Consider the following 56,148-nt stretch of genomic DNA (forward strand, 5'->3'; position numbering starts at 1 on the left):
GGAGCCGAGGGGGTTCGGATTGAACCACGCGTTCGCGCCGTGGTACGCGGACCGGCCCTTCAGGAGCTTGCGCTTCCCCGTCGCTGCGCGTGCGATCGTCACCGCGAGGCTGGTCGCGTCCGTGCCGTTCTTGCCGAACATCGCCCAGTCGGCGGGGCCGACGGTGTCGACGAGCAGCTCCGCGAGCTCGACCATGCGGGGCGTCGGGCCGCCGAGCGCGTCGCCCTCCGCGAGCTGTGCGGCCGCCGCGGCCTCGACCACGGGGTTCTTGTATCCGGAGATCATGGGGCCGAAGCCGCACATGAAGTCGATGTATTGGTTGCCGTCCACGTCCGTGAGGCGCGCGCCGTTCCCCGAGCGGTAGAACTGCGGGTAGGACGCCGGCAGGAGGGTCACGTTCAGGTGGCCGTACATGCCGCCGGGGATCACGCGGGCGGCGCGTTCGCGCAGGCCGTCGTCGACGGGCTTGAGGGTCTGCATCACGGTATCGAGCGTCATGGGGGTCCTTCAGGAGGGGGCCGGTCGACGAGGCGGGGATTCCGCGGGGTCGTGCACCCAGTTTTTGGTACAGGCGTCCGAAATAGATTTCGTCGCCGTTACAGGTACGTTAAATAGATCAGGTGTCCGAAAAAGAGCGCGACGATGGAGTCGCAGCGAACACCTGGAGGAGGGAGCACGATCCGTGCCCAAGATCGTTGACCACGACGAGCGCCGCGCCACGGTCCTCGAGGCCACCTGGCGCGTCATCCGCGAGCAGGGACTCGAAGCGGCGACCGTTCGCGAGATCGCGAAGGCCGCCGGGGTGTCGAACGGCGCACTCGCCCACTACTTCACGAATAAGGACGACGTGCTCATCCAGGCGCACAAGCTCGCCTACCAGCGCGTCTACGACCGGGTGGCCGACCGCGCCGACGAACTCGACACGTTCGGCGTGCTCCGCGAGATGCTGCACGAGGCGATGCCGCTCGACGATGAGAGCCGCACGGAGGCGATCATCGACGTGAGCTACATGGGGCGCGCGATCACCAACCCGGCGCTCGCGGAGGTGCGCGCCGACTCGATGGTCGTCGCCCGCGCATGGTGGACGGACGGACTGACCGCCGCGCGCGATGCCGGCGACCTGCGCGCCGACCTCGACATCACGGTCGCGGTCAACGAGCTCCTCGTCCTCATCGACGGCATCTCGGTGCAGGCCGTGCTCTACCCCGACGAGATGACCCCGGACGCGCAGCGCACCCTCATCGACGCCTTCCTCGCCCGACTCCGCGCCTGACCCCCGCCCCGCGCCTGATCCGTCACTCCGCGCCGGGCAACCCGCCCGGCCCACCGGCGAAGTGCGGACTTTCGCCCCCTGAATCGCTCAACGGGGGGCTGAAGTCCGCACTTCGGCGAGGGGTTTGGTCGTGCGGGGAGTTCGCGGGAGGCGCGAGGGGGAGGCGTGCCCGAGGGGCGCGGGTCAGGGGCGCGGGTCAGGGGCGCGGGTCAGCGGCGCGGGAGGCGAGTGTCGAGCCAGGCGAGGAGGTCGGCGACGATCTCGTCGCGGTTGGTCTCCTTGTAGATCTCATGGCGGGCGCCCGGGTAGATGTGGAGCGTGACGTCGGAGAGCTTCGCGCGCCTCACGTAGGCGTCGCGCAGCAACGTCATGCCACGTGTGCCGCCGAGCGAGTCGTCCGAGCCGCCCTGGATGAGAACGGGCAGGTCGCGCATACGCTTCGGCGGGCGGCCGAGGAACGCGAACGCCTGGATCGCCGTCCACACCGGCTGTTGCGCGATGTCGAACGCACGCGGGTCCTCCGCGAAGGCCGCGCCCACGGCCAGGTCACGCGACAGCCACTCGAGACCGGTGCTCGTCGGGCCGCGCCAGCGCTTGTTGAGGTCGCCGATGTTGATGACGCCGGGCACGGCGAGGGACGTGCCCGAGAGCACGAGTGCCGCGTAGGGGTGGTCCTGCGCGGCAATCTTCTGCGCCATGAGCGAGCCCCAGCTGTGACCGAGGAGCACGAGCGGCACGCCGGGATTCTCCTCGGCGATGGTGCGCCCGACATGGAGCACCGAGCGGATGGCGCCGCGCGTGGTGCCGTCGCCGAGGGTTCCGAGGCCGAGGTGGTTCTCCCCCGTCGCCCCGTGGCCGCGGTGATCGTCGGCCACGACGGTGAAGCCGGCGCCGACGAGGTCCGCGGCGAGATCGCCGTACCGGCCGGCGTGCTCCCCCGCTCCGTGCGCGATGTGCACGATCCCCCGGGGCCGCTCGGCCGCCCACACGTAGTACCAGATGGTGACCCCGCCGGCGTCGACGAGGGTCCGGGTCTCAGGGGCCTCACTCACCCCCACACTGTAGCCCGAGCGCCCGCCCGTCCCGACGGATTCTCCTTTCCGAACTCCTCCGTCCCGTCAAGCAGTGGACGGAGGGCCACCCCCGCTCAGTAGGGTCTCAGCATGAGAAATCGTCGTGCATCACTGATGCTCGCTGTCCTCAGCGTGGCGACCCTGACGGGCTGCGGCATCACGATCCCAGCGGACCCGGACGGTACCCTCGACCGTGTGACCGACGGGACACTCCGCGTGGGCGTCTCGCAGAGCGACCCGTGGACGGTGACCGAGGGAACGGGGCAACCGCAGGGCACAGAGGTTGACCTCGTGGAGGCCTTCGCGGCGCACCTGGACGCGGACATCGAGTGGACCGCGGGTGGCGAATCCGACCTCGTGCAGGCTCTCGAAGCCGGCGACCTCGATCTCGTCGTCGGCGGCTTCACGGACGCGACCCCCTGGGAATCGAAGGCCGCCGTGACGCAGCCATACGCCGAATCGACGGCCCCCGACGGCGGGACCGCCCGTCACGTCATGCTCGCTCCTCTGGGGGAGAACGCGTTCCTCGTCGAGCTCGAGCACTTCCTCCTCGACGGGGAGGCCGAGCGATGAGCGCGGACCGCCGCCGCTTCGGGCACACCGAGCTCCCCGCTCGGCAGGAGGATGCACTCCGTGCCGCCATCCGTATCGAGTGGGCCACGCTCGTCTTCCTGGCCGTCACGATCGCGCTCGTCTACCTGGTGCTCGGGAACTCGCAAGCGATGAAAGCCGCGTGGATCGAGGACCTGCTGTCCCTGGCCCCGCCGATCGCCTTCCTCGTCGCGGCCCGTATCGTGCAGCGGGCGCCGAATCGGGAGCGCCCCTACGGCTATCACCGCTCGGTCGGGGTGGGGCACCTCGTCGCGGGGGTCGCTCTCTTCGCGATGGGGGCGTACCTCGTGATCGACTCGATCTCAGGGCTGATCTCGGGTGAGCACCCGCCGATCGGGAGCGTCGAGTTGTTCGGTGAGGTGATCTGGCTCGGCTGGCTCATGATGGGCGTGATGGCGCTCACCATCCCCCTCCCCATCTACTTCGGGCGTCGCAAGATGGCGCTCGCGCGGGAACTCCACGACAAGGTCCTGTTCGCGGACGCCGACATGAACAAGGCCGACTGGCAGACGGCCGTCGGCTCGATCGTCGGGGTCGCGGGGATCGGAGTCGGCCTGTGGTGGGCCGACTCGGCGGCGGCGCTCTTCATCGCATCGAGCATCGTCTGGGATGGAACGAAGAACCTGCGTGGCGCCGTCCGCGACCTCATGGATTCCCGCGCGCGGACGTTCGACGACGGCGAACCCCTCCCCGTCGAGGACCGGATCATCGACACCCTGCGCGCGCGCCGCTGGATCGCCGACGTCGGGGTCCGGCTCCGGGACCAGGGCCACGTGCTCCACGCCGAGGTCTTCGTCGTGCCGCGTCGGAACCGTCTGACCCTCGACGACCTGATCGAGGCACGGGACGAGTGCATCGCTCTCGACTGGAAGATCGCGGATGCCGTGATCGTGCCCGTGGACGAACTCCCGGAAGAGGTCGGCGGAGCGCCCCGTGACCGGCAGTCGGAACGGAACAGGTGAGGAAACCATGACCCTGCCCGACGCACGCGACGCCGACCCGACCGATGGTCGAGACGAGTCGGCCAACGAGCGCTACGACCGCAACTGGTCGGAGCTCCTCCAGGAATTCCGCGTGTTGCAGACCGGCACGCAGATCCTCGCGGGGTTCCTCCTCACGCTCCCCTTCCAGCAGCGCTTCACCGAGCTGCGCCCGGAGGAGCACTACCTCTACCTGGGTCTCGTCGTCCTCGCGACGCTCACAACCTTGCTCGCCCTCGCACCGGTGATCCTGCATCGCCTGCTCTTCCGCCAGCGCGCGAAGCGGGAGCTCGTGCGGGTCGCCAGCTCGATCCTGATCGCGTGCCTCACGGCGGCCTCCGCCCTCATCATCGGGATCGTGCACTTCGTCTTCGCGTTCGTCCTCTCACCCGCGGCCGGGTGGTGGGCCGCCGGCGGCGCCGTGATCCTCGTCGCCACGATCTGGATCGCGCTGCCCCCGCTCATCCGGTCCGCCCGCCGGGACGGGAATAGTTAGCAAGGGTAATGAGTTATGCTAACTAAATGCCTCGCACCATCTCCGAACAGAGTTCGGACCTGCGAATGGGCACGTTCCGACTGGCACGGCGACTGCGCGCGGAGAAATCCGACGACGACCTGAGCGACGGCCAGTTCTCGGTCCTCGCCGCCCTCTTCTCGCACGGCCCGCACACCCTCAGCTCCCTCGCGGAACGCGAACGCGTCTCCGCCCCCTCCATGAACCGCACCGTCGGGTGCCTCGAAGACCTCGGGTACCTCACACGCGTGCCCGACGTCGACGACAAGCGCCGCGTCAGCATCACCCTCACCCCCACCGGAACGGACACCGTGAAAGCCACCGTCAGGAAGCGCGACGCCTGGCTGACGCACGCCCTGAAGTCGGCCACCCCGGAGGAGCGCGCCACGCTCGCCGGCGCCGCCGCGATCATGCAGAGGCTGGCCGAACGATGAGCGCGATGTTCCGGTCGCTCTCCGTGCGCAACTACCGGCTGTGGTTCATCGGCGCCCTCGTGTCGAACATCGGCAGCTGGATGCAGGCGACCACGCAGAACTGGGTGGTCCTGACCGACCTCACCGACAACGACGCGGTCGCCGTTGGCGCCACGATGGCCCTGCAGTTCGGCCCGCAACTCGTGCTCGTGCCCATCACCGGCCTCATCGCCGACCGCTTCGACCGGCGCAAGATCATCATGGTGACGCAGTCGGCGCTGCTCCTGCTCGGCCTCTCCCTCGGACTCCTCCTCATCTTCGGGGACGCGCAGCTCTGGCACCTCTACGTCTTCGCGCTCCTGCTCGGACTCGTGAACGCGGTCGACGGCCCCGCGCGGCAGACCTTCGTGTCCGACCTCGTGGACGAGCACAACATGTCGAACGCCGTGGCCCTCAACGCCGCATCGTTCAATGCTGCGCGCATGATCGGACCGGCCGTGTCCGGTCTCCTCATCGTCGCGGTGGGCGCCGGCTGGGTGTTCGTGCTCAACGCCGGGACGTTCGTCGCGATGATCATCGCGCTCCTCTTCATCCGCACGTCCGAGCTCCGTCCGCGCCTTCGCGCGAGCCGCGCCCGTGGCCAGCTCGCGGAGGGATTCCGCTACGTCCGCGGTCGGCCCGACCTCCTCGTCGTGTTCGCCGTCGTGTTCCTCATCGGTGCGTTCGGCATGAACTTCCCGATCTTCGCGTCGACGATGGCTGTCGAGTTCGGGCGGGGCGCCGGCGAGTACGGCCTGCTGTCATCGATCCTCGCGATCGGTTCGCTCACGGGTGCGCTCCTCGCGGCGCGACGGGAACGGGCGCGCCTGCGCGTCGTCGTCCTCGCGTCGGCCGGCTTCGGTCTCGCCGCGATCACGTCGTCGATCATGCCCACGTTCTGGACGTTCGGCGCCTCGCTCATCCTCATCGGCTTCGCGACGGTCACGATGCTGACGACCGCGAACGGCTACGTGCAGACCACGACCGAACCGGCCGTGCGCGGCCGTGTGATGGCGCTCTACATGGCCATCCTCATGGGTGGGACGCCGATCGGCGCCCCGATCGTCGGTGCCGTCGCGAACGCGTTCGGCCCGCGCTGGGCACTCGTCGTCGGCGGAGTCGCCGGCCTCGTCTCGGCGACGATCGCCTTCACGTGGCTCATCGTGCGGAAGAACCTGCGGCTGCACCGGTCTCCGGCCGGCCGGTTCGGACTCCAGGTCGACTACCTGGGTAAGGAGCGTTCGACGTCCCCGAGCGTCGGCCCCGAGGACTTCTCGGAGCAGGTGGCGCTCACGTCCCCGATCCCGATCCCTCTCCCGGGCGCGAACACACGCCACAACGTGGGGTCGAAGCGCACGCCGACGGCACCCATCCCGCGCCAGCGCACCCGGCGCCGCTGACCCGCAGGCGCCGCGAGCGCCGCGGCGGAGGGCTCAGTCCGATCGGAGTCCGGCGAGCAGGAGCTCCACCGCCGCGCGCGACTCGGCCTTCCAGTGCGGTCGATCGATCGCGGATCCGATGCCGTGCAGGACGACCATCACCGCACCGACGGACACATCGTCGCGGATGACGCGGTCCGCGGCCGCCCGCTCGAGGAGCTCGGCGACCGTGCGCTCGAGCCGGAGGCCGCCGTCCGCGAGCGACGCGGGGTCGACCACCGTGGCGAGCGCGCGCGCGAGCCCGACGTGCGCCACGACGTATTCAACGAAACCGCGCAGGAACGCGTCGAGGTTCTCGCCGGCCGACCGGGTCGGCTCGTGGGCGCGGTCACAGAGGGCAGCGACCTCACCGGCGTACACGGCCGCGGTCAGCGCCTCCCGCGTGGGGAAGTGGCGGTAGAGCGTCCCGACGCCGACACCGGCGAGAGCGGCGAAGTCGTCGAAACGCACCTCGTCCCCCCGATCGAAGACACCCCGCGCGGCCGCGATGATCGCGTCGCGATTGCGGCGGGCATCGGCTCGCAGAACTCTCGTCTCGGCCATGTCGGTGCCTCTCGTTGACAAATGGAGACCATCTCCATATTCTCCTAAGTGGAGACAGCCTCCATCTTACGGAGGGAATACGGCATGCGCATTCTGATGTTCGGACGCGGAGTGATCGCGACGATCTACGGCCGTGTTCTGCAGGGCGCCGGGCACGACGTCGAGTTCTACGTGCGCCCGGGACGCGCCGAGCAGCACGGCGACGCGGTGCGACTGGACTGGATCGACGGTCGCCGCTCCCTGCTCGGGCGCCGGGTCCGCGAGACGTTCCGCACTCGGTTGCGGGAGACCCTTGGCCCGGACGACGGCTTCGACCTGATCATCCTCAGCGTCGGCCATCATCAGCTCGCGGAAGCCGCTGCGTTCCTGGCTCCGCGCCTGGGACCGGCGACCGTGCTCGTGTTCGGCAATCTCTGGGAGGAGCCGACCGCGGCCGTCGCGCCGATCCCGGCCGACCGGCTCGTGTTCGGATTCCCCCAAGCGGGCGGGGGGTTCGGGGACGACGGCGTGCTCTCGGGGGCGTTGATGCGCTCCGTCATCATCGGCACGACGGACACCGCAACGGCATCGCGCGAGCAGGCGGTGTCGGCCGCTTTTCGGTCGGCCGGCCTCGGCGTTCGCCGAGAGACGGACATGCGGGGCTGGCTCTGGCTGCACTTCATCGCCGACGCCGGGATGTTCTCCGAGGCGAGACGGAGCGGATCGCTCGCGGCGATGATCGGGAACCGCCGAGCGTTCCGTCGAGCGTTCGAGACGACCAGAGAGCTGCTCCCTCTCCTGACGGCCCGGGGCGTCAATGTCCATCGACACCGAGGGTCCACACTGCCCTTCCGATTCCCCCGACCGACCGCTGCGGCGTCGGCGGGTGCGACCCGGCTCGTTCCCATGGCGCGCCGGAGCCTTGCGGCGCACACGGACCCGGACGCACCCGAGGCGCGCGCCGTGATCGAGGACACCCTCCGCGAGGCGCGCCGACTCGGCATCCCCGCCCCGCGCCTCGAACGGTGACCTCCGGACGATGCAGTGAGCGCCACAGAATGAGCCGAGCGCTACAGGAATTCCTGTAGCGCTCGGCTCGGGGTGTAGCGCTCGCGATGCCGAGCCGTCGATCCGGGTCAGTCGGTGATGGCGGCGCGGAGCTCGGCGGCAGCCGCTCCCACGTCGTCCGCGCCGTAGATGGCGCCGCCCGCGACGGCGACCTGAGCGCCGGACTGCTGCACCGCGACGATGGTCGAGACGTTGATCCCGCCCGCGACCGAGAACGGCACGCCGGAGGCTTCGCCATCGCGGAGCAGCGTGGAGAACGTGAAGCCCTCTTCGGCCTGCTCGTCGAGTCCCGCGTGCATCTCCACGAACTCGGCGCCGAGGGCGACGACCTCCTTCGCGCGCTTGGGCTTGTCGGCGACGCCGATGAGGTCGACCACGACGCCCTTGCCGTGCTTCTTGGCGGCCGTGACGGCTCCGACGATCGTGCTGTCGCCGGCCGTGCCGAGTACGGTCACGAGGTCGGCACCCGCGGCGAAGGTCATGTCGGCTTCGAGCTCGCCCGCGTCCATCGTCTTGAGGTCGGCGAACACGATCTTGTCGGGGTGCGCCTCCTTGATGGCCGTGACGGCGGAGAGGCCCGCGCTCTTGATGAGCGGGGTGCCGAGCTCGAGGATGTCGACGTGCGGCGCCGCGGCGGCGGCGAGCTCGAGGGCGGCTTCGGTCGTGAGGGTGTCCATGGCGAACTGCAGTTTCATGAGGTTCCTATTCGTGTAATGGGGGAGGAGAAGAAGGTCACAGGTCACTCGAGATTCGCGTGACGGGGCCAGAGCTCGTCGGCGCTCGCGCCGGAGCGCTTCCAGAGCGCGTGGAACAGCGCGTCGCCGAGCACGACCACGAGCTGCTCGAAGAGGCCGCCGGCGTACTGAGCCGAGGCCGTGCCCGAGCGGTCGAGCTTGTCCGCGGCCGGAACGACCACGACAGCGGTCGCCAGGCGTGCGAGCGGAGAGTCGGCGGCCGTCGTGATGGCGGCGATCCGCGCCCCCGCCTCGGCGGCGTTCTCGGCCGCGTGCACGATGGCACCCGTCGTGCCGGAACCGCTCGCGGTGAGGAGGACGTCACCGGCGGCGATCGCGGGCGTCGTCACCTCGCCGACGACGTGGACCTCGAGGCCCAGGTGCATGAGGCGCATCGCCGTCATCCGCAGGGCCAGGCCCGAGCGGCCGGCGCCGACCACGAAGACGCGCTCGGCGTCGGCGAGCAGATCCGCGACGGCCTCGAACGCGTCGGTCTCGGCGTCGTTCGCCTCGGCGATCGCCCCGTCGATGAGGGTGTCGAGTTCCCGCCGGATGAGATCGAGCGCCTCGGAGACGGACGTGTCAGGAGTGGCCATTCCTCCATCCTGCGTCTCCTGCGGGCGCCGTCCCCTCCCACCTTCGGAGAGTTCGACCTACCCGAAAGGATGGGATGGGCGGAGCGTATAGTCGGGCCATGACCGCCGACACGCTCCAGATCGCCGCCGACCAGGCCGACAGCCACGCAGTGACGCTCGAATCGATCCTCGCCGTGCTCCGCTCGCGCCGCCTCGACGACCGCGCAGCGCGCACCATGGCGACGGAACTCGCCGCCGGGGCGCTCGTGGATCTCCGTACGGCGAGCGACGAGTTCCGCGACAGCCTCGTCGAACCCGTCATCGGCGCCTTCGCCCGGCTGCGGAACGACCTCCGCCCCCTCGTCCGCCACGGCGACCTCGACGTGCAGTTCGTGGAGCCGCCGGCGACGGGGCGCGCGCTCCCCGGCGAGGTCGCGCACGCGGCTCGCGCGATCGTCCGGAGCGCCGTCCTGGCATTCGTCGATCACGGCGAGACCAACCGCGTCCGCATCCAGTGGGACTGCGACGGGCTCAACCTCCTCATCGACATCCGGGACGACGGTCGCGGCGAGCTCACCGTCCACGACGACTCCCTCCGACCCATCGCCGAGCGAGTCGCCGCGCTCGGGGGCGACCTGGGCGTGTCCTCCACGGCCGGCTGGGGCTCGGACCTCGCGATCCGCCTGCCGCTCGATCCTCCGGCCCTCCCCGAATCCCTCGACAGCGTCGAACTGAGCACACGCGAGCGCGAAGTGCTCCGTCTCGTCGCATCCGGGGCGCGGAACCGCACGATCGCGAACCAGCTCGCCATCAGCGAGAACACCGTCAAGTTCCACGTCTCGAACCTGCTGCGCAAGGCCGGCGCGTCCTCGCGCTCCGAGCTCGCCGCCCTCGCGACCCGCTGAGCTACCGTCCGGCGGCGCGGCGACGGACCTCGCTCGGGGTCACCCCGTGGTGACGACGGAAGGCGGCGCTGAAGCTGAAGGGGCTCGCGTAGCCGACGGCATCCGCGACCTCGCCGACGCTCGCCCCGGCGAGCAGCATCTCGCTCGCCACACGTAACCGCCACTCGGAGAGATAGGTCATGGGCGCCACCCCGACCCGGCGACGGAACCGCGCGGCAAGTGTCGCGCGGGAGACGTGGGCGGCGTGCGCCAGACGCTCGATCGTCCAGGGCTCCTCCGGTGCCGCGTGGAGGAGCCGGAGTGCATGCTCGACGACGGGATCGCCGGTGGCGCCGAGCCACCCCGTCCGCGTGTACCCCGGGGACTCGGAGAAGCTCCGCACGGCCGTGACCACGAGCACATCGAGGAGCCGATCGATGACCGTCTGCTGACCGATCCCCTCCTGGCCCATCTCGGCGGCGAGCAGTGCGACGACGGGCGCCTCGGCGGCCCCGTCTCGGACATGCGCGACGGCCGGCAGGGACGCGAGCGTCAGCGGCCCGACGGCGCCGGCGTGCTCGTAGGCGCCGAGGAGCATCGTGGTCTCACTCATCCCGTCGGTCGCGTTCCCCCACGACCGCACCCCCCGCCCGAACTCGACCGAGAGGTCCGCCCCCTCGACGCTCGTGCACACCTGCCCGGGCGAGATGCGCGCGACACGAGGAGAACCCGCGGCATCCGCAACACTGTACGACTCCCCACGGGGCAGGAGCACCACGTCGCCGGCGGAGAGGCCGACCGTCGACCCCGACCGGTCGAGGACAGCGTGACCGGCGAGGACGATCAGGACGGACAGTGCCGCGTCGTCGTCCACGTCGATCGCCCACCGGCCGGTCATGACGATGCGGAGGGCGAACGCCCCCCTGGCTCGAGGATCGGCGCCGATCGATCGTCCGTCGATCCGTGTGTGCATGAGGCGATCGAGCGGATCCATGCCGCCACCCTAGACGCTCACGTATGCAATCGGTCGCCGAACGCATTCCACGTCTCCACCGGCTCGCCCACACTGGTGACATGACCGGCTCACCCCTCACCCTGATCGCCACCGTATCGGCCGCCACCGTCGGTGGCGCCTACCTCGTCTTCTCCACCATGGTGATGCCCGCGCTCGATCGGCTCGGACCCGACCGGGCCGCCTCCGCGATGCGCGCCGTCAACACCGCGGCGGAGCGTCCGCCGTTCCTCGCCCTGTTCTTCGGATCGGCCCTCGCGGCGGGCGCCGTCGTCTCGGTCGACGTCGCCGCTCTCGCGTCGACCGAGGCGTCCGACGACGGACTCCGGGGCGCACGCATCGCCGGAGCCGGGCTCGTCCTCCTCGGATTCATCACGACCCTCGTCCGGAACGTCCCGCTGAACCGCGCACTCGACCTCACGCGGAGGGACGGCGCCTGGCACCGGTACCGCGGCCCATGGGTGCGCGCGAATTCCATCCGAGCCGTCGCCTCGATCGCGGGGGCCGCCCTCCTGATGCTCGGTTCGACCCCCTGACGAGAGGAACCCCTCGGGCAGGTCCGTGTTCTGCGTCGAGAAAGCCCGCACCCCTCAGATGGAGCGGGGCGACGCCTTTCCTCCTCCCCGTCGCCCGCCGATCGGTCCGATCCTCGTCGCGCGGCAGCCTGTGCACCATGCGCTGCAGCAATTGGTCGGCGCTACAGCGATTGCTGCAGCGCCGACCAGAAAGTGCAGCGCGACGACCGGTCGCGCGTCCCGGATCAGGCGATAGCGGCGCGCAGCCCCTCGACGAGCGGCGTCGTCGGACGGCCGATGAGGCGCGACAGGTCTCCCGTCGTCACACCGAGCAGGCCGTCGCGGATGTTGCCGTCGAGAGCGACGACGAAGCCGGCCGTGCCCTCGTCGAGGCCCGCGCCCGTGAGGACCGCGGCGTGCTCCTCGGGCGAGACGTTCTTCCACTCGACGGGCTTCCCGGTGATCTCGGCGATCGCCGCGGCGAGGTCGGTGTACGCCCACGCGACGTCGCCGGAGAGCTCGTAGACGGCGTTCTCGTGACCCTCGGACGTGAGGACGGCTGCCACCGCATCGGCGTAGTCGGCGCGGCTCGCGCTTGCGACACGGCCCTCACCGGTGCTCGAGAGGAGCACGCCGGACTCGGCCGAACGCGCCACGTCCGCCGCGTAGTTCTCGGTGTACCAGGAGTTGCGGAGGATCGTCGTCGTGACGCCGGACTGTGCGAGGTACTCCTCCGTCGCCTTGTGCTCGGGTGCGAGGACGAGCGTCGAGGTCGTCGCCGCCGGAGCGCTCGTGTAGACGATGCGTGAGACGCCGGCCGCGACGGCCGCGTCGATCGCGTTGGTGTGCTGCTGGACGCGCTGTCCCACCTCGCTACCGGAGACGAGCACGAGGGTTCCGGCACCGGCGAACGCGGCGTCGAGGGATGTGCGGTCCGAGTAGTCGGCGACGGACGTGCGCACACCGGCGTCGGCGAGCGTCGCGAGCTTGTCGGCGTTGCGGCCGACCGCCACGATGTTCGCGGCGGAGACGCCGCGGGCGATGAGGGCGACGACGATGTGGCGTCCGAGGGGGCCGGTGGCGCCGGTGACGACGATGGGGGTGGGTGCGGTGGTGGTCATGGTGGATCCTTTCGGTGGATGCGTTTCACTCAAGGGAACCGCGCGGTGCTGCGATTCTTCCCGATCCGCAGTACCCACTTTCCGGTAAGCTACCCACCTGATGGAAAGTTATGTGGAATCCCGGGCCGCCTCGACAGCGATCGATGTGCGCGCCATCCTCTCCGGACCGGGCACGACCGACGGCGTCTTCTCGGCCGTCTGCCCCACGCGCGTCGTACTCGATCACGTCACGAGCAAGTGGGGTGTACTCGTCATGGTCGCCCTCGCCGAGCGATCGCTCCGCTGGGGCGAGCTCCGGCGCGGAGTCGAGGGCATCAGCGAGAAGATGCTCGCCCAGACGCTCAAGATCCTTGAGCAGGACGGCTTCGTCCTCCGGGAGGCGCAGCCCACCATCCCGCCCCGTGTCGACTACAGCCTCACCCCGCTCGGCCGCGACCTCGCGGAGCACCTGCTCCCCCTCGTCGCCTGGATCGCGGACAACACCGCCCGCATCCTCCCCACCCCCTGACTCTCCCCCCTGAAAACTTCCTTTGTGCTCGAATTTTCAAGCACAAAGGAAGTTTTTAGGAGGGAGAGGGTGAGTGAAGGTGGGGGTCAGGACTCGCGGGTGATCTCCACCCGGACGAAGAGGGACGACTTGAACGGGCCGGCGTAGACGCCGCGCAGCGGAGCGACGTCCTGATAATCGCGACCGCGACCCACGAGCACGTGCCGGTCACCGATCTCGATGAGGTTCGTAGGGTCGTAGCCGTGCCACGAGCCCGAGAACCACTCCACCCATGCGTGCGACTCCCCCGTGACCGTCTCGCCGACCGGGGCGTCCGGGCGCGGGTGCAGGTACCCCGACACGTAACGGGCGGGGATGCCGATCGAGCGGAGCGCTCCGAGCGTGATGTGCGTGATGTCCTGGCAGACGCCGTGCTTCTTGCTCCACGCGTCGGACGCCGTCGTCTGCACGCCCGTGACGCCCTGCACGTACGCGACCTCGCGCCCCACCGTCTCGGCGATCTCGAGGGCCGCGCCGTACGGCGTCTCGTGCCGCGAGCGCACCTCCTCCGCCATCCTCACGAGATCCTCGGGGGGAGCGGTGCGCCTGGTCTGTTCGCTCTGCTCGACCGTCTCGACACTGCGCTTGACGAGCTGATCGAGCTGTTCCCACGTGATCGCGCTGTCGTGGTGCGGGCGCGGGCGCACCTCCACGAGGCTCGACGCGGTGAGCGACAGCTCGCTGTGCTTCGAGAGCACCTCGAACGCCGTGACCTTGGAGCCGAAGTAGTCGGTGTACATGTTCTGGCTGGCGGGAGGGTCGATCTGGATGCCCGCCTCGAGCACGAACTGCCCGTCCGTCGTGGTCGGCAGCATGCGCGCCTCGTTGTACGAGGTCTGCACGTGCCCCTCGTACGTGAAGCCCGTGCGGTGGACGATCCGTAGTCGCTTCATGCGTTCTCCCCGATCCAGCTCGGCTCGGCCTGTGTCGGGAAGAAGCGCTGGCGCACGGCCTCCGACGTCTCGAGCGTGGCCCGCTGCACGTTGTCCATGTGCCGCGGCAGGTCCTCGAGGATCTGCGTGATGGGCGTGTACTCGAGTTCGCTGCGGATCTGGCCGAGCAGTCGCTGCGACTGCCCCGACACCCCCACGCGATCCGTGCGCGGTTCGAGTTCCCGCACGCACTCGAGACCCTCGATGATCGAGAACATGATCGACCGCGGGAACAGCCGGTCGAGCAGGAGGAACTCCGCCGCGTTCGTCGCGCTCGGCACGCCGCGGTAGGTGCGGAGGTAGGCCTCGTACGCCCCGCACGAGCGGAGGATCGTGGTCCACGACGGGCCCGACGCCTCCGTGAGCGACCGCGTCGCGAGCAGGCGCGCCGTCATGTCGGCGCGCTCGATGCTGCGCCCGAGGGTGAAGAACCGCCACGCGTCGTCGCGACTCGTCGCCGAGTCCACGATGCCCACGGCGAGCGCCGACCGCTCGCGCACCCAGCGGAAGAAGGAGTGCACCTGGTCGGCGTCGACGCGTCGCGGCATGCGCGTGCGCGTGGTGTTGAGGCATTCCCACAGCTCGCTCGACACGATCTCGCGAGCCCGCCGAGCGTTCTCGCGGGCCGCGGTGATCGAGTACGCGATCGACGACGGGTGCGTGCGGTCCACCGCGAGCCGGCGCAGAACGTCCTCACGCGTGAGGGGCACGTCGTCGTCGTGATCGCTGCCCATCACGCTGAGGAGCGAGTGGCACGCGGAGTTCTCGTCGATCCACGGGTCCTCGAGCAGGAGCTGGAGGTGCACGTCGAGGATGCGGGCGGTGCCGTCGCTGCGCTCGATGTAGCGGCCGATCCAGAAGAGGCTCTCGGCGATCCGGCTCAGCATGCGTGGCCCTCCGTTCCGGCATCCGCGGCGGTATCCGTGACGGGAGCGACGGTGCGCGACTGTTGCTGCTGTTCCGCCTGCCGGTTGCCCGGGCCGTCGTAGGGCGAGTGCTGCTGCGGCACGTCCGGCGCGGACGACTGTTGCTGCTGTTCCGCCTGACCGGAGCGCGCGGGGCGGTCGTACGGTGAATGCTCCGGTTCGGGCTGGTCCGCGTAGATGATGGGGATCGCCTGGGTCACCGTCGCCTGGTCGGCGACGAGCCCCTGGATGTCGTGGGGCGAATCCTCCGGCAGCCCCCGCTGCTCGGCAGCGCCGACGATCCAGGTGTCTTTCGATCCACCGCCCTGGCTCGAGTTGACCACGAGCTGGCCCTCGGGGAGCGCGACGCGTGTGAGGCCGCCGGGCAGTACCCACACGTCGTTGCCGTCGTTGACCGCGAACGGGCGCAGGTCCGCGTGGCGCGGACGCATGCCGTCCTCGACGAGGGTGGGGATGGTGGAGAGCATGACCACGGGCTGCGCGATCCAGCCTCGCGGGTCGGCGCGGAGGCGCGTCCGCAGTTCGTCGAGCTCCTTCGGTGATGCGTCGGGCCCCACGACGAGTCCTTTGCCGCCGGAGCCGTCGACGGGCTTCACCACGAGTTCGTCGAGCCGGTCGAGGACCTCCTCGAGGGCACCCGGGTCCTCGAGGCGCCACGTGTCGACGTTCTTGAGGAGCGGCTCCTCACCGAGGTAGTAGCGGACGAGCTCCGGCACGTAGGTGTAGACGAGCTTGTCGTCGGCCACGCCGTTGCCGACCGCGTTCGCGATCGTGACGTTGCCGAGACGCGCGGCGAGCATGAGCCCAGGGGAGCCGAGCATCGAGTCGGCGCGGAACTGCAGCGGGTCGAGGAACTCGTCGTCGACGCGGCGGTAGATGACGTCGACACGCTGGGGCCCGCTCGTCGTGCGCATGAAGACCTTGCCGCTCGCACAGAAGAGGTCACGGCCCTCCACGAGCTCCACACCCATGAGACGAGCGAGCAGCGTGTGCTCGAAATAGGCGGAATTGTAGACGCCGGGCGTGAGCACGACGACGTTCGGGTCCTCGACGCCGTTCGGGGCGCTCGCGCGGAGGGCCTGCAAGAGCTTGTTGGGGTAGTCGCCGACCGGGCGCACCTTCATCGAGACGAAGAGCTCCGGAAGCGTCTGGGCCATGACGCGGCGGTTGGAGATGACGTAGCTCACACCGCTCGGCACGCGCACGTTGTCCTCGAGTACGCGCAGCTCGCCGTTCTCGTCACGGATCAGGTCGATGCCGGACACGTGGATGCGCACGCCGTTCGCGCTCGTGATGCCGGCGGCCTGACGGTGGAAGTGCTGCGACGACGAGATGAGGCTCGCGGGGATGATGCCGTCGCGAACCGCGTTCTGGCGGCCGTAGACGTCGGAGAGGAAGGCCTCGAGTGCGCGGACACGCTGCTTGATTCCGGCCTCGACGCCCGTCCATTCGCCCTGCTCGATCACACGCGGGACGGCGTCGAGCGGGAAGGGGCGTTCCTCGCCCGCGAAGTCGAACGTCACTCCCTGGGCGAGATACGAACTCGCGAGCGCGTCCGTGCGGCCCCTGAGCTCCTCCTGGGTCATCGCGGCGAGCGAATTGTAGATGTCGCGATAACCCGGTCGGGCCTCGGCGACGCCGACGGGTGAACCGCCGTCCTCGAACATCTCGTCCCAGGGCGGCACGCCCTTGACGGTCTTCCGAGGCGCGAGCGTGGCGCCGTATCCGTCGAACAGGTCTCCCATGGGCCGAGCCTACACGCGGCCGTGTTGCGCCCATGTTTCGCCCGCCCCTCCCCTCTCCCGCCCTCCTCACACTCCTAAAAACTTCCTCTGTGCTCGAATTTTCAAGCACAAAGGAAGTTTTCAGGAGGGAGAGACGGGGGTCAGGCGGAGGCGGCCGTGAGGGAGTCGAGCTCGGCGGGGGTGAGCTCGATCGTCGCGGAGGCGAGCAGGTCGGGCAGCTGCTCGAGGCGGCTCGCGCTCGCGATCGGCGCGACCACCGTGGGCTGCTCGCGGAGCCACGCGAGCGCGACGGTCGCGAGGCTCGCGCCGTGAGCTTCGGCCACGGCGTCGAGCGCCTCGATGACCGCATCACCGCGGGCGTCGAGATACTCGGCCGCTCCGCCGGCACGCGGGCTGTCGACAACGGCCCCACCGCGGTACTTGCCCGTGAGGAAACCCTTCGCGAGAGCGAAGTAGGGGAAGACGCCGAGCTCGTGGCGCTCGGCGCGCTCGCGCAGCTCCCCCTCGAACTCGCGCTCGACGAGGTTGTAGTGCGGCTGCAGCGCGACGGGGGCGTGGAACCCGTTCGCCTCGGTCACGGCCATCCACTCGTCGATGCGGTCGGCCGAGTAGTTGGACACGGCGATCGTGCGGATCTTGCCCGCGTCCACGAGCCCGGAGAAGGCGGCGACCGTGTCCTCGAGCGGCACGGACTCGTCGTCGAAGTGGGCGTAGTAGACGTCGATCACGTCGGTGCCGAGTCGCGCGAGCGAGGCATCGGCCGCCGCCCGGATGTTCTCGGGGGCGAGACCTGCGAACTTCGGGTGGGTGCTGACCTTCGTCGCGATGACGAGGTCGTCGCGACGACCGGTGCGGGCGATCCACTCGCCGATGAGCGTCTCCGACTCCCCGCCCGTGTGACCGGGCACCCAGTGCGAATACCCGTCGGCGGTGTCCACGAGGTTGCCGCCACCGTCGGTGAAGGCGTCGAGGATCGCGAACGACGCGTCGCGGTCCGAGGTCCAGCCGAAGACGTTGCCGCCGAGGGCGAGCGGGAAGACGCGGAGGTCGGACCGGCCGATGGGAACGAGGGGCGAGGAGGAAGTCGTCATAGGAGAGGGGAACGCGATCCGTTCGGGGGTATTCCGCCACGACACCGCATCCGGGCGATGGAAGCCGCGCCGCGAGCGCCGCGGACGGGACGAAAACGCCGCGCGATCAGGCCCCGTACCCCGGCCCGTACCCCCAACCATGGGGGAGGGCTGCCCATCGTGTTCGGTGGCCGCGGTCGTTAGCGTCAGAGGTACGACGCACAGCACGTCGCCAGTGACACAGACACACAGACCGACAGACGAAAAGAGACCCCATGCGCATCTCCCGTTCCCGCACCCTGACCGCCGCCGCGATCGCGAGCATCGGCCTCCTCGGACTCGTCGGCTGTTCGTCGGCCGAGGAGGAGGCACCCGAGACCGAGCAGTCGGTCGAGTCCGAGCCCGCCGAGGTCGAGGAGACGGAAGAGGCCGAGGCGCCGAGCGCGGAGGGCCAGCCCGCATGGGCGAACCCCGTGACCGAGGGCGGCGAGCTCATCTCCACGATCGAGCTCGACGACGGCGTCACCGTCGAGGTCTACCAGGTGGGCACGACCACGGCGACCAAGACGGGCCAGTTCGTCGACCCCGACACCAACGAGCCGATCATCGCCGAGGGTGACGAGATCGTCTTCGTCAACTACGTCGTCTCGAACACGGGCGACCCGATCGATCTCGGTTCGAGCTTCGTGAGCATCGACGCCCGATACGACGACTGGCCCTACATGCAGGGCATGGATTCCGTCGTCGATTCCGACCTCTTCGAGGAGCAGGGCGTCAACGACGGCGCACTGGCCGACGGTTCCTACGTCGACCCGTCCGTCTACACGCTCGGCACCGGCGAGTCCTTCTCCTACGGCGAGAACTTCCCCTACCAGGCCGGTTCGCCGATCACGTTCGACGTGTCGATGACCCCGGTGGACGCGGAAGGCGAGCTCCTGCACGACGACCGCATGGAGGCCGAGGGCACCGGCACGATCGCCTAGTCCTTCTCCCCGCGAACAGGGGAACGGGGATGGTGCGCATCTGCGCACCATCCCCGTTCTCGTGTCCGGGACTAGGAGGTGTGGACGCGGGCGTACTCGTCCACCGTGAGCACGACCGTCTGGATCTTGCGGTTGACCACGCGGATCACCACGACGATGAGCCACAGGCCACCCGTGATGAGGGTGAGCACGAGGTTCCAGAACCAGCCGATGCGCTTCTTGCGCTGCAGCACGGCGGTGGCGCCGGACACGGAGGACACGCTCCAGCCGCTCCGCGCGTAGCGGGCGACGGCCTCGTCGAGGGCGGCGATACGGATCGGATCGATGGCGGGCATGGTTCCTCCTCAGGGTGGACCTCGATGCTACCGAGCGCACCTGGGCGGGAGGCGGGGGTGGCGGTCCGATCGGTCAGCCCTCGAGCGGGCCGGGACGACGGCGTCGCGCCACCGACCGCGGCGCTGCGAGACTGGCAGCGACGAGCAGCCCGCGACGGCGCGGGCGGGGACGGAGTATCGCGGCATGAGGATCATCGACGCACACCTGCACATCTGGGACACCGATCGGCTCGACTACGTGTGGCTCCACGACGTTCCGAGTCTCGACCGGCCGATGGGCTTCGGAGAGCTCCGGTCGGAACGGGCGAGCGGGACCGCACACGTGGACGGATTCGTGTTCGTGCAGGCGGACTGCCGACCGGACCAGGCGATCGACGAGGTGGACTGGGTCGCGTCCGTGGCCGCGGACGGACCGGTCGTGGGGATCGTCGGCTTCGCGCCGCTCGAGCACGGCGACGCGGTGTCGGTGCATCTCGACGCGCTCGTCCAGCACGAGCTCGTGGTGGGAGTGCGGCGTCTGCTCCAGTCGGAGCCGGCCGGGTTCTCACGCTCCGACGCGTTCGTCACGGGGGCGCGGGCGCTCGCGTCGCGATCGCTCGTGTTCGACGCGTGCGTCACGGCCGGTCAGATCGACGACGTCACGGCGCTCGCGGACGCCGTGCCCGAGTTGCGTATCGTGCTCGATCACCTCGGTAAGCCCGATGCCGCTCGCACCGCCTCTCTCGAGGCGTGGCAGCGCTCGATCGCCCAGCTCGCACTCCGTCCGAACGTCGTGTGCAAGGTCTCGGGGCTGCCGACGCAGCTGGGCGATCTGCATTGGGACGGGGGGAGCATCCGTCCGTGGCTCGACGCGGCCCTCGAGTCCTTCGGCGCCGACCGGCTGCTCTTCGGCAGCGACTGGCCCGCATCCAGTGGCCACACCTCCTACGACCGCTGGCTCGACGCCGTGGTCGAGTGGTCCGCGCCTCTCTCCCCCGACGAACGCTCCGCCCTCTTCGCCGACACCGCGACCCGCACCTACTCCCTCCCCCCACAGGGCTAGTCCCGAGCGAGGGCGCCACCTGCACCTACCGCCCTCGGCACCGAGGTGGCGCCCTCGCCGAGCCCCCTCACTTCTGGGGCACCCCTGCCCATCGCGCCACCCCCCATCGCGCCCATACTCTCGGGGAAGCACACCGACCGGGAGGACCCCATGACCGACGCGACGTTCAGCCCCAACGCGGCCCAGCCGCACCCGCAGCACATCCCGCGCCTCTTCGTGAAGCAGCGCATCACGGCGATGGTGAACCGCTACGAGATCCGTACGGCCAATCCCGACGGCAGCGAGGGCGAGATCATCGCCATGGCCCAGCAGAAGCGCCTCGCCTTCAAGGAGCAGGTCACCTTCTACGCCGATGAGGCGCGCACCCAGCCGGTGTTCTCCTTCAAGGCCCGCCAGCGCATGGACATCGCGGCCACGTACGACGTGCTCGACGCCGACGGCACCCCCATCGGCTCGTTCCAGAAGGACTTCAAGGCGAGCCTGCTGCGCTCGAGCTTCCACTTCTCCGGCCCCGGCTTCGAGGCCTACGGACAGGAGCGCAACCACGCGATCGCGATCATCCGCCGCTTCGTGGATCTGCCGTTCTCGTTCCACTTCGACTTCACGGACAAGCAGAGCGGCGAGGTCGTGCTCTCGAGCGAGCGGCAGTTCTCGCTCCGCGACCGCTACACGGTGGACGTGCGTGATCAGCGCATCGACTACCGCCTCGCCGCTGCCATGGCCGTCGGGCTCGACGCGCTCCTGCAGCGCTGAGGAGGAGCTGCGGGCCCGGCCCGTCTCCCCTCGAGGGCGAGACTCCTCTCCCACCGAGGGCGCCACTTCGATGCCGAGGGCTCTAGGTATAGATGGCGCCCTCGCTCGGGAGTAGCCCTTTCGCTAGAGGGGGTCGCCCGTGGGATCGGCGGCCGTGTCGTCGTCGAGGATCATGCCGCCGAGCGGCTCGTCGTGCCAGGCGACGCACTCCCACCCGGTCGACGGGGAGCCCTCGAGCACGACCATCGCGGTGTTCGCGAGCGCGCGCGTACGGGTGTTGTCCGCGTCGAGGTTGGTCGACACGTTGGAGCTCCAGGCCCGGATCGCCGCTCCGTGGCTGAAGAGCGCGACGGTGCCGTCGTGCTCGCCGGCGATGCGCGCGACGTCGGCGTCGAAGCGGGCGAAGAACTCGGTGCCGCTCTCGCCCACGCGCGCCTCGGGGTCGGTCCACCACGACAGCAGGGTGCCCATGTACTCGTAGACGGCGTCGAGATCGTTGCGACCCTCGAGCCGGCCCGCGTCGATCTCGTGGATCCCCGGCAACTCGACGGGCTCGATCCCGAGCGCCTCCGCGAGCGGGGCCGCCGTGAGGTGCGTGCGACGCATCCGCGACACGTAGATCCCGACGATGCTCTCGTCGGCGAGCGCCGCCGGCACGGCCGCGGCCTGCCGGAGTCCGAGCGGAGTGAGTCCGGGACCGGGGATGACGGTGCCGAGCGAACCGCTCACGTTGTCGGGGGTCTCGCCGTGGCGGATCAACAGGAGGCGCATTCCTCCTACGTTATCCGAGCGTCCTGAACGGACCCAGGGTCGTCGGTCGAGGATCCGATTCGGCGTTCCGTCGCGGTCATGTCACCGCTCAGCCGGAGCGGCCCCTGGATACCGCGCGGATGCCGCCCGATCAGCCGAGCGGCGCCCCGATCAGCCGAGCGGCGCCCCAGCCCCCACGAGCGTCTTCTCGAGTGTCGCGAGTTCCAGGACGATGCCCGGACGGATGTGCACCGTGTGCTCGGCCGGGAAAGGCACGATCTCTCCCGTACGCCGGTAGCCGCGGCGTTCGTACCAGGCGATGAGCTCGGCGCGCACGCTGACGACGGTCATGATCATCCGCTCCGCCCCGAGCCGATCGTGCGCGATGCGCTCGGCCTCCGCGAGGAGCGCCTTCCCGAGCCCCGACCCCTGCGCCGACGGCGACACCGCGAACAGACCGAAGTACGCGGTGCGACCGCGGTCGCTCACCATGCAGCAGCCCACGACCTCACCGCCGTCGACCGCCACGGTGAGAGTGTTGGCGGGAGTCGCGAGAATCGCCCCGATGTCGTCCGGATCGGTCCGCGGCCCCTCGAAGAGATGCGCCTCCGTCGTCCATCCGGACTCGCTGCCCGTCCCTCTGTACGCGTGACCGACGAGGGTGACGATCGCGTCCACGTCGTCGTTCGTTGCCGTCCTGAATTCCACCCGACAACGTTACGCCCCGCGCCGCGAACGCGTACCACGTCGGCGGCTCGCGCGGTAGCTGGGAGCACATGGCCCCTCGTTCATATTCGCGGGGATAAAATGATCCCTTGGTGAAACGAGCTGACGGCTCGTTCGACGGAGGATTCGTGACAGGAAATGCGACGACCCGCTTCGACAACGTCTCCCTGTTGTCGGTCGCGAGTACCCTGCCCACTCGGGTGACCACTTCGGACGACATCGAGGCCCGCCTCGCGTCCGCGCTCAAGCGACTCAAACTGCACAAGGGGATGCTGCGCCGCGTGGCCGGCGTGCTCGAGCGCCGCAACTGGGCCGACGGCGAATCCACGGACGACGCGACGATCGAGGCGGGCAAGCGTGCTCTCGCCGAGGCCGGGGTCGACCCCTCGGACGTCGGACTCCTCATCAACACCTCGGTCACCCGCAAACACCTCGAACCGTCCGTCGCCGTGCGCCTGCACCACGGCCTCGGCCTTCCGAGTTCCGCGATCAACTTCGATGTCGCCAACGCGTGCCTCGGCTTCGTCAACGGCATGAGCCTCGCGGCGAGCATGATCGAGTCCGGTCAGATCCGGTACGCGATCGTCGTCAACGGCGAGGACGCCGACGAGATCCAGACCAACACGATCGACCGACTCCTCCGCGAGGACGTCGACCGCGAGGGCTTCATGAGCGAGTTCGCCTCCCTCACCCTCGGCTCCGGGTCCGCCGCCGCCGTGCTGGGCCGCGCGGACGAGCACCCCGGCGGTCACCGCATCCTCGGCGGCGTCACGCGCGCGGCGACGCAGTTCCACGAGCTGTGCGTCGGCAGCGTCGACGGGATGTTCACGGACGCGAAGGCGCTCCTGAAGGGCGGACTCGACCTCGTCGTCTCCGCATGGAAGGAAGCGTCGACGGAGTGGGACTGGACCTCCATGGACCGGTACATCACGCACCAGGTCTCGTCCGTGCACACGAACGCGATCGTGAAGGCCGCGAAGCTCGACCGCGACCGCGTGCCCACGACCTTCCCGCACCTCGGCAACGTCGGCCCGGCGTCCATCCCCATCACGCTCGTGGAGGAACAGGACACCCTGAAGAAGGGCGACCGCGTACTCCTCATGGGTGTGGGGTCCGGACTCAACACGGCGATGATGGAGCTCGCGTGGTGATGGAAGCCCAGCTTCCTCCCTCCGGTCTCCCGGGGCTCGACCCGCGGTTCAGCCGCCTCGCCACCGTTCCCGGTCGCGGGATCGACGCCGGTCGTTCCCGCGTCTGGCACCACCTCGATACCGGACCACACCTGTCGGAGCTCGGGATCATGACGGCCGGCACGATCCTCGCCGTGCACGGCAACCCCACGTGGTCCTACCTGTGGCGCCGCATCGTGTCCGATTCGGTGCGCGCGGCGGAGGCCGGCCGACCGGCCTGGCGCGTCGTCGCCGTGGACCAGCTCGACATGGGCTTCTCGGAGCGCACCGGGCTGCACCGACCCCTCGCCCAGCGTGTGTCCGACCTCGCGGCCTTCACGGAGGCCCTCGCCCTCGACGGACCCGTCGTCACCCTCGGCCACGACTGGGGCGGGGTCGTCTCCCTCGGCTGGGCCGTCGACCACGCCGCGTCGCTCGCCGGCGTCATGATGCTCAACACCGCGATCCACCACCCCGAGGGCGTGCCGATCCCCGCGCCGCTGCGGCTCGCGGGAGCCCGCGGGGTGCTCGCCGCGTCCACCGTGGGAACCACGGCGTTCCTCGACACGACGCTCGCGCTGGCCTCGCCGGCCCTCGACCCGGCCGTGAAGGACGCGTACCACGCGCCCTATCGCACGGCCGCGCGGCGCGGAGCGATCGGCGGCTTCGTGGCCGACATCCCGGTGGACTCCCGCCACGAGAGCTTCGCCGAGCTCGAGCGCATCTCCTCCGCCGTCGCACGGCTCGACGTGCCCGCTCTCATGCTGTGGGGACCCAAGGACCCGATCTTCAGCGACCGCTACCTCGACGATCTCGTGGACCGGCTGCCGCACGCGGACGTGCACCGGTTCGAGGGTGCGAGCCACCTCGTGGCCGAGGACCGTCCCTACGCGGACGCCGTGCTCGACTGGCTCGACGACAACGGCGCTCGACTGTCCGGTCTCGATACCTCCTCACCGCGGGATGCTGCGGCCCAGCCATCCGCGTCACCCGACGACGCTCCCTTCGTGCCCCTGTGGCGCGGACTCGACGAGCGCCGGACCGACGAGGCGATCGCGGTGATCGACATGGCGCCGCGCGGTCGGGACACCCCGCTGCGTGTCAGCTGGCGGCAGCTCGACGATCGCGTGCGCCGCATCGCGTCCGGCCTCCATCGCATCGGCGTGCGCAAGGGCCACCGCGTGTCCCTCCTCGTGCAGCCCGGGCCGACGCTCACGGCCGTCATCTACGCGTGCCTGCGGATCGGCGCCGTCGTGGTCGTGGCCGACGCGGGGCTCGGTGTGAAGGGACTCACTCGCGCGGTCCGCGGGTCCTGGCCCGACTTCGTGATCGGAGAGGCGCTCGGACTCACCGCCGCTCGCGCCCTCGGGTGGCCGGGCGTGCGCATCTCGGCGGCCCGCCTCCCGCGCGCCTCGGCGCGGGCCCTCGGCGTCTCGTACAGCCTCGCGGACCTCGTGGAACGCGGCACGGATGCGCCCATTCCCGCTCCCCCCGGTCCGGACGACGAGGCCGCGATCCTTTTCACCTCGGGGTCGACGGGACCGGCGAAGGGCGTCGGGTACACGCACGGCCAGCTCTCCGCTCTGCGGGACACCTTGGCTGGCCACTTCGACATCACAGCCGACACCGGACTCGTCACGGGCTTCGCCCCGTTCGCCCTCCTCGGACCGGCCCTCGGCACGCACTCCGTGACCCCCGACATGGACGTCTCGGCACCGCGCACACTCACCGCGACCGCCGTCGCCGCGGCTGTCCGCGCATCCGAGGGACGCATCGTGTTCCTCTCGCCCGCCGCGATCCTCAACGTCGTCGCCACGGCCGAGGCCCTGACGGCGTCCGACCGCGAGGCGCTCTCGCGCGTGCGCACGTTCCTCTCCACCGGCGCCCCGATCGGCGAGCAACTGCTCGCGTCCGCCTCCGCCCTCATGCCGAACGCGACGCCGCACACGCCCTACGGGATGACGGAGTGCCTGCTCGTCACGGACGTGACGCTCGACGAGATCCGCGCGGCTGCGGACGCTCCGGACCACGGTGTATGCGTCGGACGGCCGATCGGCTCGAATCGGGTGCTCGTGAGCGCGCTCGATGCTGCGGGCCGGGCCACCGGGGAGCCGAGCGACGAGCCCGGCGTGCTCGGGGAGTTCGTGATCTCCGCGCCGCACCTCAAGGACCACTACGACCGGTTGTGGCTCACGGATCGCCAGGCCGAGCGCGGCACGCCGTCCGAGGCCGGCCGGACGATCGACGGGGAGAGCCCCGAGCCGGGCGACGCCCGCTGGCACCGCACCGGTGACGTCGGACACCTCGACGCGGAGGGTCGCGTCTGGGTGGAGGGGCGCCTGCCGCACGTGATCGTCGCGGCCGACGGTCCGATCGCGCCGGTCGGGGCCGAGCAGGACGTCGAGCGCGTGGCGGACGTGCGCCGCGCCGCCGTCGTGGGCGTCGGACCGGAGGGACTCCGGCAGGCGGTCGCCGTCGTCGAGACCACCTCGACCGCGAAGCGCCCGGGGCTCGCGTCACCCGAGCTCGCACGGGCCATCCGCTCGAGCACGTCGCTTCCGCTCGTCGCCGTGCTCGTCGTGCCGCAGCTGCCGACGGACATCCGCCACAACTCGAAGATCGACCGCTCCCGTCTGTCCACGTGGGCGGAGCGCACGCTGTCCGGCGGAACGACGACCGCACCGTGATCGTCCTCATCACGGGAGCATCGGGATTCCTCGGCCGCGCCGTTGCCGCGGAGCTCGTCGCGGCGGGTCACGAGGTGCGGGCGCTGCAACGCCGCCCCACCGGTGTGGCCGGCGTGACCGACGTGCTCGGCTCCGTCACCGATCCGGAGCTCGTCGAGCGCGCCGTGGAGGGCGTCGAGGGCGTCGTGCACCTCGCCGCGAAGGTCTCGCTCACCGGTGACCCGCGCGAGTTCCACACCGTCAATGTCGGCGGGACGCGCCTGCTGCTCGACGCCGCCGAGCGCGCGGGCGTCTCCCGCTTCGTGCAGGTGTCCTCCCCGTCCGTCGCGCATGCGGGCTCGGCCCTCGCGGGGGTGGGCGCCGAACCCGCGTCGCCCGAGCACGCCCGAGGCGACTACGCCCGCACGAAGGCGGAGGCGGAGCTCATCGCCCTGGCCCGCGACTCCGACGCGATGTGCGTCGTCGCCGTGCGCCCGCACCTCGTGTGGGGACCCGGGGACACACAGCTCGTGGAACGCATCGTGGACCGCGCGCGCCGCGGTCGACTCCCCCTCCTCGACGGCGGCACCGCGCTCATCGACTCGACCTACGTGGACAACGCGGCCTCGGCGATCGTCGCGGCGCTGCACCGCGCCGACGCGGCCCACGGCAGCGCGTACGTCATCACGAACGGCGAACCCCGCCCGGTCGGCGACCTCCTCGCGGGCATCTGCGTGGCGGCCGGCGTGACCCCGCCGCGCTGGAGCGTGCCCGCCGGTCTCGCTCGCGCCGCCGGCTCCGCGATCGAACGCGTGTGGGCGATCCGCCCCGGCACGGACGAGCCGCCGATGACGCGCTTCCTCGCCGAGCAGCTCTCCACCGCGCACTGGTTCGACCAGCGGGATACGCGCCGAGACCTCGACTGGGCGCCCACCGTCTCGATCGACGAGGGCCTCGCCCGCCTCGCCGCCCACTACGCCGGCTGATCCAGCCCTCCCGCGCATCCGGCCGCCTCCGTCGGGGCTCCTCTTGCTCAACCCCCGTGGAAGTGCGGACTTTCGTCGCCTCCGGGCCCGATCAGGGGACGAAAGTCCGCACTTCCACGATGGGAAGGACCGAAGTCCGCACCTCGCGGGGGGTGGTCGCGAGGCGACGCTCCGAAACGGCGGGGTCGGCTAAGCGGTCTTGTCGCGGGGGATCGCGACGGTGACGCGGGTGCCGCGCTGCGCGGCGCTCGCGACGCTCAACCGACCGCCGTGTCCGTCGATCGTGTTCTTCACCTGGGCGAGTCCGAGACCGAAGCCCTGGATCGCGTTCGCGCGGGCGAAGGGCGTCCGGTAGAAACGGTCGAACATCTGCGCTCGCTCGCCGCGATCGAGCCCGGGGCCCCGGTCGTGCACGGTCACGATGACCTCGGAGTCCGTGGTGTCCTGCTCGATCGTGATGCGCGATTCGGTCGGGCTGAACTTGATCGCGTTGGTCAGGAGTTCGACGAGCGCCTTGCGGAGCTGGACGGCGTCTCCCTGGACCCACGCAGGCGCGGTGTCGTTCCGGCGCACGTCGAGCAATTGCCCTCGAGCGGAGGCGTGCCCCGAGACCGCCACGATGGCCGTGTCCACGATGGTGCCCATGTGCACCGGCCGCGGCTCGGCGAGCGTCTCCGCCTCGGTGGCCGCGAGGAGATCGGCGATACGGTCGCGCAGGGTCTTCGTGTTGCGAGCGATCACCTCCAGGTAGCGAGCGCTCGTCGCATCACCCTCAGGGAGCGACTCCTCGAGGAGCTCCAGGTACCCGGTCATACTCGTCAGCGGCGTGCGCAGTTCGTGCGACACGGTCGTGAGGAACTCCTCCCGGATGTCGATGGCCTGCGCGAGTTCGGTGATGTCGTAGGCGATGATCACGGTGCCGAGGAGATCGCCGTCGGGCCGGTGGACCTGGCGCGCGGACGCCATGATCGCCACCTGAGCGCCGGCGGGACCGAGCCACTCGACGTGCTCGTCGATCACCTCACCGCGGAGCGCCCGTGGGATGATCTGCTGGTCGAAGGGGATTGTCGTGGACCGGTCGGCGACGAGAACGTTCTCGCCCGCGTAGGGCGGCTCATCGAGGCGGAAGCCGACGAGCCCGGTGAGTGCCGAGGCCGAATCGTTCGCGACCACGAGCCGATTGTCGGAATCGTAGAACGCGACGCCGGCCGTCACGGTGTCGAGGATCGCACGCGACAACAGCTCGTTGTCCTGCGAGGTGCGGAGGGCAGCGGCCTGGGAATCGTGCGCCACGAGCAACCGCTCCCGGTTCCGTCGGAGCTGCGACGAGGCGGCATTCACGACGACCGCGACGGCGATGATGAGGGCGGGCAGCGTGATGACGTTCGCCCATTGCAGGGCGGTCGTGGGCCACGTGCCGCCGTAGGCGAACCCGTACGAGGTGATGAAGAGAGCCCCGGCCACCGCCAGCAGGACGGCCGAGCGATGGAACCCGTAGGCGAGCCACAGGATCGGGAAGATGGCGAGCATGCCGATGGACGGGATGTCGTCGAGCAGTTCCGCCCGGATGAAGGCGACGCCGGCGATGTCGACCACGGCCACCGACATGAGGGCGTTGGGAGAGACGGTCTCCCACGGCAGCACGGCGGCCCCGAGGGAGGCCAGCGCGATCACGCCGACGCCGAGGAGGAAGACCGGACTCGTCATTGCGGCGGGCACGGCGACGGCGACGACCGCGACGACGAAGGCCGTCGCGAGGAGCAGCGGAAGCTGCGCCCGGACGAACACGCGCAACCGGCCGCGCGGCGACCCCTCTTGCTCGAACAACGGCACGGCGACCTCCACGACCCCGGGCCGATCGTCAGCCCGTTGTTCCCATGATGGCGTCTTCTGCTGGCACTGTATCGATCCGCCTCGCGGCCGTGCGTCGAACGGCCACGATTCACCATGGGCCCGGCCATGAGAGCGATGGCTCCCCCGGTGTCACCGGCACTGGGGGATGCCGAGTTGCCACCAGTGGGATGCAATGGGAGAGCCGTGTGTTCCACCGGCCGCGCCCGTGAGGCGTGACGCACGGCAGAGAGACACCATGAGCATCGACCGCGTCGCCGCGACCACCGCCCCCACGTCGCCGATCGGCGCACCTGCCGCCGCCATGGGCCGCCACCGCACCGGCCGTGCCGAGCTCTTCCTCACCTGGATCGATCCGATCATCACCGGATCGCTCGTCACACCGTCCGGCCTCGCACTCGGCAACGCGGGACGCCGGACGGCACGCTCCGTGGTCGTGGACGTCCCGAACGGTCCTCAGATCGCGGTCGATCGGCTGCGGCGGAACGGACGCATCGTCGTCGCGTCGCTGCAGGAGCCGGGCAGCGTCGCAGCGGTCGTCGCCGTCGGCACGGTCTTCGTCGATTGGACGGACCATCACGGTCAGAACCGCTCGGCCTGGCTGCGGGTACCTCCCCTGCCGAGCCGCTTCCGCGCGAACGCGTAAGAGTCATCCGCCGAGTTCCGCGCGGCCCTCTCGCCAGTAGCCCATGAAGGCGACGGAGCGGCGGTCGACGCCGAGCTCCGACACGAGGAGCCGGCGGAGCATCTTGATGACGCTCGCCTCGCCCGCGAGCCACGCGTAGAACGGGGCGCGGTCACCGAGCGCGGCGCCACCGGTCGCGGAGACGGGCACCTCCCACAGCAGGCCGCGGTCGATGTCGACGTCTTCGAGAGGCGCGTTCGCGATGCGCTCGGCGCGCGCGATGAGTTCGCACTCCTCGAGCACGCGCGGGGCACGCTTCCTCAGTTCCGGCGCAAGCAGGGTTCCCACCTTCGCGTCGCCCCGGGCGAGTACGACGACCTCGACGTGCTCGGGCTTCGAGCCGATGACCACCGCGTCGTCGATGTGCGGCACCTCGATCACGGCGACGCCGCACGCGTCGGCGGGCAGACGCTCGAGGATGCCGGCGATCGCGGGGGCGGCCGTCTCGTCGCCCGCGAGCAGCACGCGGTCGACCGTCTCCGGGGCGTGCCAGTCCACTCCACCGTGCACGTCGGGGTAGTGCGCGCACGGCGCGTTCACGATGATGCGGTCGCCGGGCTGCGCGTCGAGCGCCCAGGACGAGGCCGGACCGAGGCGGCCGTGGATCGCGATGTCCACGTCGAACTCGGCGACGCCCGACCGCACCTCGCGGATCGTGTAGGTACGCATGGGCATGCGCTTCTCGTCGGGCAGTTCGCGCCAGCGCTGGTACCAGGTGGTCGGCTCGAGCGAGAAGTCGTCGACCCCGGCCGTCTCCGTGGGGAGCAGGAACTTGATGCGCTGGTCGTGGCGGTTGTCGGCGATACCGTCGCACAGCGGCCCCGTGAACGTGACGCGGCGGTACGTCGGGCTGATCGCGACGATCCGTTTGACCTCGACCTCGAAGAGGCGGAAGGGGATCGGGGCGGTGTCGGTCCGGTCGTCGATAAGCGTCATGGTAAGGAAAGCCTAACCTGACGAGGCCGGACGCGCTAGGGCACCGGTGATCCCCACCCTCACTCCACCCAGGTGCCGCTCTCGAGGAAACGCTCCATCCGTTCGCGATGCGGAGCCAGATCCCATCCCCGTGCGCTCACCCAGTCGTCGTCGTAGTAGGTGCCCGCGTAGCGCGCCCCTCCGTCGCAGATGAGCGTCACGATGCTGCCCTGCTCGCCCGCCGCCCGCATGCGCGCGATGAGCCGGAACGCACCGACGAGGTTCGTGCCCGTGGATCCGCCGGCCCAGTGGAGCGTGCGCTCGCGCAGGAGCCGGACGGCCGCGATCGAGGCCGCATCGGGGACCTGCAGCATCTCGTCGATCACCCCGGGGACGAACGACGGTTCGACGCGCGGGCGACCGATCCCCTCGATCCGGCTCGGCGTGCCCGTCGTGTGCCCCGCGTCCCCGTCGCGCCATCCGCCGAAGAAGGCGGAGCCCTCCGGATCGACGACCGCGACGCGCGTCGCGTGGCGGCGGTACTTCACGTAGCGGCCGAAGGTCGCGCTCGTCCCGCCCGTCCCCGCCCCGACGACGATCCAGCTCGGGATGGGGTGCCGCTCCAAGGCGAGCTGGGAGAACACGCTCTCGGCGATGTTGTTGTTCCCCCGCCAGTCGGTGGCCCGTTCGGCGTACGTGAACTGATCGAGGTAGTACCCGCCGCACTCGGCCGCGAGCCGCTCGGCCTCGCCGTACATGTCCGACCCGGGTTCGACGTAGTGACAGCGACCGCCGGCGAACTCGATCAGCTGGATCTTCTCAGGGCTCGTCGAGCGCGGGACGACGGTGAGGAACGGCAGGCCGAGCATCCGGGCGAAGTACGCCTCCGAGACGGCCGTCGATCCGCTGGACGCCTCGACGAGCGTCGTGCCCTCGTGGATGCGACCGTTCACGAGGCCGTAGAGGATGAGCGACCGCGCGAGTCGGTGCTTGAGCGAACCCGTCGGGTGCACCGACTCGTCCTTGAGATAGAGGTCGATCCCCCACTCTCTCGGCAGCGGGAAGATGTGGAGGTGCGTGTCGGCGCTGCGCGTGGCGTCGGCTTCCAGCAGGGCGATCGCGGTACTGGTCCAGGAGCTCACCCTCTCGAGGGTACTCGCGGGCCGGGCTCGATCCATGGGCGGCCGAGGCGAGGTGGAGACCGGGCGGTCAGCGCTCCGCCGCCGGCGCGCTCTCGCGCAGCACGAGACGGTGGCCGACGGTGACGTGCCGACCCGGGCCGTCGAAGCCGTCGAGGCGCTCGAGGACGAGGTCGAGCGCGCGCTCCGCGAGGGCCCGGGTGTCGGGGGCGACCGAGGTGAGGCTCGGGTCGGTGCTCTCGCCGAGGTCGATGGCGTCCCAGCCGATCACGGTGACGTCGCCGGGCACGTCGAGTCCGCGGCGACGCAGGGCGCGGAGGGCCCCGATCGCGGCGAGGTCCTCCCGGCAGAGGAGCGCGTCCACCCGGAGTCCGCCGTCGAGGGCGGCGCCGAGCGCGGCTTCCGCGTCAACGGCGTCGCCGACGGACCGCGGCACGAGGAGCGCGGGGTCGTGCTCCAATCCGGCGGCGGCGAGCGCCATCCGATATCCCTCGAGCCGGAGCTCCGAGGTGCGCGACAGCGTGCCCGTCTCGTGCCCGAGGAAACCGATGCGCGTGCGGCCGGAGGCCACGAGGTGGCGGACGGCCTCCTCGGCGGCTGCGACGTTGTCGATCGCCACCTGGTCGGTGTCGGCGGGCTGCGGGTCCTCGCCGAGGAAGACCACGTGCATCCCGCGCCGCTGCTCGTCGAGCCGGGCGGCGGAGAGCGCCTGCGGATGCATCACGAGTCCGTCGACGATGCCGGCCTCGCGGTCGTGGAGCACGGCGCGCTCACCCTCCTCCGTGCCGCCCGTCTCCGAGAGCAGCAGGCGGTAGCCGCGGTCCTCCGCGACGCGGGCGAACACGTGCGCGAGTTCCGCGAAGTACGGTCGCCGCAAATCGGGGAACGCGAGCCCGAGCATGCGGGAGCGGCCCGTGGCGAGGTTACGGCCGATGCGGTTGGGCCGGTAGCCGAGTTCGTCGACCGCGGTCTGGACCCGTTCGCGCATCGCGGGACTGACGTGCCGGTAGCCGCGCACCACGTTGGACACGGTCTTCATCGAGACGCCGGCGCGCTCGGCGACGTCCTGGAGCGTGACCCGATGCATCCTCGAAGGATACCGTTGACGACTCTTTACAGCGCTGTAAACTCGTACTCATGACTTCCGACGACGCGTCACCCCGGTCCGCCCCGACCTCCGCTCCCTTCCGTGCAACCCAGCAGGACGGCTCGTACCCCCGTCCGCAGCTCGTGCGCGAACAGTGGGCCGACCTCGACGGGACCTGGTCGTTCCGCCACGACGACTCCTCCGTCGGGCTCGCCGCCGGGTGGGCGGGCGGCTTCGGAGAGGCGCGCGACATCGTCGTGCCGTTCCCGCCGGAATCGACGGCCTCCGGCATCGCCGAGCCCGGGTTCCACCCCGTGGTCTGGTACGCGCGCACGATCACCCGCGGCGACCTCGACGACGCCGGCCTCTCCTCCGACGCACCGCGCGTGGTGCTGCACTTCGGCGCGGTCGACTACCGCGCGAGCGTGTGGATCGACGGCGCGTTCGCGGGCGAACACGAGGGCGGACACACCCCGTTCTCCTTCGACGTCACCGCGCTCGTCGTCGGCGACGACGGTGAGAGCGACATCGAGCACACGCTCGTGGTGCGCGCCGAGGACGACCCGCACGACCTCACGCAGCCGCGCGGCAAGCAGGACTGGCACGAGCAGGCCCACGCGATCTGGTACCGCCGCACCACCGGGATCTGGCAGACCGTCTGGCTCGAGGCCGTCGCCGAGACGTCGATCCGCTCCCTGCGGTGGGTGCCGCTCGATCACGCGCGCATCGAGCTCGGCGTCGCCTTCCGTGGCGCCGCTCCCGCGGGATCGCGCGTGCGTGTCGCTCTCTGGTGGGACGAACGCGGGGAGGACCTCGGCACGGTCGAATCGACCATGTCCGTCGGTGCCGACACCTTCGATCTCGTCATCCCCGTGGTGCGGCAGTCGAACGGGCAGGGTGAGGACGAGCTCCACTGGTCGCCGGAGAAGCCCCGCCTCATCGACGCCACCGTGTCGCTCATCACCCCGACGGGCGAGGAGATCGACGTGGTCGCGTCCTATCTCGGTCTGCGAACCGTGGGCGTCGGCGAGGGGGCGTTCCTCCTCAACAGCCTCCCGTACGACGTGCGATCCGTCCTGAACCAGGGCTTCTGGCCCGAGTCCCACATCGCCGCACCGACGCGAGAGACGCACCGTCGGGAGGTGGAGCTCATCAAGGAGCTCGGCTTCAACGCGGCGCGACTGCACCAGAAGATCGAGGATCCCCGCTTCCTCTTCTGGGCAGACCGGCTCGGGTTGCTCGTGTGGGGCGAGACCCCGGGCGCCTACGCGTTCTCCCCCACCGCCGTGCAGCGACTGATGCGCGAGTGGATGGACGCGGTGGAGCGCGACGTGTCGCACCCGTCGATCGTCACGTGGGTACCGGTGAACGAGAGCTGGGGAGTGCAGCACATCGACGCGGACCGGTCGCAGCAGGCGTACGCCCGCTCGCTCGCGGACGTGACCCGGGCGCTCGATCCGTCCCGTCCCGTCGTCTCGAACGACGGGTGGGAGCACCCCGCCTCCGACATCCTCACGGTGCACGACTACGAGGGCGATGGCGCGGTGCTCGCGGCGACCTACGCGGACGAGGACGCGCGGCGGCGACTCCTCACGGGCCGCGGGCCGGCAGGACGCCGCATCCTCGTGGGAGAGGCGACGGATACCGGGCAGCCGGTCATGCTCACCGAGTTCGGCGGCGTCACCTACCAGCCGGGCGCAGCGCGCGAGGACGGCTGGGGCTACACCGCGGCCTCCGACGGCGACGACTGGATCGCCCGCATCGGGGCGCTCTACGACGGCATCCGCGCGAGCTCGTTCCTCGTCGGGTCCTGCTACACCCAGTTCACGGACACGATGCAGGAGACCAACGGACTGCTGACCGCCGACCGCGAACCGAAGGTCCCGATCGAGCAGATCCGCCGCGCCGTCACGGGCCGCGACTGACGGGGACGGCTCCACTCCCCCTTGCCCGCTGCTCTCCCTCGCCCGCTGCTCCCCCTTTCTCCCCCGCGAAGTGCGGACTTTCGTCGCCAATTCCCTCGAATCGGGGACGAAAGTCCGCACTTCGGCGAAGGAGGGAACGAAAGTCCGCACTTCGGCGAAGGTCGGGGTCGGGTCGGGGCATAGCGCGCGCCGGTGTCGCGCGCGGCCCGCTGATCCTGCGCAGTTACAGGGTGGCTGCGAAGGGGTCGAAGTCGACCGGCACGGACGGAACCGGTGCCGAGATCGAGCTCTCGACGCGCACGAACTCGCCGCTCGCCGCCGACTCCTGCGCGGACAGCATGACGTCGAGCACGTGGAAGCCGAGCTCGCCGGTGGCGACGTGCGGGCGGTCCTCCGCGATCGCGCGGATCATGTCGAGCAAGCCGAGACCACGACCGACGACCATGCCCTTCTGCTCCACCTCTGTCCACTGCTGCTCGCCCCAGTCGCCGTCGGCGAGCGACGTGCGCGCCGTGACGAACGCGCTGCGCCCCTCGAACTGGTTGGGGTCGGGGATGACGAGCGAGCCCTCCGTGCCGTGCACCTCGAAGATGCCGTGCCGTTCGAGCGCGGAGTCGAAGCTCAGGAGGCTCGAGGCCTGCTGCCCGGCCGCGAACGACGTGAGCACCTGCAGGGACGTCGGGACCTCGACCGGGAAGGTCGTGCCAGCGTCTGGGCCGGAGTGGATCACGCGCTCCTCTGCCTTCTTCCGTCCGAGCGCCGCGACCCGCTCCACCGGGCCGAAGAGGCTCACGAGACCGCTGAAGTAATACGGTCCCATGTCGAGCAACGGGCCGGCGCCCTGGGCGAAGAGGAACGCGGGGCTCGGGTGCCAGAGGTCGGGACCGACGGTCTGGAACGTGGTCGTCGCGAACATCGGTTCCCCGATGACGCCCTCCTGGATGGCGCGCTTCGCCGTCTGGAACCCAGGTCCCAGGATCGTGTCCGGCGCCGAGCCCACGCGCAGCCCCTTCGCCGTGGCGTCGGCCAGCAACTGCCGCCCACCGGCCCGATCGAGGCCGAGGGGCTTCTCGCTCCACACGTGCTTGCCGGCCGCGATCGCGGCCGAGGAGATCTCGAGGTGCGCGGCGGGGATCGTCAGGTTCACGACGACCTGCACGTCGTCGTTCGCGAAGACGTCCGCGGCGGATCCCCACGCGGGCACGCCGTGCTTCTCCGCCTGGCTCTTCGCCCGCTCCTCGATGAGGTCGCCGACGATGACGACGGTCACGTCCGGGAAGGAGGCGAGGTTCTCGAGGTAGGTGTCGCTGATGACCCCGGCACCGATGACGCCGACTCCGATGGGCCCGCTCATGCGGCGTACCCACCCTTGACGAGGAAGTCGTAGCTCGCCTGGATGTCGGCGAAGACGTCTCCGGGGGCGTTGTCGTACTCGATGACGGCGTACTGGATGGCGCCCTCGCCGGCGGCGAGCGACTCCACGAGCGGAACGTTTCCCTCACCCGGTCGACGCTGGTCGAGCGTCTCCGAACCGAACGCCGCGGCACCCGGAGCGAAGGGGTTCTCGGCCGGCGCGATGCCGTCCTTCACGTGCACCGCGACGAGGCGCGAACCGAGCTTCGAGACGAGGTCCGGTCCGTCCTGGCCGCCCGTGAGTGCCCAGAAGAGGTCGAGCTCGATCTGGACGCGCGGGTCCGTCGTCGCGATGAAGCGCTCGTACGCCGTCTGACCGTCGAAGGACGCGATGAACTCCTGCGCGTGGTTGTGGTAACCGACGGAGAGGCCGAAGGTCGCGGCGACCTCGGCGGCCGCGTTCAGACGGTCGGCGATGTCGGCGACACCCTCCTCGGTGAGCCAGCGGTCCGCGGGCACCATCGGGTCGATGACCGTCTTCATGCCGAGCGTGGCGGCCGCCTCGAAGACGACCTCCGGTGCGGGGGTGGGGATGGAGCCGTCGGGCGTCCAGAGCTCGTCGGAGAGCAGCGGGGCGTGGCCGGTCGGCGACGACAGGCCACTCGCGTCGAGGGCTGCACGGATCTGCGTGGGACGGCCGACGAAGTCGAACGCCTCCACATGCTTGAGGCCGATGGCGGCGAGCTTGTCGAGCGACCCGTTCGGGTCCTCCGTGAACTGCTTCGCCAGCGTGTAGAGCTGGACGGATGCGATGGGGAGAGTCATGAGTGAAACACCTTTCGATCGGAGCCCGACGGGGCCCCGCAACTAGCGGACCTTCTTGATGGGGAAAATGACCAGTGCTCCTACGATCGCAGCTATCGCGCAGACGGAGAACCAGAGGGCGTAATTGTTTCCGGTCGGATCGCTCACGTAGACGAGGATTCCGCCGATGAGGGGAGCGATCGTCTGCGGCAGCGCGTTGGCGATGTTGAACACACCGAGATCCTTGCCGGAGTTCTCCGGGTCGGGAAGAACGTCCACGACGAGGGCCAGGTCGACGCCCACGTAGATGCCGAACGCGATGCCGAGCAGCGCCTCGAGCACGTAGAAGCTGCCGACGTCGTTCACGAAGATCAGCGCGAACGTGCCGAGCGCGAAGAGCGCGGTCGAACTCCAGACGAAGACCTTGCGGCGACCCAGGCGGTCGGAGAGCCAGCCGGCGAAGTAGCTCGCGCCCACGAGGGCGATCGTGTAGATGAGCACGCTCGTCGAGATCACACCGAGGACGTCCTCCTCGGGAACACCCACGTGGCGGAGGAGGTAGAAGAAGCGGAAGGTCGTGAATCCGAAAGCCGCGAACGTGATGAGGAATCGCGACCACCAGGCGAGTGCGTAGTCGGGGTTCTTGCGCGGGCTGACCCAGAACGTCTCGGCCCAGTCGCGGAGGGTGGCCCGCGGCGGACGGATGGGCAGGCGACGATCGGGCAGCACGACGGCGAAGATCACCATGACGATGATCGCGAGGACGGCCGGTCCCACGAACATGATGACGAGATTCCCGACGAAGGCCTGGGCCACATAGGTTCCGCCGAGGACACCGACGTTCTGCGCGATGCCGAGCGACGCCGTTATCTTTCCGCGCTGGAACTTGGGCACCTGGTCGGCGATCGTCGCGATGAACGGCGCGAGCGTCATGTTCGCGCCGAGCTGCGCGAGCGCCCAGCCGACGGTCGCCCAGAGGAGGTTCGGGGCGAGCGCCATGATCAGGAAGGCGAACGTCATGATGACGGTGCCGGAGACGATCCAGATGCGTCGACGGCCCCAGCGGCTCGTCGTGCGGTCGGACAGGCGTCCGAAGACGACGTTGGCGATGGTGGCGAAGAGCGCGCCGACGCCTCCGAGGACGGCCGCGGCGCCGTTCACGCCGTTCGGATCGATCGCCCCCGCGTCGACGAGCGACGTGATCTTGAGGCCGATTCCGACGATCGCCGGTCCGAGGAGGGCGATGAAGAAGACGAGCTGCGCGATGAGCAGCCAGGCGACGTAGCTCGGTTTCGCCGGCTCCGTCGGTTCATGGAACACGGCGTCGTTCTGTGCCGTCGCCGTCGCCGTCGTCATGCCGGACGGCATCCCCGCGGCTGACCCACTCGATGTTGTCATTTCCGGTTCCTCTCACCATTGAGCTCTGGAGTACGAGTGTCGGGGTTCAGATCTGAAAACCGATCACTGTACGGGATCGAGTATGGGACGAACGAAGTGAATCCACAAGTATGAATTTCGTCGTGTGACGGACGGACTGCCGCGGCATCCGATTGCCATCCGCGGAGCCTCCCGGCGGGCTCCGCGGTGTGCAATCCCCCGCCGCTGTCGGGGCCGCCCGCTAGGGTCGAAGACATGCCAGATTCCCTCGTCGTCAGCGTCCCCGATGCCCGCCTCGCGTATGCCGTGGGAGATGTGCCCGACGGTGTCGAGATCGTGGAGTGGGACTTCCAGAGCGACCCGCCGCGGTCGCGCATCGACCTCATCGTGCCGCCGTACATGGGCGGCAGCAGCCGCCTCGGCCGGGTCGGCGAGGTGGAGAACACGCTCGTGCAGTCGCAGTCGATCGGCTACGACGGCGTGGAGGACCTGCTGCCCGACGGCATCACGTACGCGAACGCCACGACCGTGCACGAGACCGCGACGGCCGAGCTCGCCCTCACCCTCACGCTCGCCGCGCAGCGGGGGCTGCCGCAGTTCGTCCGCGACGCCGAGTCGGGCACGTGGAAGAGCCGCATGCACCCGGGGCTCGCCGACAAGCGCGTCATGATCCTCGGCTACGGCGGCGTGGGTCGCGCGATCGAGGACCGGCTCCTGCCGTTCGAGGTGGAGGTCGTGCGCGTCGCGTCGAAGCCCCGGTCCGACGACCGCGGGCACGTGTACGGCACCGACGACCTTCCCGAGCTGCTGCCCGACCTCGACATCGTCATCGTCGTGACACCGCTGACCCCGTCGACCGCCGGACTCGTCGGCGACGACGTGCTCTCAGCCCTGCCGGACGGCGCCCTCGTGGTGAACGTGGCGCGCGGCCAGGTCGCCGACACCGACGCCCTCGTCAGCCACGCGACGGAGGGGCGCATCCGCCTGGCGCTCGACGTGACCGACCCTGAGCCCCTCCCCCAGGACCACCCCCTGTGGTCGCTCGAGAACGTCCTCATCTCCCCCCACGTCGGCGGCGCGTCCGGCGCCATGCTCCCCCGCATGGCCGCGCTCATCCGCCGCCAGATCGGCCATCTCCTCGCCGGCGAGGACCCGGAGAACATCGTCCTCCGCACCTGACCCCTCCCCCAAAGGGCTACTCCCGAGCGAGGGCTACACCTAGAGCTGGCGCCGTCGGTATCGAACTGCCGCCCTCGCAGACGGCCAACGCTCGCCGAAGCGACGGGCGAGACGGAGGACGCGGGTCGGACGAGGGAGAACGACATGGGGCCGGTCTCCCCCATCCGCTCCCTTTCTCGGCTATGCCGCAGCGAGGGCTGCAGATCCGCGCCGAGGGCTATAGGTAGACCTACAGCCCTCGCTCGGGAGTAGCGCCGTGGGTCAGAGGAGGCCGGCGTCGGCGAGGAGGCGGCGGAGGGCCGGGGCGATGTGTTCCGAGAAGGCCGTCGTGAGGTGCACCTGGTCGAACTTCGTCGGGAGCGAGCCCGCGAACGCCGGGCACACGTCACCGGCGCAGCTGAACGGGATCGACGAGACGTAGGTCCACGCTCCGGCTCCCGCGGTGGCAGCGCCAGCGGCGTCGAATGCCCTCCACGTGTCGTCCACCCGCACCGCACAGTCCGCGGGAGCGGACACCTGGGTGTAGCAGGACCCGAGGTCGGCTCCGAGGGGAGGGGGCGCGAGATACGTCACGCGGTCGCCGACGCCGAGCCCCGCCGCGTACCGAGCGGTCGCATCGACGATCTCCCCGGGCGACAGGTCCTGACCGGACGTCGTGTGCCCACCGACGAACGCCTCGGCGATCACGACCATGTCCGGCTGCTCGGCGGCGATCATCTCGGCGATCCCCTGCTTCCGGCCCTCGCACGACTCCATGACGCCGTCCCCGTCGCCCTCGAGGAGCACGTCGGTGAAGCGGCAGCCGTAGAGCCCGATCGTCGTGATCCGCCACTGCCCGCCGCTCTGATCGGCGATCGCACGGAAGGCCGGTGAATAGGCGAGGGCCGTGGAATCGCCGATCACGAACATCCGCTTGGGCGCGTCGCCGCTGCCCCACGAGCAGCGGCCCACGTCCGGCATGTCCCCGGGCTGGAAACAGTCCCGCGCCGGGTTGTCACTCGTGCTGCGGGAGATGACATCGTCGAGGGACGGGGAGAGCTCGGGCCAGGCCGTCGCCGTGGTCGCCGCCGCGATCTCCCCCTGCACGACGGCGAGCGCCTCGGTGTCGTCGCCCGCCGTCACCGACGCGGTGGTCGTGCCCACCGACTGCAACTGCGGCGACACGACGATGCCCCCGAGGCTCCCCACGATCACGGCGCAGAGCCCCGCCATCACGAACTGGCTGCCGAAGCGGCCTCGCCACTCCGTCCACGCGTCCCGCCGTTCTGCGCGCGGGGTTCGGGGCCGTTCGAGCCACGGCGACCGGTGGATCGGCTGCTCGACGAGAGCGTAGGAGATGAGGGCGAGCGCGAGGGTCGCCGCGAGGAGAACCGCTTGCGGCGCCGCAACCGTGTCGGGGAGCACGATCGGCAGCAGCACGACGACAGGGAAGTGCCAGAGGTAGAGGGCGTAGGAGATGTTGCCGATCCCCACGCTGAGCGGGTTCGTCAGGACGACGAGCGATCGGGACGCCCCTCCCATCCCTCCGGCGATCACGAGGGCCGCGCCGAGCGTGGGGGCGAGCGCCCACGGGCCGGGGAACGCCGAGTCTGCCGTGAGCAGCAGGCACGCCGCCACGATCACACCCACGCCGAGCCACCCGGCCGCACCCCGCGCGACGGCCGGCATCCGGAGGATGGCCGGCGACGACGCGGCGAGCACCGCGCCGATCCCGAGCTCCCACACGCGGGCCCCGGTCGCGAAGTATGCAGCTTCGGGCGACGCGGCCGTCTGCAGCATGGCGAACACGAACGACGCCACCACGACCGTTCCGGCGAGCGCTCCGACCGCGATCCGGGCACGCGTGGCCGAGCGCGCCGCGACGAGGGCGAGCACGAGCAGAACGAGCGCCGGCCACACGAGCGTGAACTGCTCCTCGACGGACAACGACCAGAAGTGCTGCAGAGGCGACACCGTCTCGCCGGCCGCGAAGTAGTCGGTGTCCGTCGCGGCGAAACGCCAGTTGCTCACGAACAACGCGGAGGCCACGGCGTCGCCGAGCACCGACTCGGCTCGCGGGCGGTTGAGCAGCAGGAACGACACCGCCGTCGTCACCCCGAGCACGAGCACGGCGGCGGGCAGGAGCCGCCTCACGCGCCGCCCGTAGAAGCGAGTGAGCGACACCCGACCGGTGCGCGCGTGATCGCGCAGGATCATCTCGGTGATGAGGAAGCCAGAGAGCACGAAGAAGACGTCGACGCCGACGTACCCGCCCGCGGGGACACCGAGTGTATGGCTGAGGACGACGGCCACCACGGCGAGCGCGCGCAGCCCCTGGAGGTCGCGGCGGAAGACGGTCGCCGCCTGCTGGTCCTGCGCCACACGATCCTCTCCGGCCGATGCGCGTGCGCCGGGCCCTCGTCACCCTATCGGCGGAAGACGTCGCCTCGATGGCCGCGAAGCGATGCGAGCCACCCCCCGTCAGGGTCGGGGCACGAGATCATCGACGTCGCCGTGCTCGCCGGGCGCGACGGAACGATCCTCCACGTCATCGATCCGACCTCTACGACCCCCCTCTCGATGGGCAGTTCTGACCTCCGTCCACGATCGGACCCGCTAGTAGCATCGGGGCTGATGAGCGAGCGCACCACACCCCCGACCCCTTCGGCCGAGACGACGGATGAGGGAGCGCCGATCCGCTCTCGAGCCGACCGGATGTACGGTCCGCCGCGCGCTGCACACCTCGCGTTCGGCGCGCCACAACCGCTCCTCGCGTACGCCGTCCCGTTCGTGATCGTCGCTATCGTCGCCGGACTCATCACCATGACCGCGCTCGCCGGGGTGCTCAGCATCGGGAACGGAGAGATCGTTCCTCTGCGCAACGGCTCGGGATCGACCCTGCTCGTCGGCGCCGGGCTCCTCGCCCTCGCCCTCGTGGTCGCCCACGCATATGGGATCACCGCGGCGACGCTCGCCCTGCTCGCACGCTCCGACGGTCGTCGCCTGTCCACGCGTCGCGCGTGGGCCGGCGCAGCACGTCGCCCCGGGAGCGTCACCCTCGCCGCCGTGGCATCGGCCGCGCTCACCGTCGTCGTCGCGGGCATCTCGACCGTCCTTCTGCCGGTCCTCCCCCTGGCCGGCGTGGCTGCACTCCTCGTGCTCTTCGCGATCGTCATCGTGACCGCACCCCTCCTGCTCGCGTGGCCGCAGGTCGTCGCCGGACGGAAGCCGCTCGGAGCGGCCCTCGACTGGGCCTGGCGCTCCACACGCATGATCGTGTCTCCATCCGCCGAACCCTTCCGCAGCCCTCGTGTCGCGGTCGTCTCGACCGTGCTGCTGACCGGCCTCGTGACGGCCGGACTCACCGCTCTCGGCAACCTCCTGCCCGTCGGGTGGTGGACACCCGTCGTCGGCGTCGGCCTGTCTCTCGTCCCCGCGGCGATCGCCCAGGTGCTGCTCGCCGGCGTCCTCGTGCGCGGCGTCGCGCTCCGGGAGGAAGGCGTGGCGATCGCTCCGCTCGTGTCCACCACGGACACGGCGCAAGCCACCGCTCGGACCTCCCGCCGCGGTGGCGCGCTGTGGGGCATCGCCGTCCTCCTCGTCCCCGCCCTCCTCGCCGGAGTGCTGGTGTGGGCGAACCCCTGGCGCGTGCCGTCTTACGCGGTCACCGATGTCCCGCAGGTGTGGCGGTCGTCGCAGATCGTGCCGTGGGCCGACGGCACGGCCGTGCTCTCGCGGCTCGGGGGCGAGTCGTCGGGAGTGCGACTCTGCTCCGGCGCAGCGTGCACCCCCGAGACCGAGATGCGATCCATCCTCCCGACGGCCATCGCTCCCGCCACGGACGGCGGGATCCTCTCCGCGAGCTGGTACCCCATCGAGGGACCGGACGACCGTTCGGGCCGCTTCGAGTTGCGGACCACGTACAGTTCGCCCGACGACCTGCGGGAGTGGGCGCAGCCGCTCCCCTCCGGACTGTCGGAGAAGGAGGTCGAGGACGTGCTGTGGGACAAGCGAGGGATGCCCGGCGACGAGCGCGTCCTCGGCGGCATCGACTCGGTCTTCCAGCCCGCCGATTCCGTGTTCGCGCGGTCCAACCAAGGACTCCTGGGCGTCGCGATCGACGCGAGCGGAGATTTCCCCGTCATCGCCTCGGTCGCGCGTCCGCGCGAATCGATCGACGCGGTCGTGTCGCTCGATTTCTGCTCCGACGCCGAGTGCTCGGAGAGCGTGCAGACGACGATCCCCATCACGTGGGGGTACGGCGGATCGAACTCGACCTCGATCGACGTGGCTCTCGCGCCCGATGGACGCACGGCCGTGGTCTCCCTGGCCGACGGCGAATCGCGGGACGGCCTCGTCCCTCTCCGCGTCATCACGGCCACGGCCGACGGCGGATCGACGATCGAGACGCCGGATACCGAGATGCCAGGCGATCCTGCCGACTTCGACTACGCGTACGGCACTCAGCTCGAGATCGGAGCCGACGGGCTGCCGGTCGTGCTCTACCGAGCCCCTGGACACCCAATGTTGCGGCTGTACTCGTGCACCGATCTCTCCTGCACCGCGAACACGATCGTCGACGTCGACCCGCCGGCCGACGTCATCCTGTCCTCGCCTTCCCTGGTCATCGATTCCACCGGGCGGCCGCTCATCGGTGTCATCGACGAGTCGGCGAGCGTCGCCCTGCTCTCGTGCGACGATGCGGCATGCACGACGCAGACGCCCGTCCGACTCGTCGGCGCGGTGCCGACGGACCTCGGCGACGGGGAGGCATTCGCCCTGGCCCTGGACGGGGACGACCACCCGCTCCTGGCGGTCGGCGTGCAGCGGGTGGGGTCGACGAAGAAGGCGACGTGGAGCGGAACCGTGCTCGAGTGCGCCGCTCCACGCTGCGGCGCCTCCTAGGCACGACCACACGCTCCGTCAGCTCGCGGCGCTCCGCACCACTCGCTCTCTGAGCCTGGCGAAGGGACACGGGGTCCCGAGAACGGACGTTGTGCGCGGGCGACTCCGGCGCTACGCTGTGGTCTGACCACAGTGGTCTGACCACACGCCGCACCGCACGAGCGAGGATGCCCATGAGCGACGACGCACGCGCCTGGCAACTCGTCCTGCGCTCGGTCGAAGCCGATCTCCTCTCGGGCGCCCTCTCCCCCGGCGATCATCTCCCGGGGGAACGCGCGCTGGCGGCCGAACTCGGCGTCGGCCGGTCGAGCGTCCGCGAGGCGCTTCGTGTGCTCGAGGTGCTCGGACTCGTACGCACCGCGACCGGGTCAGGGCCCTCGTCCGGAGCGATCATCGTCTCGACGCCCCGCGGGGGCATGTCCGCGCTCCTCCGCCTGCAGGTCGCGGCCTCCGGCTTCGACGTGTCGGACATCGTCGACACCCGGCTCGTGCTCGAGACCGCCGTCGCCGCGACCCTCGCGGAGGCCCTCGCCGACTCGTCCGATGACGTGGACACCGTCGCCCTCTCCGAGTCCGACGCGCTCCTCAACGCGATGGACGACCCCGCACTCACCCCCGCCGAGTTCCTCGCCCTCGACGCCCGCTTCCACCTGAGCCTCGCCGAGGCGGCGGGCAACCAGGTGATCGTCGCGACGATGGCGGGCCTGCGCGACTCGATCGAGGGATACGCCGTCGCCGGCGTGCCCACGCTCTCCTCCTGGTCCGACACGGCCGCCCGCCTCGCGAAGGAGCATCGCGGCATCCTCGACGCCATCCGCGCGGGGGACGGCGCGGCCGCCCGCAGCGCCGTACACGGCCACATCGCCGGCTACTACGCCGAGATCGGCCTCGGCTCCGCGCCCACCCCCGCGAACCCCGCACCCGCACCCGCACCCGCACCCGCACCGACGGAAGGACCGATCGCATGATCGACCGACGCATCCCCACCTGGCACGACTTCGCACCGCTCATGCAGTTCAAGAAGCCGGAGCTCGACCCGAAGAAGCGCCGCCTCGACACGGCGCTCACGATCGAGGACCTCCGCCGGATCGCGAAGCGCCGCACCCCGAAGGCCGCATTCGACTACACGGAGGGCGCGGCCGAGGGCGAGATCAGCCTCGCCCGTGCACGGCAGGCCTTCAGCGACATCGAGTTCCACCCGTCGATCCTGCGCGACGTCTCGCGCGTCGACACGAGCGTCGAAGTGCTCGGCGGACGCTCCGCCCTGCCCTTCGGCATCGCCCCCACGGGCTTCACCCGCATGATGCAGACGGAGGGCGAGCGTGCCGGCGCCGCGGCGGCGGGCGCCGCGGGCATCCCGTTCTCCCTCTCCACGATGGGCACCACGTCGATCGAGGACGTCAAGGCGACGAATCCGGACGGGCGCAACTGGTTCCAGCTCTACATGTGGAAGGACCGCGACCGGTCCATGGCGCTCGTCGACCGGGCCGCGAAGGCCGGATACGACACCCTCCTCGTGACGGTCGACGTGCCCGTGGCCGGCGCGCGGCTGCGCGACAAGCGCAACGGCTTCTCCATCCCGCCGCAGCTCACGCCCGCGACGGTCGTCAACGCGCTGCCGCGGCCGGCGTGGTGGATCAACTTCCTCACGACGGAGGCACTCTCGTTCGCGACGCTCGATCGATGGTCGGGCACGGTCGCGGAGCTGCTCGACACGATGTTCGACCCCACCGTGAACTTCGACGACCTGGCCTGGATCAAGAGCCAGTGGCCGGGAAAGCTCGTCGTGAAGGGCGTGCAGAACCTCGCCGACGCGAAGCGCCTCGCCGACATGGGCGTCGACGGGATCGTCCTGTCGAACCACGGCGGGCGTCAGCTCGACCGTGCGCCCATTCCGTTCCACCTGCTGCCGAAGGTCGTCGCCGAGGTCGGTAACGACACCGAGGTGCACATCGATACGGGCATCATGAACGGCGCCGACATCGTGGCCTCGCTCGCTCTCGGCGCGAAGTTCACCCTCATCGGTCGCGCCTACCTCTACGGGCTCATGGCCGGCGGGCGCGAGGGCGTCGACCGCACGATCGAGATCCTGCGCGGCGAGATCGAGCGCACGATGCGTCTCCTCGGTGTGACGAACGTCGCGGAGCTCGAGCCCGGACACGTGACGCAGCTCGCGCGGCTCGTGCCTCTGTCGGCCGCCGCGACCCACGTCGCCGCGCGGTAGAGGGGCGCACCCGGTTCGGCGGCCTCGGCAACACGCGCCGTCTCCCCGATGCCACCCGGAGTGGGCGCAAAACGTCGCTCCGAACGGCCTGCAACGACACAATGCGCCCACCTCGCCGAGGCCCCCTCCCCGGGTGGACGCATATCGTCGTCGGGACCGGCACTTGGCGACGATTCGCGTCCACCCGAGGGGGGTCTCGGACCAGCGCCGCACCCGTCGTCCACAGCGGCGCCGGGTGCGAGGAGTGCACCGGGGCGTCCAGCCCGGGGTACGGGGTCGGGGGTGGCTGCGAGGATGGACGCATGACGTCGACCACCACCTCCCTCGATTCCCGCTCGGAGGCGCTCGAGGCCCTGCGCGCCCTCACCGGTCGCCCCGATGCCCACTTCCACGACGGCCAGCTCGAGGCCATCCTCGCTCTCGTCGACGACCACCGGCGCGCTCTCGTCGTGCAGCGCACCGGGTGGGGGAAGTCGGCGGTCTACTTCATCGCGAGCCTGCTGCTGCGCCGCCGCGGCGCCGGACCCACGCTGCTCGTCTCGCCGCTCCTCGCCCTCATGCGCGACCAGGTGGCCGCGGCCGAGCGGGCCGGCGTGCGCGCGGTGGCCATCAACTCCGCCAACCTCCACGAGTGGGACGATGTGCGCGCGCGGCTCGCGGCCGACGAGATCGACGTGCTCCTCGTCTCGCCCGAGCGGCTCAACAACCCGCGGTTCCGCGACGAGCAGCTGCCCGACCTGGTCCGGCGCACCGGGCTGCTCGTGGTGGACGAGGCGCACTGCATCTCCGACTGGGGCCACGATTTCCGGCCCGACTACCGGCGCCTCGCCGACCTCATCACGACGCTCCCCGCCGGGGTTCCCATCCTCGCCACCACCGCCACGGCCAACGCGCGCGTCGTCACCGACGTGGTCGAGCAGCTGGGCGGTGGCACCGCCGACGCCCCCGGGTCGGACGTCCTCACCATCCGCGGTTCGCTCGCGCGCGAGTCGCTGCGGCTCGGCGTGCTGCAGCTCGGCACCTCCCGGCAGCGCCTCGCCTGGCTGCTCAGCCACATCGGCGAGCTGCGCGGCAGCGGCATCATCTACACGCTCACCGTGTCGGCCGCGGAGGACGCGGCCCGCCTGCTCCGCGGGGCCGGTCACGAGGTGCGCGCCTACACCGGTCGCACCGATCCCGACGAGCGCGAGGAGTCGGAGGGCATGCTGAAGCGCAACAAGCTCAAGGCGCTCGTCGCCACGAGCGCCCTCGGCATGGGCTTCGACAAGCCCGACCTCGGCTTCGTCGTGCACCTCGGTGCCCCGTCCTCCCCCGTCGCGTACTACCAGCAGGTCGGCCGCGCGGGTCGCGGGTCGATCGACGCCGACGTGCTCTTACTCCCGGGCGAGGAGGATGAGGACATCTGGAGCTACTTCGCCACCGCTTCCATGCCCGACGAGGCGCGCGCCACCGCCGTTCTCGACGCGCTCCGGGATGCCAGCGACGCGAAACCCCTGTCGACGCCCGCTCTCGAATCCCGCGTCGACCTGCGACGCTCGCCCCTCGAGCTGCTCCTCAAGGTGCTCGACGTCGACGGGGCGGTGCGCCGCGTCTCGGGCGGTTGGGTCGCAACGGGACAGCCGTGGGTCTACGACCGCGAACGCTACGAGCGCATCGCGGCCGCGCGGAAGGCCGAGCAGCAGTCGATGCTCGACTACGAGCGCACGGACGCATGCCGCATGGAGACGCTCCAGCGCGACCTCGACGATCCATCCGCCGCCCCGTGCGGCCGATGCGACACGTGCACGAGCGCCTGGTACCCCGCCGCCGTCACCGAGGAAGCCACCTCGACGGCAAGCGCCTCGCTCGATCGCGTGGGTGTGCCGATCGAACCCCGCTCCCAGTGGCCGACGGGCGCCGATCGCCTCGGCGCTCCGGTGAAGGGTCGCCTCTCGCCAGACGAGCGCGTGGAGGAGGGCCGCGCCCTCGCTCGTCTCACCGACCTCGGCTGGGGCGGGGTGCTCCGCACGATCTTCGCGGAGGGCGCCCCCGACGCCCCGATCGCGCCCAACGTGCTCGACGCGTGCGTGCGCGTGCTCGCCGACTGGGGCTGGGCCGAACGCCCCGCGGCCGTCGTGAGTGTGCCGTCACGATCGCGGCCGCTCCTCGTCGAGTCCCTCGCCACAGGGCTCTCCACGATCGGCAAGCTCCCGTACCTCGGCGCCCTCGACCTCGCGGGCGGCGGTCCCACGGGCGGCCCGGGCGGCAACAGCGCCTACCGGCTCGCGGGCGTGTGGGACGGCTTCGCGGTGGGCCCGCAGCTCGCCGAGGACCTCCGCGAGCTCGGCGGCCGCCCCGTGCTCCTCATCGACGATCGCGCCGACTCGCGCTGGACCCTCACGGTCGCCGGTCGCCTGCTCCGCCGGGCCGGCGCGTCCGCCGTCCTCCCGCTCACGCTCGGTCTCGTCGGGTAGCCCGCGCGGGGAGGGCCAGGGTCACAACACCAAGATAGGTAAGGCTAAGCTAATCGAGCGCGGTGACGACGTGCCCGCGCTGCCTTCAGGCCGTCCGCCCCCGCACCAGGAGCTCCACCCGCATGACATCCTCACCGACGCGCCCCTTGTTCGCCGCACTCACCGCCTTCGCACTCCTCGCCCTCACCGGGTGCGGGGCGTCGGAGACGATCGAGGACACTGCGAATGCCTCCGCCGGCGACGGGGCGACGCAGTACCCCCTCGTCATCGAGAACTGCGGCACCGAACAGACGATCGAGTCGGCTCCCCAACGCGTCGTGTCGCTCGACCAGAACTCCACCGAGATCCTCCTCTCGCTCGGCCTCGAGGACCGCATCGTCGGCACCGCATCGTGGACCGACCCGATCCTCGACTCGCTCGCCGAGGCCGACGAGGGTGTGCCCCGCCTGGCCGACAACGCCCCCAGCTACGAGGTGCTCCTCGGAGCCGACCCCGACTTCGTCACCGCCTCCTTCGGGCGTCACTATGCGGAGGGCGGGGTGACGACGCGCGACCGGCTCGACGAGACCGGCATCTCGTCCTATCTGTCCCCCACCGACTGCGACAACGGCCAGAGCATCAATGGCGGGGGCACGCGCACCACGGCGCTGACCGTCGACGCGCTCTACACGGAGATCCGTGAGCTCGCCGAGATCTTCGACGTGGGTGCGGCCGGCGAGGAGCTCGTCGCCGACCTCGAGGAGCGCGCGGCCGCCGCCACCGACGGGGTCGACTTCGGCGGTCGCACCGTCATGTTCTGGTTCGCCGACACCAAGACCCCCTACGTCGCGGGCGGCCTCGGTTCCGCCGCCCTCCTCGCCGACCAGACCGGGCTCGGGAACATCTTCGACGACACCGACGACTGGCCAGCGAAAGGCTGGGAGGACGTCGTCGACGCCGCCCCCGACATCCTCATCGTCGGAGACCTCCAGCGGGACCGCTTCCCCGGGGACCGACTCGACGACAAGATCGCGTTCCTCGAGGGCGACCCCCTCACCCAGACCCTCGAGGCCGTCCAGCAGGATCGGATCATCGCGCTCCACGGGGCCGAGATGAACCCGTCGATCCGATTCGTCGACGGCCTCGAGAAGATCCAGGCGTGGTGGGTCGAGAACGGGGACGACCTCTGAGCCCCGCGGCAGCGGGCCCCGCGGCAGCCGGCGTCGTCACTCCGCCGACGCGACGAGGCCCTCGATCCACCCTCGCCCTTCCCGCGCTCGGCGTCGTCGGGCTGGTCGCCCTCGTGCTCTCGATCGGCGTCGCCGTGACCCTCGGTCCCGCGGACGTGTCCCTCGTCAACGTGCGCGACGTCGTGCTCAACCACCTCGGGATCACGGACATCGCCGTGCGCGTGTCGGACGATGCGATCGTCTGGCAGGAGCGCCTCCCGCGCGCACTCGTCGCCACGGCGTGCGGGGCCGGCCTCGGGGTCTGCGGTGTCATCCTGCAGTCGTTGTTACGCAATCCCCTCGCGGACCCGTTCGTGCTCGGGGTGTCCTCCGGCGCCTCCACGGGAGCCGTCGTGATCGGCGTCCTCGGGGTCGGCGGCGGGGCGATCGGCCTGTCGGGCGGCGCCTTCATCGGCGCCCTCGTCGCCTTCGGCTTCGTCCTCCTCCTCGCCCGCTTCTCCTCGGGCGGCACGGCGACGGTGATCCTCGCGGGCGTCGCGAGCACGCAGCTGTTCTCCGCGCTCACATCCCTCGTCGTCTTCGCGTTCGCCGACTCGGACGAGACACGCGGCGTGATGTTCTGGCTCCTCGGATCCCTCGAGGGCATGCGCTGGGACGACGTGGCGCTGAGCGCCGGCGTGGTGGCCGTCGGCGCGGTCGTGTGCCTCCTCCACGCCCGCCCGCTCGACGCCGTCACGTTCGGCGACGACCTCGCGTCCGCGCTCGGCGTCGACGTCACGCGGCTCCGCACGGTGCTGCTGATCGTCACCGCTCTGCTCACCGCCACGCTCGTGAGCATCGCCGGCGCGATCGGCTTCGTCGGCCTCGTCCTCCCCCACGCGGCTCGACTCATCGTGGGTCAGCGCCATGCGCGACTGATCCCGACCACCATCGTGCTCGGAGCCGTCTTCATGGTCTGGGTGGACGCGGTGTCACGCGTCGCCTTCGGCCCCACACCCCTGCCTGTCGGCGTCGGCACGGCGCTCGTGGGCGTGCCGGTCTTCGTCGCCCTCCTGGTGAGGAAGACCCGACGCCGGTAGGCCGCGAGCCAGGGCAGCCGCGAGGCGGTCAGTCGCGGGGCTGCGGCTTCCGGGGCGTGAAGAACTCCTCGCGCACGCGCTTCCGGAGGACCTTGCCGATGAGCGAGCGGGGGAGGGAATCCGCCTCGACGAATCGACGCGGAACCTTGTAGCGGGCCAGGCGCGAGCGCCCGAACTCCTTCAGCGCGTCCGGGTCGAAGACCGCACCGGCGTTCAGCACGACGGCGGCGGCGACGTCCTCGCCACCCGAGTCCTTCGCGATGCCCACCACGGCGACCTCAGCGACGTCGGGGTGGGAGAGGAAGACCTCCTCCACCTCCGACGGCGACACGTTGAAGCCACCAGTGATGATGAGTTCCTTGACGCGATCCACCACCGTCACGAATCCGTCGTCCGACACCGTCACGATGTCGCCCGTCCGCAACCAGCCGTCCGCGAGCAGGGTCTCGGACGTGTCGTCCGGACGGTGCCAGTAGCCCTGGAAGACCTGCGGCCCCTTCACGAGCAGTTCCCCGGGCTCACCCGGTTCGCGCTGCACGGACGGGTCGTCCGGGTCGACGACCCGGATGGAGGTGCTCGGGAACGGGACGCCGACGGCACCCGGCCGCCGCGAGTGCCCCATCGGGTTTCCGAGCGATACCGGGGACGACTCCGTCATCCCGTACCCCTCGACGAGCAGGCCGCCCGTCGCCTCCTCCCAGCGCTGCACCGTCGCCACGGGCAGGCTCATCGCCCCCGAGATCGAGAAGCGCACGTGCGACAGGTCGAGCTTCGACTTCCGTCCGGCCGTGCGGGTGAGCGCGTCGTAGATCGGCGGCACCGCCGGCAGGAACGTGGGGGGAGACTTCTTCGACGCGTCGGTCACGAGACCCACGTCGAAGCGCGGGAAGAGCACGACCTTCGCTCCGATGCTCATCGCCGTGATGAGGCAGACGGTGAGCCCGTACGCGTGGAACATCGGCAGCACGGCGTAGAACGTCTCGTCGCCCTCGCGGAGCCCTGGCACCCACGCCCGGCACTGCATCGCGTTGGCGCGCAGGTTGCGGTGGCTGAGAACGACACCCTTCGGAGACCCCGTCGTGCCGCTCGTGTACTGGAGGGCCGCAACGGAATCGAGCGTGGGGCGGGCGTGGCGGCGGCTCAGCCTCTTCGATTCGACGAGCGAGGACCACGCGAGGAAGCGCCGACGCGACGGACGCTTCGTCATGGCCGCTCGCAGCTCCCGCGCCTTCGGGATGGGCAGCCGCAGTGCGGCGCGCTTCGACAGCGGCAGCGCCTCGGTCATGTCCACGGCGACGACGTGCTGAACGCCGATGTCGGCGGGGAAGGCGGCGACGGTGTCGTAGACGGAGTCCCAGACGATCGCGACGCGCGCACCGTGGTCCTCGAACTGGTGGCGGAGCTCGCGATCCGTGTAGAGCGGGTTGTGCTCCACCACGATCGCCCCGAGCCGCAGCACCGCGTAGAACGCGATCACGTGCTGCGGGCAGTTCGGCAACACGAGGGCGACACGATCGCCCTCCTTCACCCCGAGCTTGCGGAGCCCCTCGGCGACGCGCGAGACCTGCTCGGCGACCTCGTCGTAGGTGGTCTCGGCGCCGAAGAATTCGAGGGCCGTCGCTCGCCGGTGGCGGGTGACCGCTCCGTCGAGCATGTCCACGAGTGTCTCGGTGGGCTCGGGGATATCGGAGGGGACGCCGTCCGCGTAGGCGGTCAGCCAGGGCTTGTCGTCGATGTTGGTCACGATGACCTCTCGGCTCGGGCTTTCCAGGCTACAGAAGAGCGCATGGGCGTTCCCGTACATTGCGACCGGGGGCGGGAGCCGGTAGGACGAGCGGAGGCGCACCTCCGACGGCAGCGACCACTCCCACCGGACGCCCATCCGGCGCACGGGATAATGGGGCAATGTCGACCACCACCCCGTCCGGCGCGCGTCGCCGTCCCCGCGTCCTCCTCGCCGCCGCGACCGCCCTCGGAATCGTGCTCGCCGCGACCACGGCGATCGCTCCGGCCCAGGCGCACGATCAGCTGGTGTCGAGCACGCCGACGGCCGACGCCTCTCTCGACCCCGCGCCCACCGAGGTGGCCCTGACCTACTCGGACAACATCCTCGAGGTGGGCGTCGAAGTGGTCGTGACCGATGCCGACGGCGAGGACTGGGTCGCCGAGGCCCCTGTCGTCGACGGGCCCACCGTCACCGTTCCGCTGGAGTCGGACATGCCCGGCGGCGCCTACACGGTGGACTGGCGCGTCGTCTCCTCGGACGGTCACCCGATCAGCGGGTCGATCCCCTTCACGGTGACGACGCCCGTAGCGATGCCGACACCCACGGCATCGGAGCCCGCGGCGACGACACCCACCGACTCGGTGACGTCGGCACCGTCGGTGAGTGCCGACCCGGAGTCGACCGACTCCGACGCCGCGAACGCCGAGGACGGGCTGTCCGGCGCGCACCTCGCGATCATCGCCGGCATCGTCCTCGTGGTGCTCCTCATCGTCGCCGGAATCATCTTCCTTCTGATCCGCCGCCGGAATGATGGCGCTGGCCCCGGGCAGGGCGGCTCGCTCTAGCGGACATCGCCGCGCGATTCCGGCGGGCCGAACGCGGCCCGCCGGAGATCACGTCGACGAGGCGTTCGATCGGTCCGCAACCTGCGGATCTGATTCAGCCGCCGATCCAGTCGCCGTTCGAGTCACGCTCGTAGTCGGAGACGCCGGCGTCGATGATGGTGAGGGTTCCGCTCTTCATCACGGTCATCTCCACGAACGCGAACGTCTCGATCGCGCCATCGGTCTCGACGGGGAAGTCGAACTCGTCTGAGCTGCCGTCGTCGAGCGGATCAGAGGCGCAGGATTGCACGAACGTCAGGGTCTTGGAGTCGTCTGAGAGATAGCGACCCGGTTCCGGGTCGGAGGCGTCGAGGTCATCGATGGGCGTCGCATCGAGCACCCACCAAGCCGGCGTGGCCGCATACGGTGTCTGCTCGATGTTGGCGACGACCTCTTCGACCTCTGCGGCCCCACCGGGTGCGAGCGCTACGGCTTCCTCGACGGTCTCGACGCCGAACCGCCGCATCAACGCCGCCTTGAGTTCATCCTCGACCTGAGCGGCGTATTCCTCCTCCGTCATCGACGGTCGCTCCAGGGCGTCGAGGCCCTCTCCGCGATAGTCCACCACCAGGTCGAAAGCGCATGAGCTGGACGAGTCCAGCTCATGCGCTTTCGCCGTCACCTCGCCCACCAGCAGCCCGTCCCCATCAGAGCCGGCCGCGTCGAGGAGATCCGCGGGGATACGGATGACCAGCTCCCCCTCGGAACCGTAGGCGGGAGTCTGAAACTCGAACACCCCGGCCGGCGGCGCTCCGTCCGAAGCGGCGTTGTCGTCGACGCCGTCACCGGCGTCCGGTGCGGTTGAGCACCCGGCGAGCAGCAGGGCTGTTATTCCGGCCAACGTCGCGGACGTGAGGATGGCTGTCTTGTTGAGAGCTTGCATACGTGTAACCGCGCCCGGGAAGCCGGACGCGTTCCCCCTAATAACTCCCGTGGCGATTCACCGTTCCACCCGGAACGGTCACCACGGCCGATACTAGCGGGGTCGAGTGCCCAGCTCGGGTTCGGGCAGACGGCTGCAACGTGACCGGCCGGCCAACTCCGGGAGACCTCCGCGAGTATCTCGATGTGATCCGAGGCGGCGACAGCGCTTGGAACGCCTCACCTGCGCCGGACCTCCCCGTCGGACACCGGTGGGTCGATGTCAGACGCCCGAGCCTGCGGCACTGGCGGACCGAACGCGGCCCGGGTCGACATGGTCGTGACGACGCGCTCGATCGGTCCGCGACCGAGCAGCACTCGCCAGAGCGGGCAGAGCACGAGCGCCGTGAGGGCGAAGGCCGGCCACGCCCACGGTCCCGGCTCCTCCGTGAAGATCAGGGCGTAGGCCACGACGTGGATCGAGTAGGTGCTGAGCGCCGTCGCACCGATCGACTCCACGGGGAAGAGCACGACGCGCAGTCGCCGGGCGGCCAACAGGCACAGTCCGATGACGACGGCCGCGACGCCCGACGACCCGACCACTTCGAAGCTCGTGCCCGAGTGCGCCTCCATCCCGAGGAGGAGCGACCAGTCGGGTTCCGGGATGGCGTCGGGCGACCCCGGGGAGCTGAAGCGCACGTCGGCCGCGTTCGGATCCGTCGTCGCGATCCCGAATCCGTAGCCGATGAGCGCGAGGCCGATGCCGACGACCACGAGGCGCACGGCCACGATCGTGGAGCCGAGGTCGAGTCGACCGAGCCCCATGCCGAACCAGAGGAACGACATCCAGATGATCACGGGGTAGCCGCCCGTCACGAAGAGATCGACGAGGAGGTTCCCCTCGGCGACCCCGTAGGCGCCGGCGACCGTGCTGAGGAGCACGACGACCACGGGCGACACGATCGCGCCGATACCCGCGAGCGCGAACAACATGCGCGCTCGGAGCCCGATCATCGGCACGGCCAGGAGGAACATCACGGCGTAGTACTCGAGGATCACGATGATGTTGGTGCCGAGGGCCGTGAGCATCACGCCGATGAGGAAGATGAGCAGCGCGCGTACCGCGATGCGCACGCGAGCCCGCGCTCG

51 protein-coding genes (2 of these 51 running past the window's edge) are annotated in these 56,148 nt (G+C 70.4%); 26 read left to right on the forward strand and 25 right to left on the reverse strand.

The window, feature by feature from the left end; all coding sequences use genetic code 11:
- A protein-coding gene (locus ELQ94_RS10400) for an aminotransferase class III-fold pyridoxal phosphate-dependent enzyme (RefSeq protein ID WP_127049792.1) crosses the window boundary here: on the reverse strand, positions 1-498 show its 5' portion. 753 nt of this gene lie to the left of the window's left edge; 498 of the gene's 1,251 nt are visible here — the first part of the coding sequence; the start codon lies at positions 496-498; its stop codon lies beyond the left edge, outside the window.
- A gap of 184 nt (positions 499-682) precedes the next feature.
- On the opposite strand from ELQ94_RS10400, the gene ELQ94_RS10405 reads away from it, so the two are divergent.
- Positions 683-1,273: a TetR/AcrR family transcriptional regulator gene (locus ELQ94_RS10405; protein ID WP_166404733.1), complete on the forward strand. Its 591-nt coding sequence runs from the start codon at positions 683-685 to the stop codon at positions 1,271-1,273.
- A gap of 209 nt (positions 1,274-1,482) precedes the next feature.
- Here the strand turns inward: ELQ94_RS10405 and ELQ94_RS10410 are convergent, their stop codons facing one another.
- A complete protein-coding gene (locus ELQ94_RS10410) occupies positions 1,483-2,325 on the reverse strand; it encodes an alpha/beta fold hydrolase (protein WP_127049795.1) in 843 nt (280 codons plus the stop codon).
- 111 nt (positions 2,326-2,436) lie between these two features.
- On the opposite strand from ELQ94_RS10410, the gene ELQ94_RS10415 reads away from it, so the two are divergent.
- Genes ELQ94_RS10415 through ELQ94_RS10435 form a run of 5 tightly spaced genes read left to right on the forward strand, consistent with a single transcriptional unit; the run spans position 2,437 to position 6,304 of the window.
- Entirely contained in the window at positions 2,437-2,919 is a 483-nt protein-coding gene (locus ELQ94_RS10415; protein WP_127049797.1) for a transporter substrate-binding domain-containing protein, read from the forward strand.
- Positions 2,916-3,920, forward strand: coding sequence for a cation diffusion facilitator family transporter (locus tag ELQ94_RS10420; protein WP_127049799.1), 1,005 nt, complete (start codon positions 2,916-2,918; stop codon positions 3,918-3,920). Before ELQ94_RS10415 ends, ELQ94_RS10420 begins: the two co-directional genes overlap by 4 nt.
- Positions 3,921-3,927: 7 nt before the next feature.
- Positions 3,928-4,434 carry a DUF6328 family protein gene (locus ELQ94_RS10425; RefSeq protein WP_127049801.1) on the forward strand — a complete coding sequence of 169 codons (507 nt, stop codon included), beginning with the start codon at positions 3,928-3,930 and terminating at the stop codon, positions 4,432-4,434.
- Between the two features lie 26 nt (positions 4,435-4,460).
- Positions 4,461-4,886, forward strand: coding sequence for a MarR family winged helix-turn-helix transcriptional regulator (locus ELQ94_RS10430; protein WP_127049803.1), 426 nt, complete (start codon positions 4,461-4,463; stop codon positions 4,884-4,886).
- Positions 4,887-4,891: 5 nt separating this feature from the next.
- A complete protein-coding gene (locus ELQ94_RS10435) occupies positions 4,892-6,304 on the forward strand; it encodes an MFS transporter (protein WP_424977197.1) in 1,413 nt (470 codons plus the stop codon).
- A 33-nt stretch (positions 6,305-6,337) separates the two neighbouring features.
- Here the strand turns inward: ELQ94_RS10435 and ELQ94_RS10440 are convergent, their stop codons facing one another.
- Positions 6,338-6,886, reverse strand: coding sequence for a TetR/AcrR family transcriptional regulator (locus ELQ94_RS10440; protein WP_127049807.1), 549 nt, complete (start codon positions 6,884-6,886; stop codon positions 6,338-6,340).
- Positions 6,887-6,970: 84 nt separating this feature from the next.
- Between ELQ94_RS10440 and ELQ94_RS10445 the strand changes: the two genes are divergently transcribed.
- Positions 6,971-7,894: a ketopantoate reductase family protein gene (locus ELQ94_RS10445; protein WP_127049809.1), complete on the forward strand. Its 924-nt coding sequence runs from the start codon at positions 6,971-6,973 to the stop codon at positions 7,892-7,894.
- A 107-nt stretch (positions 7,895-8,001) separates the two neighbouring features.
- Here the strand turns inward: ELQ94_RS10445 and hxlA are convergent, their stop codons facing one another.
- Both hxlA and hxlB read right to left on the reverse strand, forming a co-directional pair.
- Entirely contained in the window at positions 8,002-8,628 is a 627-nt protein-coding gene (gene hxlA / locus ELQ94_RS10450; RefSeq protein ID WP_127049811.1) for a 3-hexulose-6-phosphate synthase, read from the reverse strand.
- Positions 8,629-8,672: 44 nt separating this feature from the next.
- Positions 8,673-9,263: a 6-phospho-3-hexuloisomerase gene (gene hxlB, locus ELQ94_RS10455; RefSeq protein WP_127049813.1), complete on the reverse strand. Its 591-nt coding sequence runs from the start codon at positions 9,261-9,263 to the stop codon at positions 8,673-8,675.
- A 98-nt stretch (positions 9,264-9,361) separates the two neighbouring features.
- On the opposite strand from hxlB, the gene ELQ94_RS10460 reads away from it, so the two are divergent.
- Positions 9,362-10,147, forward strand: a complete 786-nt coding sequence (locus ELQ94_RS10460; protein WP_243696955.1) for a LuxR C-terminal-related transcriptional regulator — start codon at positions 9,362-9,364, stop codon at positions 10,145-10,147.
- Position 10,148: 1 nt separating this feature from the next.
- Here the strand turns inward: ELQ94_RS10460 and ELQ94_RS10465 are convergent, their stop codons facing one another.
- Complete coding sequence (locus tag ELQ94_RS10465; protein ID WP_127049817.1) at positions 10,149-11,120, reverse strand: AraC family transcriptional regulator; 972 nt, start codon at positions 11,118-11,120, stop codon at positions 10,149-10,151.
- 80 nt (positions 11,121-11,200) lie between these two features.
- On the opposite strand from ELQ94_RS10465, the gene ELQ94_RS10470 reads away from it, so the two are divergent.
- Complete coding sequence (locus ELQ94_RS10470; protein WP_127049819.1) at positions 11,201-11,674, forward strand: anthrone oxygenase family protein; 474 nt, start codon at positions 11,201-11,203, stop codon at positions 11,672-11,674.
- Between the two features lie 224 nt (positions 11,675-11,898).
- On the opposite strand, the gene ELQ94_RS10475 is transcribed toward ELQ94_RS10470, so the two are convergent.
- Complete coding sequence (locus ELQ94_RS10475) at positions 11,899-12,774, reverse strand: SDR family oxidoreductase (RefSeq protein WP_127049821.1); 876 nt, start codon at positions 12,772-12,774, stop codon at positions 11,899-11,901.
- Between the two features lie 139 nt (positions 12,775-12,913).
- Between ELQ94_RS10475 and ELQ94_RS10480 the strand changes: the two genes are divergently transcribed.
- Entirely contained in the window at positions 12,914-13,282 is a 369-nt protein-coding gene (locus ELQ94_RS10480) for a winged helix-turn-helix transcriptional regulator (RefSeq protein WP_243696980.1), read from the forward strand.
- A gap of 86 nt (positions 13,283-13,368) precedes the next feature.
- On the opposite strand, the gene ELQ94_RS10485 is transcribed toward ELQ94_RS10480, so the two are convergent.
- From ELQ94_RS10485 to ELQ94_RS10500, 4 genes are all read right to left on the reverse strand, one after another.
- The gene (locus ELQ94_RS10485; RefSeq protein WP_127049825.1) at positions 13,369-14,214 is read right to left on the reverse strand and encodes a transglutaminase family protein; all 846 of its coding nucleotides are present in this window, start codon (positions 14,212-14,214) and stop codon (positions 13,369-13,371) included.
- The gene (locus ELQ94_RS10490) at positions 14,211-15,140 is read right to left on the reverse strand and encodes an alpha-E domain-containing protein (protein WP_127049827.1); all 930 of its coding nucleotides are present in this window, start codon (positions 15,138-15,140) and stop codon (positions 14,211-14,213) included. The genes ELQ94_RS10485 and ELQ94_RS10490 overlap by 4 nt, the downstream gene beginning before the upstream one ends.
- Entirely contained in the window at positions 15,134-16,924 is a 1,791-nt protein-coding gene (locus tag ELQ94_RS10495; RefSeq protein ID WP_127049829.1) for a circularly permuted type 2 ATP-grasp protein, read from the reverse strand. Before ELQ94_RS10495 ends, ELQ94_RS10490 begins: the two co-directional genes overlap by 7 nt.
- A 140-nt stretch (positions 16,925-17,064) precedes the next feature.
- Entirely contained in the window at positions 17,065-18,015 is a 951-nt protein-coding gene (locus ELQ94_RS10500; protein ID WP_127049831.1) for an aldo/keto reductase, read from the reverse strand.
- A 254-nt stretch (positions 18,016-18,269) separates the two neighbouring features.
- Here ELQ94_RS10500 and ELQ94_RS10505 point away from each other — a divergent pair, with 254 nt between their 5' ends.
- Positions 18,270-18,977: a hypothetical protein gene (locus ELQ94_RS10505; protein WP_127049834.1), complete on the forward strand. Its 708-nt coding sequence runs from the start codon at positions 18,270-18,272 to the stop codon at positions 18,975-18,977.
- 71 nt (positions 18,978-19,048) lie between these two features.
- Here the strand turns inward: ELQ94_RS10505 and ELQ94_RS10510 are convergent, their stop codons facing one another.
- Positions 19,049-19,312, reverse strand: a complete 264-nt coding sequence (locus ELQ94_RS10510) for a hypothetical protein (protein ID WP_127049836.1) — start codon at positions 19,310-19,312, stop codon at positions 19,049-19,051.
- A 184-nt stretch (positions 19,313-19,496) separates the two neighbouring features.
- Here ELQ94_RS10510 and ELQ94_RS10515 point away from each other — a divergent pair, with 184 nt between their 5' ends.
- The gene (locus ELQ94_RS10515; protein WP_166404735.1) at positions 19,497-20,354 is read left to right on the forward strand and encodes an amidohydrolase family protein; all 858 of its coding nucleotides are present in this window, start codon (positions 19,497-19,499) and stop codon (positions 20,352-20,354) included.
- A gap of 150 nt (positions 20,355-20,504) precedes the next feature.
- Complete coding sequence (locus ELQ94_RS10520) at positions 20,505-21,107, forward strand: LURP-one-related family protein (RefSeq protein ID WP_127049840.1); 603 nt, start codon at positions 20,505-20,507, stop codon at positions 21,105-21,107.
- A gap of 123 nt (positions 21,108-21,230) precedes the next feature.
- Here ELQ94_RS10520 and ELQ94_RS10525 read toward each other — a convergent pair whose 3' ends face one another.
- Positions 21,231-21,878: a histidine phosphatase family protein gene (locus ELQ94_RS10525; RefSeq protein ID WP_127049842.1), complete on the reverse strand. Its 648-nt coding sequence runs from the start codon at positions 21,876-21,878 to the stop codon at positions 21,231-21,233.
- A gap of 150 nt (positions 21,879-22,028) precedes the next feature.
- A complete protein-coding gene (locus ELQ94_RS10530) occupies positions 22,029-22,565 on the reverse strand; it encodes a GNAT family N-acetyltransferase (RefSeq protein WP_127049844.1) in 537 nt (178 codons plus the stop codon).
- A 146-nt stretch (positions 22,566-22,711) separates the two neighbouring features.
- On the opposite strand from ELQ94_RS10530, the gene ELQ94_RS10535 reads away from it, so the two are divergent.
- From ELQ94_RS10535 to ELQ94_RS10545, 3 genes are read left to right on the forward strand one after another with little or no spacing between them, the layout of a single operon-like run.
- Entirely contained in the window at positions 22,712-23,734 is a 1,023-nt protein-coding gene (locus tag ELQ94_RS10535) for a 3-oxoacyl-ACP synthase III (RefSeq protein WP_127050287.1), read from the forward strand.
- Positions 23,734-26,439, forward strand: coding sequence for an alpha/beta fold hydrolase (locus tag ELQ94_RS10540; protein ID WP_127050289.1), 2,706 nt, complete (start codon positions 23,734-23,736; stop codon positions 26,437-26,439). Before ELQ94_RS10535 ends, ELQ94_RS10540 begins: the two co-directional genes overlap by 1 nt.
- The gene (locus ELQ94_RS10545) at positions 26,436-27,404 is read left to right on the forward strand and encodes an NAD-dependent epimerase/dehydratase family protein (protein ID WP_127049846.1); all 969 of its coding nucleotides are present in this window, start codon (positions 26,436-26,438) and stop codon (positions 27,402-27,404) included. Before ELQ94_RS10540 ends, ELQ94_RS10545 begins: the two co-directional genes overlap by 4 nt.
- Positions 27,405-27,593: 189 nt before the next feature.
- Here the strand turns inward: ELQ94_RS10545 and ELQ94_RS10550 are convergent, their stop codons facing one another.
- Positions 27,594-29,237: a sensor histidine kinase gene (locus ELQ94_RS10550; protein ID WP_127049848.1), complete on the reverse strand. Its 1,644-nt coding sequence runs from the start codon at positions 29,235-29,237 to the stop codon at positions 27,594-27,596.
- A 256-nt stretch (positions 29,238-29,493) separates the two neighbouring features.
- Here ELQ94_RS10550 and ELQ94_RS10555 point away from each other — a divergent pair, with 256 nt between their 5' ends.
- The gene (locus ELQ94_RS10555; RefSeq protein WP_127049849.1) at positions 29,494-29,901 is read left to right on the forward strand and encodes a hypothetical protein; all 408 of its coding nucleotides are present in this window, start codon (positions 29,494-29,496) and stop codon (positions 29,899-29,901) included.
- Between the two features lie 3 nt (positions 29,902-29,904).
- Here the strand turns inward: ELQ94_RS10555 and ELQ94_RS10560 are convergent, their stop codons facing one another.
- From ELQ94_RS10560 to ELQ94_RS10570, 3 genes are read right to left on the reverse strand one after another with little or no spacing between them, the layout of a single operon-like run.
- Entirely contained in the window at positions 29,905-30,876 is a 972-nt protein-coding gene (locus tag ELQ94_RS10560) for a siderophore-interacting protein (RefSeq protein WP_127049851.1), read from the reverse strand.
- A 59-nt stretch (positions 30,877-30,935) separates the two neighbouring features.
- Entirely contained in the window at positions 30,936-32,033 is a 1,098-nt protein-coding gene (gene cds1, locus ELQ94_RS10565) for an L-cysteine desulfhydrase Cds1 (RefSeq protein ID WP_127049854.1), read from the reverse strand.
- 31 nt (positions 32,034-32,064) lie between these two features.
- Positions 32,065-33,081 carry a LacI family DNA-binding transcriptional regulator gene (locus tag ELQ94_RS10570; protein ID WP_127049856.1) on the reverse strand — a complete coding sequence of 339 codons (1,017 nt, stop codon included), beginning with the start codon at positions 33,079-33,081 and terminating at the stop codon, positions 32,065-32,067.
- 50 nt (positions 33,082-33,131) lie between these two features.
- On the opposite strand from ELQ94_RS10570, the gene ELQ94_RS10575 reads away from it, so the two are divergent.
- A complete protein-coding gene (locus tag ELQ94_RS10575) occupies positions 33,132-35,006 on the forward strand; it encodes a glycoside hydrolase family 2 protein (RefSeq protein ID WP_127049858.1) in 1,875 nt (624 codons plus the stop codon).
- Between the two features lie 223 nt (positions 35,007-35,229).
- On the opposite strand, the gene ELQ94_RS10580 is transcribed toward ELQ94_RS10575, so the two are convergent.
- The 3 genes from ELQ94_RS10580 to ELQ94_RS10590 are packed head-to-tail and all read right to left on the reverse strand — an operon-like array spanning position 35,230 to position 38,561.
- Positions 35,230-36,360, reverse strand: coding sequence for a Gfo/Idh/MocA family protein (locus ELQ94_RS10580; protein ID WP_127049860.1), 1,131 nt, complete (start codon positions 36,358-36,360; stop codon positions 35,230-35,232).
- Positions 36,357-37,184 (reverse strand): sugar phosphate isomerase/epimerase family protein, encoded by an 828-nt coding sequence (locus tag ELQ94_RS10585; RefSeq protein WP_127049862.1) that lies wholly within the window; start codon positions 37,182-37,184, stop codon positions 36,357-36,359. Before ELQ94_RS10585 ends, ELQ94_RS10580 begins: the two co-directional genes overlap by 4 nt.
- A 42-nt stretch (positions 37,185-37,226) precedes the next feature.
- Positions 37,227-38,561 carry an MFS transporter gene (locus ELQ94_RS10590; protein ID WP_127049864.1) on the reverse strand — a complete coding sequence of 445 codons (1,335 nt, stop codon included), beginning with the start codon at positions 38,559-38,561 and terminating at the stop codon, positions 37,227-37,229.
- A 234-nt stretch (positions 38,562-38,795) separates the two neighbouring features.
- Between ELQ94_RS10590 and ELQ94_RS10595 the strand changes: the two genes are divergently transcribed.
- The gene (locus ELQ94_RS10595; protein ID WP_127049866.1) at positions 38,796-39,719 is read left to right on the forward strand and encodes a 2-hydroxyacid dehydrogenase; all 924 of its coding nucleotides are present in this window, start codon (positions 38,796-38,798) and stop codon (positions 39,717-39,719) included.
- Between the two features lie 261 nt (positions 39,720-39,980).
- On the opposite strand, the gene ELQ94_RS10600 is transcribed toward ELQ94_RS10595, so the two are convergent.
- Positions 39,981-42,080: an acyltransferase family protein gene (locus ELQ94_RS10600; protein ID WP_127049868.1), complete on the reverse strand. Its 2,100-nt coding sequence runs from the start codon at positions 42,078-42,080 to the stop codon at positions 39,981-39,983.
- 252 nt (positions 42,081-42,332) lie between these two features.
- Between ELQ94_RS10600 and ELQ94_RS10605 the strand changes: the two genes are divergently transcribed.
- The 6 genes from ELQ94_RS10605 (at position 42,333) to ELQ94_RS10630 (ending at position 51,528) form a co-directional block, all read left to right on the forward strand.
- Complete coding sequence (locus tag ELQ94_RS10605) at positions 42,333-44,603, forward strand: hypothetical protein (protein WP_127049870.1); 2,271 nt, start codon at positions 42,333-42,335, stop codon at positions 44,601-44,603.
- A 173-nt stretch (positions 44,604-44,776) separates the two neighbouring features.
- Positions 44,777-45,571: a FadR/GntR family transcriptional regulator gene (locus ELQ94_RS10610; protein WP_208007606.1), complete on the forward strand. Its 795-nt coding sequence runs from the start codon at positions 44,777-44,779 to the stop codon at positions 45,569-45,571.
- The gene (locus ELQ94_RS10615) at positions 45,568-46,827 is read left to right on the forward strand and encodes an alpha-hydroxy acid oxidase (RefSeq protein WP_127049874.1); all 1,260 of its coding nucleotides are present in this window, start codon (positions 45,568-45,570) and stop codon (positions 46,825-46,827) included. The genes ELQ94_RS10610 and ELQ94_RS10615 overlap by 4 nt, the downstream gene beginning before the upstream one ends.
- A gap of 302 nt (positions 46,828-47,129) precedes the next feature.
- A complete protein-coding gene (locus tag ELQ94_RS10620; RefSeq protein WP_127049876.1) occupies positions 47,130-49,280 on the forward strand; it encodes a RecQ family ATP-dependent DNA helicase in 2,151 nt (716 codons plus the stop codon).
- Positions 49,281-49,402: 122 nt separating this feature from the next.
- Positions 49,403-50,449 (forward strand): ABC transporter substrate-binding protein, encoded by a 1,047-nt coding sequence (locus tag ELQ94_RS10625; RefSeq protein ID WP_127049878.1) that lies wholly within the window; start codon positions 49,403-49,405, stop codon positions 50,447-50,449.
- Positions 50,422-51,528 (forward strand): FecCD family ABC transporter permease, encoded by a 1,107-nt coding sequence (locus ELQ94_RS10630; RefSeq protein ID WP_127050291.1) that lies wholly within the window; start codon positions 50,422-50,424, stop codon positions 51,526-51,528. Before ELQ94_RS10625 ends, ELQ94_RS10630 begins: the two co-directional genes overlap by 28 nt.
- A gap of 28 nt (positions 51,529-51,556) precedes the next feature.
- Here ELQ94_RS10630 and ELQ94_RS10635 read toward each other — a convergent pair whose 3' ends face one another.
- Positions 51,557-53,272, reverse strand: coding sequence for a long-chain-fatty-acid--CoA ligase (locus tag ELQ94_RS10635; protein ID WP_424977153.1), 1,716 nt, complete (start codon positions 53,270-53,272; stop codon positions 51,557-51,559).
- Between the two features lie 161 nt (positions 53,273-53,433).
- On the opposite strand from ELQ94_RS10635, the gene ELQ94_RS10640 reads away from it, so the two are divergent.
- On the forward strand, positions 53,434-54,099 hold the full coding sequence (locus ELQ94_RS10640; RefSeq protein WP_127049880.1) for a copper resistance CopC family protein: 666 nt from the start codon (positions 53,434-53,436) through the stop codon (positions 54,097-54,099).
- Positions 54,100-54,193: 94 nt separating this feature from the next.
- Here the strand turns inward: ELQ94_RS10640 and ELQ94_RS10645 are convergent, their stop codons facing one another.
- Together ELQ94_RS10645 and ELQ94_RS10650 are read right to left on the reverse strand one after the other, a co-directional pair.
- Positions 54,194-55,021 (reverse strand): hypothetical protein, encoded by an 828-nt coding sequence (locus tag ELQ94_RS10645; RefSeq protein ID WP_127049882.1) that lies wholly within the window; start codon positions 55,019-55,021, stop codon positions 54,194-54,196.
- Between the two features lie 218 nt (positions 55,022-55,239).
- Positions 55,240-56,148 carry the 3' portion of a heparan-alpha-glucosaminide N-acetyltransferase domain-containing protein gene (locus ELQ94_RS10650; protein WP_127049884.1) on the reverse strand. The gene runs 246 nt beyond the window's last position, so the window shows 909 of its 1,155 coding nt (coding positions 247-1,155); the start codon falls outside the window, past its right edge; it ends in the stop codon at positions 55,240-55,242.

Source organism: Labedella endophytica (genome assembly GCF_003990045.1).
Classification (GTDB): Bacteria; Actinomycetota; Actinomycetes; order Actinomycetales; family Microbacteriaceae; genus Labedella; species Labedella endophytica.

Coding starts and splice junctions, on each gene's coding strand:
- ELQ94_RS10415 (WP_127049797.1), top strand. CDS start 2,437: ATGAGAAATCGTCGTGCATCACTGATGCTCGCTGTCCTCAGCGTGGCG.
- ELQ94_RS10420 (WP_127049799.1), top strand. CDS start 2,916: ATGAGCGCGGACCGCCGCCGCTTCGGGCACACCGAGCTCCCCGCTCGG.
- ELQ94_RS10425 (WP_127049801.1), top strand. CDS start 3,928: ATGACCCTGCCCGACGCACGCGACGCCGACCCGACCGATGGTCGAGAC.
- ELQ94_RS10430 (WP_127049803.1), top strand. CDS start 4,461: ATGCCTCGCACCATCTCCGAACAGAGTTCGGACCTGCGAATGGGCACG.
- ELQ94_RS10435 (WP_424977197.1), top strand. CDS start 4,892: ATGTTCCGGTCGCTCTCCGTGCGCAACTACCGGCTGTGGTTCATCGGC.
- ELQ94_RS10440 (WP_127049807.1), bottom strand. CDS start 6,886: ATGGCCGAGACGAGAGTTCTGCGAGCCGATGCCCGCCGCAATCGCGAC.
- ELQ94_RS10445 (WP_127049809.1), top strand. CDS start 6,971: ATGCGCATTCTGATGTTCGGACGCGGAGTGATCGCGACGATCTACGGC.
- hxlA (WP_127049811.1), bottom strand. CDS start 8,628: ATGAAACTGCAGTTCGCCATGGACACCCTCACGACCGAAGCCGCCCTC.
- hxlB (WP_127049813.1), bottom strand. CDS start 9,263: ATGGCCACTCCTGACACGTCCGTCTCCGAGGCGCTCGATCTCATCCGG.
- ELQ94_RS10460 (WP_243696955.1), top strand. CDS start 9,362: ATGACCGCCGACACGCTCCAGATCGCCGCCGACCAGGCCGACAGCCAC.
- ELQ94_RS10465 (WP_127049817.1), bottom strand. CDS start 11,120: ATGGATCCGCTCGATCGCCTCATGCACACACGGATCGACGGACGATCG.
- ELQ94_RS10470 (WP_127049819.1), top strand. CDS start 11,201: ATGACCGGCTCACCCCTCACCCTGATCGCCACCGTATCGGCCGCCACC.
- ELQ94_RS10475 (WP_127049821.1), bottom strand. CDS start 12,774: ATGACCACCACCGCACCCACCCCCATCGTCGTCACCGGCGCCACCGGC.
- ELQ94_RS10485 (WP_127049825.1), bottom strand. CDS start 14,214: ATGAAGCGACTACGGATCGTCCACCGCACGGGCTTCACGTACGAGGGG.
- ELQ94_RS10490 (WP_127049827.1), bottom strand. CDS start 15,140: ATGCTGAGCCGGATCGCCGAGAGCCTCTTCTGGATCGGCCGCTACATC.
- ELQ94_RS10495 (WP_127049829.1), bottom strand. CDS start 16,924: ATGGGAGACCTGTTCGACGGATACGGCGCCACGCTCGCGCCTCGGAAG.
- ELQ94_RS10500 (WP_127049831.1), bottom strand. CDS start 18,015: ATGACGACTTCCTCCTCGCCCCTCGTTCCCATCGGCCGGTCCGACCTC.
- ELQ94_RS10505 (WP_127049834.1), top strand. CDS start 18,270: ATGCGCATCTCCCGTTCCCGCACCCTGACCGCCGCCGCGATCGCGAGC.
- ELQ94_RS10510 (WP_127049836.1), bottom strand. CDS start 19,312: ATGCCCGCCATCGATCCGATCCGTATCGCCGCCCTCGACGAGGCCGTC.
- ELQ94_RS10515 (WP_166404735.1), top strand. CDS start 19,497: ATGAGGATCATCGACGCACACCTGCACATCTGGGACACCGATCGGCTC.
- ELQ94_RS10520 (WP_127049840.1), top strand. CDS start 20,505: ATGACCGACGCGACGTTCAGCCCCAACGCGGCCCAGCCGCACCCGCAG.
- ELQ94_RS10525 (WP_127049842.1), bottom strand. CDS start 21,878: ATGCGCCTCCTGTTGATCCGCCACGGCGAGACCCCCGACAACGTGAGC.
- ELQ94_RS10540 (WP_127050289.1), top strand. CDS start 23,734: ATGGAAGCCCAGCTTCCTCCCTCCGGTCTCCCGGGGCTCGACCCGCGG.
- ELQ94_RS10555 (WP_127049849.1), top strand. CDS start 29,494: ATGAGCATCGACCGCGTCGCCGCGACCACCGCCCCCACGTCGCCGATC.
- ELQ94_RS10560 (WP_127049851.1), bottom strand. CDS start 30,876: ATGACGCTTATCGACGACCGGACCGACACCGCCCCGATCCCCTTCCGC.
- cds1 (WP_127049854.1), bottom strand. CDS start 32,033: ATGGATCGAGCCCGGCCCGCGAGTACCCTCGAGAGGGTGAGCTCCTGG.
- ELQ94_RS10570 (WP_127049856.1), bottom strand. CDS start 33,081: ATGCATCGGGTCACGCTCCAGGACGTCGCCGAGCGCGCCGGCGTCTCG.
- ELQ94_RS10575 (WP_127049858.1), top strand. CDS start 33,132: ATGACTTCCGACGACGCGTCACCCCGGTCCGCCCCGACCTCCGCTCCC.
- ELQ94_RS10580 (WP_127049860.1), bottom strand. CDS start 36,360: ATGAGCGGGCCCATCGGAGTCGGCGTCATCGGTGCCGGGGTCATCAGC.
- ELQ94_RS10585 (WP_127049862.1), bottom strand. CDS start 37,184: ATGACTCTCCCCATCGCATCCGTCCAGCTCTACACGCTGGCGAAGCAG.
- ELQ94_RS10590 (WP_127049864.1), bottom strand. CDS start 38,561: ATGACAACATCGAGTGGGTCAGCCGCGGGGATGCCGTCCGGCATGACG.
- ELQ94_RS10595 (WP_127049866.1), top strand. CDS start 38,796: ATGCCAGATTCCCTCGTCGTCAGCGTCCCCGATGCCCGCCTCGCGTAT.
- ELQ94_RS10605 (WP_127049870.1), top strand. CDS start 42,333: ATGAGCGAGCGCACCACACCCCCGACCCCTTCGGCCGAGACGACGGAT.
- ELQ94_RS10610 (WP_208007606.1), top strand. CDS start 44,777: ATGAGCGACGACGCACGCGCCTGGCAACTCGTCCTGCGCTCGGTCGAA.
- ELQ94_RS10615 (WP_127049874.1), top strand. CDS start 45,568: ATGATCGACCGACGCATCCCCACCTGGCACGACTTCGCACCGCTCATG.
- ELQ94_RS10620 (WP_127049876.1), top strand. CDS start 47,130: ATGACGTCGACCACCACCTCCCTCGATTCCCGCTCGGAGGCGCTCGAG.
- ELQ94_RS10625 (WP_127049878.1), top strand. CDS start 49,403: ATGACATCCTCACCGACGCGCCCCTTGTTCGCCGCACTCACCGCCTTC.
- ELQ94_RS10640 (WP_127049880.1), top strand. CDS start 53,434: ATGTCGACCACCACCCCGTCCGGCGCGCGTCGCCGTCCCCGCGTCCTC.
- ELQ94_RS10645 (WP_127049882.1), bottom strand. CDS start 55,021: ATGCAAGCTCTCAACAAGACAGCCATCCTCACGTCCGCGACGTTGGCC.